We start from the raw sequence: 55454 nt of genomic DNA on the forward strand, positions 1-55454 counted from the left end.
ATGGCGCCGACGATCCGGTAGAACAGGCCAGCATGATCGGCTGCATAGACCGATATGAGCGTCGCCCCCCGCTCCGGATAGAAACAGGCGTCGATCGATAGCGGCGCATCGCCTGCGGCCAGCAGATCGCGCGCGTTGCGCAGGACGATGTCGTCCGGCTCGGCGATCCAATAGGCATCGGGAAACCGGTCGGCCAGTTCGTCGAACGCGGCGTCGGAGATATCCAGCGCGCCGCGCAGGGCAGCCTTGCTGTCCTCAATTCGCTCGGCACGCCCGTGCGCCTTGTGGCCCAGCCGCATCAATTCTTCGGCGGACGTATAAAGATCTCCCAAAAGCTGGCGTTTCCAGCTGTTCCAGACACCCGGACCGACAGCGCGAATATCGACAATGGTCAGCAGGATAAGCAGCTTCAGGCGCTCGACCGACTGCACCTGATCGGTAAAGTCCGCGATGGTCTTGTAATCCGCCAGATCGCGCTTGAACGCCGTCGCGCTCATCAAAAGATGATAGCGCACCAGCCAGCTGACCAGTTCTGTTTCGGATTCGCCGAGACCCAGACGCGGGCATAGTTTCAAGGCGATCTCCGCCCCCAGAACACTATGGTCCCCGCCGCGCCCTTTGGCGATATCATGCAGCAGGGTTGCCACATACAGCACGCGCCGGTGCTTGAGCTTCGGCAACATGTCCGTTGCCAGCGGGTGATCGTCCGCCAGTCTGCCGCTCTCGATGTCGGACAGCAGGCCAATGGCCCGAATCGTATGCTCATCCACGGTATAATGATGATACATGTCGAACTGCATCTGCGCCACGACCCTGCCGAATTCCGGCACGAACCGGCCGAACACCGTCGCTTCGTTCATCCACCGCAGCACCTTGGCGGGATCGCGCGGGGAACTCAGTACGCTGAGGAACAGGTCGTTGGCGCGCGGATCCTTGCGCACCTCATGATTGATGCTTTTGGCATCGCGCCGTGCCGCGCGCATTGCCAGAGGATGCACTTCGTAGCCGAACCGGTCCGCCAGCGAAAACATCTCGATCAGCCGCACCGGATCATCTTGGAAGAAAGCATCATCCGGAATAGCGATGCGGTCCTGATCCAGCTGAAAACCATTGAGTTTTTTCAGCAATTTCGGGCGACGCGTGAAGCGGTGATGCAAGCGCTTGGCCTGCGCTTCTTCCAGATGGCTGAGAAACAGGCCGGTAAGATCGCCCACCGTCTTGGCGTTGGTGAAATAGAATTTCATGAACCGCTCGACCGATGATGCGCCCGCCCGGTCGCCATAGCCCATGCGCTCGGCCACCTCCCGCTGCAGATCGAAGGTCAGCCGGTCTTCCGGACGATTGGTGATGGTGTGCAGATGACAGCGCACCGCCCAGAGGAAATTCTCGGCGCGGCGGAATTTGCGATATTCGCTGCGCGTGAATAGCCCCTTGGCCACCAGTTCGACACCGCGCTGGACGCGGTACATATATTTGCCGATCCAGTAGAGCGTCTGAAGATCCCGCAGGCCGCCCTTGCCTTCCTTTACATTGGGCTCGACCACGTAACGGCTGTCGCCCATGCGCCGATGGCGTTCGTCCCGCTCCTCGATCTTTTGCGCGATGAAATTCGGCACGGTGCCCGCCACCACATCATTCCAGAAACGCGACGCGGCTTCATCATAGAGCGCGCGGTCTCCCCAGATGAACCGCGCCTCCAGCAAGGACGTGCGGATCGTGATATCGTCACGCGCCAGCTTCACCATTTCATCGAGCGAGCGACTGGAATGCCCGACCTTCAGGCCGAGGTCCCAGAGCAGGTACAGCACCGCCTCCACCACCTGCTCGGTCCAGCCGGTCCGTTTGTACGGCGTGATAAAGGCAAGATCGACATCGCTGTGCGACGCCATTTCCCCGCGCCCATAGCCGCCGACGGCATGAAGCGAGAGCCGCTCGCTGCGCGAGGCATTGCCGATAGGATGGAGATGGCCGGTGACATAATCATAGATCAACCGGATCAGCTGATCGATCAGATGCGCCTGTTCCGCCGCGCGGCGGTGCCCCTCGGTCGGCTCGGCTTCCAGGCGACTGGCTATTTCCGCCCGGCCATCCGCCAACGCCTTCTGAAGAAGCGTGCGGATGGCCGGGCGTGCGTCCGAGCCATCATGCTCGGCAATGATCGTGTCGATCGTCTCCGCCAGCGCGCGGCGGTTGATGATGGCCCGTTGACCGTCGAATTTGTCGCGTAGAGGCTTCATAGGCCCGATATGGGTTGCATGCTGCGCAATCTCAAACGATCCGACCGTCCGTCTTAGCTCAAGCGGCCTTGGCGGCTACCTTGGCGTTATATTCGCTGCGCAGCGTCTTGCGATCGATCTTCTGCGTGCCGAGACGCGGCAGCGGCCCATCGGCCTGCCAGATAAAGGCGGGCACCTTGAACTTGGCCAAACGCTCGCCAAGAAACGCCTTCAGATTGTCGGGCGATAGATCGGCCTCTTCACGCGCCAGATAGATCATGCCGACGACTTCGCCATAATGATCGTCCTGAATTCCGAAGACCGACAGCTCGACCACGTCGTCATGTTCGTAGGCGGCCGCCTCCACCTCGGTGCAGGCAATATTTTCACCGCCCCGGATGATGATGTCCTTCTTGCGATCGACAATATAAAGGTAGCCGTCCGGATCGACATAACCGATGTCACCGGTGCGGAAGAAAAGATCATCGGTATACGCCTCCCGCGTCGCCTCTTCATTGTTCCAATAGCCTTCGAAATTGGCGACCGATCGAATGCAGATTTCGCCGCGGTCGCCCTGCGGAAGATGGTTGCCGTCATCGTCCAGAATGGCCAGCTCAACCACCGGCGGCGTCGGCGTGCCCGTGCTTTCGGGTTTTTCGATATAATTGTCGGAAAAGTTCGCGCAGCCCACGCCATTGGTTTCGGTCAGGCCATAACCCAGACCAGGCCCACCATCCTTCATCATCGCCTTGATCTTGCTGACATGCTCGGTCGGCCGCGGCGCACCACCGGCCGCCATCACCGTGCAGCTGGACAGATCATAATCATCGCGCTTGGGATGGGTCGCCAGCTCAATGCTCATGAGCGGCACGCCGGTGAAATAGGTTATCCGTTCGCGCTCTATAAGGCGCATTGCCTCCTCCGCATCCCATTTGCGCATCAGCACCAGCTTGCGGCCAAGGGCAAAGCCTTGCAGCAGCATCGGCACTTCCGCGGTGACGTGGAACAGCGGCACGTTCATCAAGGTGCTGGGCGGATATTTGGGCGCCTCACCACGCGCCGTGGCCAGTTGCAGCAGGACGAGCGTGGCGCCGACATAGTTCATGGTGGCCTGCACCACGGCCCGGTGGGTGGACCAGGCCCCCTTGGAACGACCGGTAGAGCCGGATGTGAAGAGGATCGTCGCCTTGTCATCGCCCGTCAGCACCGGCAGCGGCATTTCCGCAGCCGCGCCGCCGATAAGGTCCGCAAACGCCTCCAGTGGCGGCTTGGCATTGTCGTAAACGAACAGTTCGGTGCGGCCGATATCATGCCCTTCCAAACGGGCGGCGCGCTTGGGATCTGCCAGCACCAGCTTGCAGTCGACCAACGCAATCGCCTCGGCAAATTCGCTGCCCTGCCACCAGCCGTTGAGCAGGGTTGCCACGCCCCCGGCCATTAGAATGCCCATATAGGCCACCACCCAGTTGGCGGAATTGCGCGCGCCGATGCCGACGCGGTCGCCAACTTCGATGCCTTTGTTCGCGATCAGACCGCCTGCCAATGTCCGCGCCGCAGCATAGGCTTCGCCAAAGGTCATGCGTAGATCGCCATCGACCAGAAACTCGGCATCTTTATTCTGATTGCAGAAATGGCCGATATAGTCCGCCAGCGTTGCGGGCGCTCTCGCGATGGTTGGAAGCGCCACGCCGTTTTTCACGAAATCCTGCGTTTCGAGCATGCCCCCAGGTTGGGACATCCCCTCGAAAGCGGCTTCGATCTGGCGGTCCAGTTCACTGGGCATTGCAATTCTCTCCTATTGGCCTCTTGAGCTTTCCCTCTATATGAAGCCGAACCGCTCCGGGGGAAAGAGCCCATGCTATCGATGCTTGCCGAAGCTGGCAGCTATCTCAATTACAGCGAGCTTGGCCTCGATCCGGTTGCACTGGATCTGGGGTTTTTTCAGCTACGCTGGTATTCGCTTGCCTATCTGGCAGGCATCCTGATCGGCTATTGGTATCTCACCAAGCTGGTCGACGCCCCAGGCGCCCCGATGGCGCGCCGGCATGCCGACGATATGATCTTCTACGCTACCCTCGGTATCATTCTCGGCGGACGGATCGGATATATCCTGTTCTATCAGCCCAGCCTCATGAACAATCCGCTGGATATGTTCAAAGTGTGGGAGGGGGGCATGTCGCTGCATGGTGGCGCGCTCGGCACCATCGTGGCGATCTTCATCTTTTCACGCGTGCACAAGCTGCAATTCCTGCGCATCTGCGACTATATCGCCTGCTGCATTCCCTTCGGCCTGTTTTTCGGTCGGCTTGCCAATTTCGTGAATGGCGAGCTGTGGGGCCGGGCGACCGATGTGCCTTGGGCCATGATCTTTCCGACCGGGGACGGTGTGCCCCGCCATCCCAGCCAGTTATACGAGGCGGGGCTGGAAGGCCTGCTGCTGTTTGCGATTCTGTGGCTGCTCTTCTGGAAAAGCCAGGCGCGATACAAACCCGGTTTGCTGATGGGGACCACGGCCATCGTTTACGGTGCCTCGCGCTTTTTTGTCGAATTCTTCCGCCAGCCGGATGCGCAATTGCTGGACTTTGCGCAGCGAACCGGCCTCAGCATGGGCCAGTGGCTAACCATTCCGATGATCCTGATCGGTCTGTATCTGGTACTGACAGCCAAAGGCCGCCGCCAGCGGATCGAACCGATTGCGGGACAGGACAGCGTTGCCTGACGGCGTAACGCTATCCGATCAGCTACGGCGGCAGATCAAGGCTTCCGGCCCCATCGGCATGGCGGACTATATGCGGCGCGCAAACGCCGTCTATTATGCTGCGTCCGACCCCTTTGGAGCAGATGGCGACTTTGTCACAGCGCCGGAAATCAGCCAGATGTTCGGCGAACTCGTCGGCTTGTGGATTGCCGATCTCTGGATGCGTGCGCAAAAGCCGGCCGATAGCTGCTATGTCGAGCTTGGCCCAGGGCGTGGAACGCTGGCAGCCGATGCGCTGCGCTCTACGGCGGCGTTCGGATTTGCGCCTGAGGTAGCGTTTATCGAGACCAGCCCGGTGCTGCGCGCGCGGCAGACCGCGGCGGTGCCCAAGGCCCGCTTCTATGACGGCGTGGACGATCTGCCGCAGCATGGGCCACTCCTGGTGGTGGCCAATGAGTTCTTCGATGCGCTACCGATACGCCAGATGGTCAAGACGGCCGGCGGATGGCGCGAACGCATGGTGACACTCGATAGCGCCGGCAGCTTCTCGCTGATCGCTGGCGAACAGCCGGTCGATCCGCTGATCCCGGCAGACGTGCGCGCGGCACCGATCGGCACCGTCTTCGAACATGCGCCGGATGCCGCCGCCATCCTGTACGCACTGGCCCGGCGGATCGAGGCGCAGGGCGGCGCGCTGCTGATCATCGACTATGGCTATGACGCCCTGGGCGTTGGCGAGACGCTGCAGGCGGTCAAGAACCACCGACCAGCATCACTCTTCGAGGCGCCGGGAACGGCGGATCTGACGGCGCATGTCAGCTTCCACGAGCTCGCCCATATCGGCAGCGCGGCTGGGCTTCGGGTTTCGGGACCTGTGGGTCAGGGAGACTTTTTGCGCGCGATGGGCATTGAAGCCAGAGCGCAAGCCTTGGTGAGGAACGCTCCCGACAAGGCCGCCGATGTCGAGGCCGCGCTGCGACGGCTGACGGACCCGCAGGAGATGGGAGAGCTTTTCCGGGTGCTCGCCATCAGCGCGGCGGACTGGACCCGGCCTGAAGGGTTCGGGCCGGAAGATCCTGGGGCCGCCTAGCCGGCGATCCAGCTGGCGACGGCCTGGGCCACCTCGTTGGCGGCACCGTTCAACGCTTCGCCGGCTGGCCCCGGCTTGATCTCATAGACCGGCCGCGTGGCGCTGAACCGTTGCGTCTCGACCCGGTCGCCCGGCAGCTGCCGGACCGCATCGAAGGTGACGATGGCCTGACGGCTCGGCTCGTCGATGCCGAAACGGACGAGCTCGCCTGCCAGAATGTCCTGCGATTTGCCGCTGGCGGCCTCTTCGTTCAGCACCAGTCTGCCGCGCGCCGAGATGGTTTCGACGAGCAGGTTCTTGAACAGCCGCGCCGGTTTGTCGGTCCAGTTGGCGTCGGTCAGATAGGTAACGGTGCCGCTGCCGCTGGTGACCGGAATCCGCGTGACATTCAGCGTCTGCGGCGTGCTCGGCACATTGACGATCAGTGCGTTGACGGGGTTGCCCGTCCGCACCGTGCCGGCCTGCACCGCCTGGTCCGGTGTCAACGTGAGCAGGAACGGCGGTGCATCCGGGCCAAAGCTGATGCAACCCGAGAGGAGAACGGCCGGCGCGAGGACGGCGGCTAGGCGTAAAGCTTTCATGGGCATCCTCATTTGGGTTCATAGTCCGGCAATGGCTGCGAGGAGATGAGCGATCCCGCACCGCCCTGCTCGACCTGCTCGGTCAGATTCTTGAGCGACTTGGTGGTGGCCCGCAAATCGCGCACCAGCGTGTTCACTTCCGGCAATGTCTGCTCGGAGAAGGTGGTCACACCGGGCTTGGCTGCCGTCACAGTGTCTTCCAGGGCCTCCATGCTGCGCTGGGCAGACGCCATCGTCTTGCGCAGCTCGGCGGCGATCTGTTGCCCGTCGCTGTTCACCAGCTTGTCCGTGCTGTTGGCCAGATTGCCCAGCTGCTCTGCAGCGTCGCCTGCCTGCGCAATGGCCACACGGGCATCCTTGAGCGCCGCGTTCAACTCCGGTGCCTGCTGGGCGAAACTGGCCGAAATGGATTCCACATTGTTCAGCAACTGCGAGAAGCTTTCCTGATTGTCTTCAGACAATAGCTGGCTGAGCCGCTCGGTCAGGGTCGACAGTCGCTCGACCAGCAGCGGCGCATTGTTCAACAATTCGCCCAGCGCACCGGGCTTGGTGGGAATGACGGGAACACCCTCCGGCCCTTCCTCGACGATCGGCGGGGCGCCCTTGGCCGCGCCGCTCAACTGAATCTCCGAGACGCCGGTAAAGCCGATGCTGCTGATCGTGGCCATCGTGCCCTGCAGGATCGGCACGGCGTCATCGACCGAGATGCGCACGCGCACGAACTCGGGATCGTTTTCCCACAGCCTGATCGCCTTCACCTGGCCCACGGGCACGCCGGAATAGGCCACGCCCGATCCGGTCGCCAGACCGCTCACCGAGCTTTTGAAGAAGATGTCATACTCCTTGCGGTCACCTTCGCCGAAACGGGCCAGCCAGATGATCAGGATCACCGCAGCAGTCACCAGCAGCAGCGTGACCGCGCCAACCAGTACATTATTGGATTTGGTTTCCATCGCCTGTGCCTTATGCCTTGCCGTCCAAGGCGCTGTCTATCGCCTTCTGTTCATTCCGCTTCATGCGCGCATTCTGCTCACTGGCACCGGTTGCGGCGCGCCCGCGCGGTCCGGTGAAATATTCGGTGATCCATTCATGATCCAGCTGGATCAGTTCATCGATCGTGCCCTTGGCGATAACCTTCCGGTCAGCCAGCACCGCCACCCGATCGCAGATCGCATGGAGCGTATCCAGATCATGGGTGATCAGGAAAACGGTAAAGCCCAAGGTGTCCTGCAGGCTCTTGGTCAGCTCATCGAACTTCGCCGCGCCGATCGGGTCCAGCCCGGCCGTGGGTTCATCCAGAAACAATAGATCGGGGTCCATCGCCAGCGCCCGCGCAAGACCGGCGCGCTTCTTCATGCCGCCCGACAGTTCGGACGGATATTTATTGGCCGATTCAGCAGGAAGCCCGACCAGATTGATCTTGTAGCGCGCCAGTTCGTCCAGCAGGCGCGGCGTGAAGTCCGGGTAGAATTCGCGCAGGGGCACTTGCACATTTTCCGCCACCGTCAGCGTGGAGAACAGCGCGCCGCCCTGGAACAGAACGCCCCAGCGCTTGCGCACGTCCTGCGCCTCGGTGCCTTCTTCCTGCACATCGCCTTCGTCTTCGCCCAGCATATTGTGGCCGAACACCTGGATCGACCCGGCATCGGGGTTCTGCAGGCCGATGATAGAGCGCATCAACACCGACTTGCCGGTGCCCGATCCACCGACCACGCCGAGGATCTCGCCGCGGCACACGTCCAGATCCAGCCCCTCGTGGATCACCTGGTTGCCGAAGCTGTTCCTCAGCCCGCGCACCTTGATTACGGTTTCCGGAATGCGAGAGGTGGCGCGTGTCATACCCAGCCCAATGCGCTGAAGAAGACCGCGAAAAAGGCGTCGAGCACGATCACCATGAAGATGGCCTGCACCACGGCTGCCGTGGTCTTTAGCCCCACCTGCTCGGCATCATTTTCCACCTGCAGCCCCTGATAGCAGCCCGATATCGCCACGATCGCGCCGAACACCGGCGCCTTGATCAGCGCGATCCACAGATCGGTAATCGGCGTCACTTCACGCAGGCGCGAAACGAAAGTGGAGGGCGGAATGTCGAGGCCGATCCAGCACAGCAGACCACCGCCCACGATCGCGATGATCGAGGCATAGATCGTCAGCAGCGGCATCATGAGAATGGTGGCGATCACACGGGGCAATACGAGCGCTTCGGTTGGAGAGACGCCGATGGTGCGCATCGCGTCCACTTCCTCGGTCAGCTTCATCGTGCCGATCTGCGCGGCAAAGGCACTGCCCGATCGGCCCGCGACCATGATGGCCGTCATCAGCACTCCCAGCTCACGCAGGGTGAGGCGGCCGACCAGATTGATGGTGAAGATCTCCGCGCCGAACGCGCGCAGTTGCACCGCGCCCTGCTGCGCGATGACCACCCCGATCAGGAAGCTCATCAGCCCGACAATGCCCAGGGCGCGCACGCCCACGACATCGAACCGCTGGATCAAGGCGTGCCAGCGGATGCGGCTGGGATGCATCAGCAGCCGCCCCATGGAGACCACCGTCTGCCCGAAGAAGCCGATCAACCCGATGAAGCTGGTGATGCCGACGATGGTCGCCTCACCCACTTCGGCCAGCATGGCCTGGAAGGGCGGTCCATGCTCACGCTTCAGTTCGACCGGCTCATCAGCCCGTCGCACTTCCTCGATCAGTTGCTGCGCGTCGGCGTCGCCGCCTGTAATCTCGGCATCATTGTCGCGCGCCGTGCGCACGAGCAGCCATGCCCCCACGGTGTCCAGATGCTCGATAGCGGAGATATCCAGCACCGAAACGTCCGGAACATCACGCAGGCGGCGGGAGAGATCGCCTATCTGCGAGATCGACAGACTGCCGGTGAAGACGAGCTGGCGCCCGCCCTCACCATTCTGTTCCTCAAAATCTGCGCGCGCACTCATCACCCGCGCAAATGGACGATTAAAGCCTTGGGCACAAGCGCCAAACCGTTGTTATACCGCGTCCAGCGCCTGGGCAAAATCGGCAATCAGATCATCCGCATCTTCCACGCCGATCGAGATGCGCACCAGATTGTCGGTGATCCCCAGCGCCGCCTTGCGATCGTCCGAGACGGAAATATGCGTCATCGCCGCGGGATGGCTGGCCAGCGTTTCGGTGCCGCCCAGGCTGACCGCCAGCTTGGCGATCTTCAGATTGTCGAGGAAGCGGAAGCTCTCTTCCTCGCCGCCCTTGATGAACACCGAGAAGGTGGACCCGGCGCCCAGGCAGTGGCGTTCGTAAATGTCCTGCTGGCGCGCATCCTCGATCATGCCGAGATAGCCGAGCCCTTCCACCTTGGGATGGGTCTTCAGGAAGGCGCAGACCTTGGCGGCATTCTCGCCGGCGCGGCTCATGCGCAGCTCCACCGTCTCCAAGCTGCGCAGCAGCATCCAGGCGGTGTTGGGATCGGTGATCGTGCCGATGGTGTTGCGCATGGCGCGAATCGGGTCGAGCCAGCGCTTTTCGCCGAGCGCCGCACCGGCCACCAGATCGCTATGCCCACCGACATATTTGGTCAGCGAGTAGAGCACGATGTCCGCACCATGATCGAGCGGGCGCTGCCACAGCGGGCCGAGGAAGGTGTTGTCGATGGCCACCGGCGGCATGTCGTCGCCCGTCCCGAACACGGCGTCGCGCGCGGCGGAGACGCCCTCGATATCGACCAGCGCGTTGGTCGGGTTGGCCGGGCTTTCCAGATAGACCAGCGCCACCTTGGAACCGCGATCGTCCGCGATGTCCTTGGCCTTTTGCAGCATCTCCTGAATGTCCTCCGGCTTCGCACCGGCGGGGAAATCGAGGAAGGTGATGCCGAATTTGGACATGATCTTGGCGATCATCGTCTCGGTCGCCGCATAAAGCGGGCCGCTGTGGACGATCACGTCGTTCTGGCTGACCAGCGCCATCATGGTGGTGGCGATGGCCGACATGCCGCTGGAGAAGACCAGTGCATCCTCGGCCTCTTCCCACACGCTCAGGCGGTCCTCGACGATTTCCTGATTGGGGTTGTTGAAGCGCGAATAGACCAGGCCTTCCGCCCCGCCGGGGCGCTTGCCGGTGATCCCTTCGAAATGGCGCTTGCCCGCCGCCGCGCTTTCGAAAGCGAAGGTGGAGGTCAGGAAGATCGGCGCCTTCAGCGATCCTTCGGACAGCTTGGGATCGAAGCCATGGCCCATCATCAGCGTGGAGGGTTTCAGACGGCGGCCGTCGATCTCCTTCACATCGGGTTTGGGGCGGCGGCGCGGGGTCATGGTGCCAAGCGGCGGGTTCTCGTTATGGTCGCTCATGGAATGGGTCGTCCTGCAATGGTGGGTGCCGCTCGGCTGGGAAGCCGCGGCCTATGTCCACCGATGTAGAGCGCGCGGGCGGCAAGGACAACGCCAGCCGGTTCACACGGGGTCACACTGTCCAGAGACGCAAATGCGGCGGGCCGCGCGGGCATGGCTTTCGGCCCGGCAAAATGCGGAGGTCTTGAGAGGGCGGCGGGAAACGACCATGCCGCCATCCAAGCAGGCGAACCCCTACATTTCCAGCGGCTTGTAGCGCTCAGCGCGCGGGCAAGCCGATCAGCGATAGCTGCCGCCCATAATCGGCCTCGCCGCGATGCGTGGCGCGGCGATAGCTGAAATAGCGGTCCTCCAGCCTGTAGGTATCGCGGCCCACACAGGCGACGCGCGGCACGCCCGCCCGCCCCAGCCGCGCGGCGACATAGCCTTCCAGATCGAACTGGTGATGGTCCGGCTGGCCCGGCGCGAAAAAGGCGTCATTTTGCCCGTCGGCCTCGATGAAGCGCTCGTAAAAGCCCTCGTCCACCTCATAACTGGCCTGCGCGATGCATGGGCCGACAGCGGCGGCGATGCGCGCCCGGTCCGCGCCGAGCGCTTCCATCGCGGCAATGGTGGCATCGGTCACGCCGCCCAGCGCGCCCTTCCATCCAGCATGCGCCGCGCCGATCACGCCCGCTTGTTCGTCCGCCAGCAGCACCGGCGCGCAATCGGCGGTGAGGATGCCGAGCAGCAGCCCCGGTGTGGCCGTGACCATCGCATCGGCCCGGGGCCTCGCATCGGCGGGCAGCGGACCGGTGAGCGTCACCACATCGGCGCCATGCACCTGATACACCGTCTGCAGCGGGGCATCGGGCATGATCGCATCGGCCGCCAGACGGCGGTTTTCGGCCACCGCCAGCGGATCGTCGTCGGAACCGACGCCCACGTTCAGATCGCGGTAGAGCCCGTTGGAGACACCGCCGGTGCGGCCGAGAAAGCCGTGCGGGGTGGAAGCGAGCGTATCGGCGGCCGCGATGTCGATCATGGGTTTGTGCTAGCGCCCCAGACTTTTCAGCACCTGCTCGCTGGTGTCCTTGGACAGGTCCGGCTTGTCGGCAATCCGTTCCAGCTCCGCACGCATCATGGCGGAGCGCTGTTCCTCGAACCGGCGCCAGCGGCCCAGCGTGGGCACGAAGCGGGCGGCAAGCTGGGCGTTCTGGCCGTCCAGCGTCAGGATCAGATCGGCCAGCATGCGATAGCCCTCGCCCGACAGATCGTGGAAGCGCGCCTGATTGGCGGTGAAGCTGCCATAGAGCGAGCGGACGCGATTGGGGTTTTTCAGCGTGAAATCGGGATGCTGGCTGAGCGCCCTGACCGCTTCCATGGTGTCGCCGCGCAGGGACAGCGCCTGCAGGCCGAACCATTTGTCGAGCACCAGCGCATCCTCACGGTAGCGCTGATAGAAGATATCGAGCGCAGCCTCCCGCTTGGGCGATTGCGTGTGCGACAGCGTGGCGAGCGCGGACAGGCGCTGCGTCATATTGTTGGCCTGCTCGAACTGCCCAAAGGCCAGATCCGCGCCGGCGTCCTCATCGGCGGCGGCAATGTAGGACAGGGCCACGGTTTGCAGCCGCCGGGCGGCGCGCGCCTCGGGCTCCAGCGAGAAGGGGATGGCCGCGCAGGCATCATAATGCGCCTGCCAGCGGTCCTGCAAACTGGTCGCCAGCGTCGTGCGCAGCCTGGCGCGCTCGGCATGGATCGCGGCAGGATCGATCAGCAGCATCTGCTCGCCCAGAAAGCTCTCGGCGGGCGGCTGCACCATCTCGGCCAGGAAGGCGCGGCCGATGCCCTCCTCGTCCAGCGCGGCGGCGATAGAATCGACGATCAGCGGCGCATGGCCGCTATCGCCTGCGCCGTCCTGCGACACCGCGCCGACCAGATGGTCGATCATCAGCTGCTGCATCGCCTCGAAGCGGGAGAAGGGATCGTCGTCATGGGCCGAAAGGAACGCCAGATCGGCGGGGTCGCGGCGGCTGTCGAGGATGATCGGCGCGGAGAAACCGCGATTGATCGACAGGACGGGCGCCTCGGCAAAGCCGTCGAAACTCACGGTCTTTTCGGGCGCATCGAGCACCACCAGTTCCTCGCGCAGATTGCGGCCCGTCGCCCGGTCGAACAACGCGATGCGCAGCGGGATCACCATCTCGCTCGGCGCTGGCTCCTCGGTCCCGGCGCCCTTGGTCTGGGAGAGTTTCAGCACCGCCGAATCCCCCTGATGCGACAAGGTGGCCGCGACATGCGGCGTGCCCGCCTCGCTATACCAGCGGCGGAACTGGGTCAGATCGGTCTTGCCACCATCCTCGATCGCGCGGACGAAATCCTCGCAGGTCGCCGCTTCGCCGTCATGCCGGTCGAAATACAGATCGGTGCCCTGCCGGAACCGCTCGGCCCCGATCATGGTCAGCATCATGCGGATGACCTCGGCGCCCTTGTTGTAGATGGTCGCGGTGTAGAAATTCGAGATTTCCATATAGCTGTCGGGCCGGATGGGGTGCGCCAGCGGGCCGCCATCCTCGGGGAACTGCGCGGCGCGCAGGATGCGCACATCCTCGATCCGCTTGACCGGCTCCGATCCCATATGCGCGCTGAACTGCTGATCGCGCAGCACGGTGAAGCCTTCTTTCAGGCTGAGCTGGAACCAGTCCCGGCAGGTGACGCGATTGCCCGACCAGTTGTGGAAATATTCATGGGCGACGACGCCTTCGATACCGTCATAATCATTGTCGGTCGCGGTGTCGGGATCGGCCAGGATATAGCGCGTGTTGAAGATGTTGAGGCCCTTGTTCTCCATCGCGCCCATGTTGAAATCGCTGACGGCGACGATGTTGAAGATGTCCAGGTCATATTCCCGGCCATAGGTCTCCTCGTCCCATTTCATCGAATTTTTCAGCGCGGTCATGGCATGGCCGGTGCGCTCCAGATCGCCCTCGCGCACGAAAATGCCCAGATCGACCTTGCGCCCGCTCATGGTGGTGAAGTGATCGCGATTGACGACGAGATCGCCCGCGACGAGCGCGAACAGATAGCTGGGTTTCAGATGCGGATCGTTCCACACGGCATAATGGCGGCCATTCTCGGTCTCGCCTTCCTCCACCAGATCGCCATTGGACAGCAGCACGGGGAAGGTCCTGGCATCGCCCTCCATCCGCACGGTGTAGCGCGACAGCACGTCGGGCCGGTCGGGATGGAAGGTGATGCGGCGGAAACCCTCCGCCTCGCACTGGGTGCACAGCATGCCATTGGTGGCAAACAGGCCCATCAGCTGCGTGTTGTCCGACGGATTGATGTCCGTGGTAATCGAGACATGATGCGCGTCGGCGGGCAGCGGCAGGATCAGATCGCCATCCTCCATCTGCCAGTCGTTCACCTTTTCACCGTCCACCAGCACGTCCAGCGGCGTGATCCCGTCGCCCTTCAGGCGCAGCGGCTCGCGGTCCGCGCGGTCCGGATTGCGGCGCACGTCCAGCCGCGCATGCACCTTGGTGGATGCCAGCCCGAGATCGAAATCCAGCGCGACATCGGGCACCAGCCATGCGGGCGGGCTGTAATCCTCCCGCCGGATGATGGTGGGCGCTTGGGCGAAGGTTTTCTGTACGTCAGCCATAGTGGAGAGATGTAGGAGCGAAGCAGTTGGTTCCCAAGCGCAAAACTTCACGATAGGTCCACGGCCCATGTCCCGGCACAAACATATGCTCATCTTCGGCCTCGGTTACACCGCATCGCGTCTGGCCGATGCGCTGCGACAGGAAGGCTGGCGGATCGATGCCACCGGCAGCGACGGCAATCTGGATTTCAACGACGCGGCGGCGGTGGGCGCGGCGATGGCGCAGGCCAGCCATATCCTGTCCTCGGTGCCGCCCGATCGCAAGAGCAAGAGCGACGATGTGCTGCTGCGCTATGGCGCGGCGCTGGCGCAGGCGCCCGCGCGCTGGATCGGCTATCTCAGCTCCACCGGCGTCTATGGCGATGCGGCCGGGGCGTGGGTGGACGAAAGCGCCCCCATCGGCGGCGGGCGGCGCAGCGCGCGGGCGGCGGCGGATGCGGACTGGCAGGCTTTGCGGACTGACGTGTCCATCTTTCGCCTGCCGGGCATTTACGGGCCGGGCCGCTCGGCGCTCGACAAGGTGCGCGGGGGCAGCGCGCATCGCATCGATCTGCCGGGGCAGGTGTTCAGCCGCATCCATGTCGACGATATCGTGAGCGCCGTCATCGCCAGCTTCGATGCGCCGCCGGGCCTTTACAATATCGGGGACGACCGCCCGGCCAGCCATAATGCGGTGACCGAGCAGGCCTGCGCGCTGCTGGGCCTGGATCCGCCCCCTTTGCAGACGATGGACGAGGCTGGATTGTCCCAGATGGCGCGCGGTTTCTATGCCGAGAACCGGCGGGTGGCGAACGGCAAGGCCAAGCGCGTGCTGCGCTGGTCCCCGCGCTTTCCGGATTACAAGGCGGGGCTGCGCAGTCTGCTTTAGCCTGCGCTGACACGCGGCGTCCGGGGCGGCCGGGCGCGCATGGCAACCAGCAGGCCGATCAGCGCGATCACGCCGCCCGCCCCTGCCAGCAGCGACCAGCGATAGCCCTCGAACAGGGTGGACAGCGCCATCGCCACCACCGGCACCAGCGTGCTGTTATACGCCGCTTTGCCCGGCCCGATGGCGCGCACGATGCCGAAATAGAGCGGAAAGGTGACCACCGATCCCAGCAGGCCCAGATACAGAATGCCGAGCCAATAGCCGGTGCGCGGATCGATGCTCGGTGGGCCGGCGGTCGCCAGCGCCACGGCGGCGTTGAACAGCACGCCATAGAACATCGCCCAGGCCAGCAGGGTCAGCAAGGGCAGCGCCTGCACCCGCTTGGCGGCCTGCAGCACATTGGCGCAGGAGGCCGACAGGATGCCGCCCACGGTCAGCAAAACGCCATACAGCACGTCCAGCCCGCTGGCCGGCATCGCGCGATATTCCTGCACGAACAGCAGCGATATGCCGCCAATGGCGATGGCGGTGCCGATGAAGAAGCTCGGCTCTAGCTTGCGGCCCAGAAAGACGCGGCCCAGCAGCGCATTGGGCAGCATCAGCAGCGCAAACAGCGTGGCGACCAGGCCCGAGGTCACGAACCGTTCGGCATGATAGACGAAATTGAAGTTCAGCATGAACTGGCTCGCGCCGATCAACAGCGCAAAGACATGGCCCGAACGCGGCAGCAAAAAGGGCTGCCCGCGCACGCGCGCCAGCACGGCCATGCCGATGACCGCCACCGTGAAACGGTAGCAGACCGACCAGGTGGGCGGCACGCTGCTGATCTGATCGCGGATCACGATCCACGTCCCGCCCCATATCAGCGCGACCAGCAGAAAGGGCAGCAGGATGCGCGGGCTGAACAAGGTCAGCTCCGGCCCCTCGTCCGCCGGCGCATCGGCCTTGTCGTTCACAGCGCCGCGATCGCATCGGCGAGCGGCTGCACGTCGCTTGCCTCATGCTGCCAGCTGGTCACCAGCCGGGCCGCGCCCCCCTGCTCGGACATGGCGCCCCAATCGTAGAAATCGAAGCCGCGCGCGCGCAGCCCCGCGGCCTCGCCCGCGCTCAGCGTCAGGAAAATCTCGTTCGCTTCCACCGGATAGAGCAGCCGGTCGCCCGCCGCCTGCGCGATCATGGCCGCGGCGGCATTGGCGGTGCGGGCATTGTCCAGCCACAGATCGTCTTCCAGCATCGCCAGAATCTGCGCGGCCAGATAGCGCCCCTTGCTGAGCAGATGGCCGGCGCGTTTGCGGCGATAATCGGTGGCGGCGTACAGATCGGTATCGAAAAAGACCAAGGCCTCCGCGCTCATCCCGCCATTTTTGACGCAGCCGAAGCTCAGCAGATCGACGCCCTCGGTGATCGCCCGCGCATCGCCGGTCCGCGCCACGGCATTGGCGAAGCGCGCACCGTCCATGTGCAGGGCAAGTCCGCGCTGCTGCGCCAGCCCGGCGATGTCCGCTACCTCCTGCGGCGTATAGACCAGCCCATATTCGGTGGCGTTGGTGATCGAGATGCCGGCCGCCTGCACCTGATGCACATCGGGGCGAATCGCATCGAGCCGCGCGGACAGCGATTCGGCCGTGATCTTGGCCCCGTCTCCGGGCAGCAGCATCAGCTTGGCCCCCGCCGCGAAAAAGCCCGGCGCGCCGGCCTCGTCCATCTCGATATGCGCTTCCTCATGGCACAATATGCCCTGATGCCCCTGGGCCATCGCCGCGCAGGCCAGCGCATTGGCCGCCGTGCCGGTGGTCACCGCCATCGCCCGGCATTCCCGCCCGAACAGCGTGGTGAAGGCTTCGTCCAGCCGGGCCGACCAGCGGTCCCCGTCATAGGCCGTATCGAGGCTGTCCGCATCGCGCATCGCCTCCCAGATCTTGGGGTGCACAGGGGCGGCATTGTCGGAAAAATAGCGCATGCGTGGCGCTTTAGGATTTATGAGCGCGGATCGCTAGGATGTCTTTATCGCAAATGCCGCCGCGCAAAGGCCCGTCCGGAACCACTTTTGAGATAGGTTTCAAAACGCGCCGCCGTGCTGCGGTCTGCGAAGGAATGGCAGGACAGCAGCTTCCACGGAGCGAACTTCGCGCTGTGCGGTGATGCGCCGCGATTATGCTCTTTGATACGCCGGTCCAGATCATCGGTCAGGCCAGTATAAAACTGGTCCGGCGCGGCGATGCTCTGCAGGATATAGACATGGTGCATGGACATGCCGTCGAAGCCCTCCGTCGCCAAGGCTATGGCGGGCAGCCTTCGCCGTGAAACCTCAGGCTGGCTCGCCAGCCATAGCCCGAAGGGCGAAGGCTGGTGCTGCTGGGGAGGATTGAACTCCCGGCCTCACCCTTACCAAGGGTGTGCTCTACCACTGAGCTACAGCAGCCGACCATCATCGCGGAGCCGCAACGGCGCCGGTTGAAGGCGGCCCTATGGGAGCGGGAGGGGCGCAAAGTCAAGGCCAAGCTTGGCGGCCATGCAGGAAATTGCTACGCGCGGCCCCATGGCAGACAAGGTTCAGCAGGAAGACAGGGCGCGGCGGCTGGCCGAACAGATGCGCGCCAATCTGCGGCGGCGCAAGGCGCAGGGCCGCGAAATGAAAACGTCGGACACGCCCAAGGACGACGCCCCGTCCTGAACGAAGCGTGTCAGCGTTGCGGCGACACCGCCTCGAACGCTTCCATTTGGGCAATCAGTTTGTCGGGCAAGGGCAATGGCTTGGGCGTTTGCCCGTCGAACCAGACATTGGTCAGCCGCACGTCCGCAAGATGCTCCGTCCCGCGCATGATGCGGATCAGCAGCGTGAAACTGGTGCGCCCGATGCGCAGGCAGCGCGCGGCAATGGTCAGAATGTCATCCGCTTTGGCCGACCGCAGGAACTCGACCTCGGCATGGCGCACCATCGTTTCGCCGCCATGGCTCTGCAGCCATTTGTCATGATCGCCCAGCCCCGCCGCCGCGCCCAGCGCGCGATAATATTCGGTCACGCCGATATCGGCATAGATCAGATAATTGGCGTTGAAGACGATGCCCTGCATATCCGCCTCATTATAGCGGACGCGGATATCGCTACAGGTGGCGGGCTGGAAATCGGTGAGCATGATCGGCCCCTGTAGAAAAGACAGCTGAAGAAAAGACATCATCCCGGAACACGGTCCGGGATGATGGGGATATCAAAGAGGTCGGTTTGTCCGCTCAGCCGAGCGGCGCGCAGCGGCCCTCGAGCCAGACGCGATCGGCATCGTCCAGCTGCGGGCCGACGATGCCGAGCACCTTGGCATGATAGCCATCGACCCAGGCCTGCTCATCGGCGGTCAGGAGCGCGGGATCGATCAATTCACGCTCCAGCGGCGCAAAGGTGAGCGTTTCGAAGCCCAGCATATCGCGCTCGGCGCCATCGATCTGGCGCTCCTCGACCAGCACCAAGTTCTCGATCCGGATGCCGAAATCGCCTTCCTTGTAATAGCCCGGCTCGTTGGAGCAGATCATGCCCGCCTTCAGCGGCTCGCCGAACCCGCCGAACGCGGCGATGCGCTGCGGCCCTTCATGCACCGCCAGATAGGCGCCCACGCCATGGCCGGTGCCGTGGCCATAATCCACGCCGTCAGCCCAGAGAAACTGCCGTGCCAGCGCATCGAGCGCGCCGCCGGTCGTGCCCTTGGGGAACACCGCAACGTCCAGCGCGATATGCCCCTTCAGCACCTGCGTATAGCGCTTCACCATCTCGTCCGTCGGGGTGCCGATGGCGGCCACGCGCGTCACATCGGTGGTGCCATCGCGATACTGGCCACCCGAATCGCACAGATACAGCTCGCCCAGCTCCAGGTTGCGGTTCGTCTCCTCGGTCACGCTGTAATGCGGCAGCGCGCCGTGCGGGCCGGAGGCGGAGATGGTGTTGAAGCTGATATCCATCAGTGCATCATTCTCGCCGCGCAGTTCGCGCAGCTTGGCCGCGGCGGTCAGCTCGTCCAGCCCGCCCTTGGGCGCGGTCTCGCCGATCCATTTGAGATAGCGCGTCAACGCCACCCCGTCACGGGCCTGCGCGGCGCGGTGCCCGTCGATCTCGGCCTGGTTCTTGATCGCCTTCATCAGCACCGAAGGATCGCGCTTTTCGGAGATATCGGCCCCGGCATTGTCGAGCGCCTCGAAAATCGCGGCGGGCGCGCGCTCCGGGTCGACGGCCACTGACTTGCCCGCCAGATTGGCAAGCGAGGCGGTATAATCGTCATACCCGCGCACCGACACTTCATTGCCCAGATGCGTGCGCACCGCGTCGGTCAGCTTGTCTTCCGCGACGAACAGCGTGGCGGTGCCGTCCGCCTGCACCAGCGCATGGGCGATGGCGACGGGCGTGTTGGCGATGTCTCCGCCGCGAATGTTAAACGTCCAGGCGATCGAATCCAGCGCGGTCAGCACGGTGGCGTCATAGCCTTCGTCCTTGAGCCACGCGGCGATCTCGGCGCGCTTGTCGGCATGCGATTTGCCGGCATATTCCAGCGGCTGCACGTCCAGCTTGGCATCCGGCTTTTCCGGCTGATCGGACCAGACGGCGTCGATGGCATTGCCGTCCACGGCCACCATCTCGGCCCCCTTGCGCGCCGCGGCGGCGATGGCTTCCTCGGCCCATGCGCGGGTGTGCAGCCAGGCATCATAGCCGATCCGGTCGCCTGCCTTGGCGTTGGCGCGGATCCACCCTGTCATGCTGGTGTCGGCCAGCGGCACATAGGCGAACAGCTTTTCATCCACCTGATCGCGCACCTGCACGGTATAGCGCCCGTCCACAAAGATCGCCGCCTGATCCTTCAGCACGATGGCGCTGCCCGCCGATCCGGCAAAGCCGGTCAGCCAGCGCAGACGCTGCGCATAATCGCCGACATATTCCGACAGATGCTCGTCGGCGATCGGCACGACGAAGCCGGTCAGCCCGCGGCGGCCAAGCTCCTCGCGCAAGGCGGCGAGGCGGTTTTCATGGGTCTGCATCAGCATGGCGGCGGCCTTTCGGTGGATTGAATTTGAGCGCAACATAGGGCCTGGCGGGGCATTTCGAAAGGGCAGTGCTTGGGCGACAAGCGCCCTCCGGCAGGCATGGGGTTATGGCTGTCTCGATGCCCTCCATTGGGCCGTCAGTCCTGAGCCTGTCGAAGGACGCCTATCCGGAACGAGCCGGCCGGGCCTTTGCCAAAAGGGATATCGCTTCCCAATCGCTCCGGATCAGGGCTTCCTCCTTGGGCCGCCCCCAACCCTTGATCTGCTTTTCCGCCGCCTGCGCTTCATGCCGCTGCGCAAAATCTTGCGACCAGACCAGCGTCACCGGACGCCGCTTGTAGGTGTAGCCTGTATAAAATCCAGAGCGATGCTCGGCTATACGGCGATCCAGATTATCGGTGTGACCGACATAATAGCTGCCATCATTGCAGCGCAGCATGTAGGTCCAGAAGGCCATTGCCGGAGCTTAGCCGAGAAACGTCCTTCGACAAGCTCAGGACTGACGGAATTTGCGTCGGGCCGATAATTCGCAGCCGGTCGGCAGGGCGCCCTTGCATCCCCCAGCTGCCCCGCGCACATCGCATCCCATGAAAACGCACCACATCCCGCCCCGCGCCGAGCCCCGCCCCGTCACCACCGAGCATCATGGCATTGCCGTCACCGACGATTATGCCTGGCTGCGCGATGCCGGCTACCCCAAGGTCGAGAACCCAGAGGTGCTGGATTATCTGAACCAGGAAAATGCCTGGTTCGAGGCGCATATGGCCCCGCAGCAACCGCTGACCGACACGCTGTTCCAGGAGATGCGCGCGCGCATCAAGGAAGCCGATGAGAGCGTACCGCAAAAGGATGGCGACTGGCTCTATTGGGTCAGCTTCGAGGAAGGCGCGGAATATCGCAAGCATTGGCGCAAGGCCGCCGATGGTTCGGGCGAAGCGCAGCTGATCATGGATGAGCCCGCCATGGCCGAGGGGCTGGACTATTTCAGCCTCGGCGCCGCCTCGATCAGCCCGGACGGCAGGCTGATGGCCTATGCGATCGACGATAACGGGTCCGAGCGCTACACCGCCCGCGTCCGCGATCTGGAGACCGGCCAGGATCTGCCGGACGAAATTCCCGGCACCCTGTCCGATCTTGTCTGGACCGCCGACGGCACGGGCTTTCTCTATTGCCTCGCCAATGATCAGTGGCGCACGGACAATGCAAAACTGCACCGGCTGGGCGACGATCCGGCGGACGATATAGAGCTTTTTCACGAGGAGGACGAAGGCTTCCGCGTCTCCGTTGGCGAAACCAGCTCACGGCGCTTCCTGATCATATCGGCGGGCGATCATGAAACCAGTGAGGTTCGCCTCATCGACGCTGCCGATCCAACGGGGCCGCACATCCTGGTCCGTCCGCGCCAGACCGGCGTGGAATATGATGTCGAGGAGCATGACGGGCTGCTCTATATCCTGACCAACGATGCGCATGTGAACTTCCGCCTCGTCACTGCGCCGCTGGACGATACGTCCCGCTGGACAGCGCTGATCGAAGGATCCGACGATTTCTACATCACCGGCATGGAAGCCTATCGCGATTTCTACGTGATCGAGGGCCGCCGCGCCGGGCTCGACCAGATCGAGATCCGCTATTATGACGATCCTGCCCGCATCGAGCCGGTGGACTTTCCAGAAGAGGCCTTTGTCGCCGGACTGGGCGACAATCCGGAATATGACCAGACGGTGCTGCGCATCGGCTACAACTCCATGGTCACGCCCGGCACGGTGTTCGATTATGATGTGGCCGCCCGCAGCCTGGAAACGCTGAAGGTGCAGGAAATCCCGAGCGGTTACGACGCTTCGCTCTACACCACCGAACGGCTGATGATCACCGCGCGGGACGGGGTGGAGGTGCCGGTATCGATCCTGTACCGCAAGGATCGTGCGAAGCCTGGCCCGCTACACCTATATGGTTATGGCGCATACGGCATGGCGATCCCGCCGGGTTTCTCCACCACCCGCCTCAGCCTGGTCGATCGCGGCTTCGCCTTTGCCATCGCGCATATTCGCGGCGGCGACGATCTGGGGCGCAACTGGTATCTCACCGGCAAGCGCGAGCACCGGATGAACGCGTTTCACGACTTTATCGACTGCGCCAAGGGGCTGATCGATCAGGGTTATACCGAACAGGGCCGCATCTCGATCAGCGGCGGATCGGCGGGCGGCAAGCTGATGGGCGCGGTTATCAATATGGAGCCGGACCTGTTCGGCGCGGTGGTGGCGCATGTGCCGTTCGTGGATGTGCTGGCGACCATGCTCGACAGTTCGCTGCCGCTCACGCCGGGCGAGTTTCCCGAATGGGGCAATCCGGGCACCGACAAGGCCGCGTTCGAGCTGATCCGCAGCTACAGCCCCTATGATAATGTGCGCGCGCAGGCCTATCCGCCGATGCTGGTGACGGCAGGCCTGAACGATCCGCGCGTGACCTATTGGGAGCCGGCCAAATGGGTCGCCCGCCTGCGCGCGACGCGGACGGACGACAATGTCCTGCTGCTCAAGACCAATATGGGCGCAGGCCATGGCGGCAAGTCCGGCCGGTGGGAGAGCCTGAAGGAGACGGCCGAAGAATATGCCTTCATCCTCTGGCAGATGGGCCATGCGGACGCCGCTGCATGAGCGCACCGTTCGAGAAACAGTGGACCGCCGCGCCGGAGGATATCGACGAGCTTGGCCATGTGAACAACGCGGTCTGGGTCACCTGGATTCAGGATATGGCGACATCACATTGGCAGGCGCTGGCCGCGCCGGAACATATCGCTGCCTATTTCTGGGTCGTGACCCGGCATGAGGTGGATTATCGCGGCAATGTGAAGGCGGGCGAGCCGGTGACGGGCCGCACCTGGGTCGACGGCGCGCCGCGCGGCGCGCGGTTCGACCGGCGCGTGGATTTTCTGAATGCCGATGGAAAGCTGATCGTGTCGGCCAAATCCACCTGGGCGATCATCGACCGGGCGACGGGCCGGATCTTGCGGGTGCCGCAAGACGTGGCCGCCAATTTCGTCTGATCGGCTTATTTTGAAAGAAAGCCGGGCCCGGCGTGAACCAGCCCGCGCCGAGCAACGACAGGTCTAGGCGTCTCCGCGCCCGTCCGCGATGGTATCGAGCCGTTCCATCAGCTCTTCGAACGGCTGGCTCTCGCCTTCCTTGGCATCGGGCAGGGGATCGTCGCCGGCCATGATCTCTTCCAGCGCAGTGCGCGCACGGGCCACGCGGCTTTTCACCGTGCCCACGGCCACGCCGGTAATCTCGGCGGCGTCCTTGTAGGAAAAGCCGCCCGCGCCAACCAGGATCAGCGATTCGCGCTGGCCCACGGGCAATTTAGACAGCGCCCGCTGCATGTCCGCCAGCTCGATATGCCGTTCCTGATGCACCGGGCTAACCAGCAGCTTTTCCGCCGCAATCTCGTTCCATTCGCCCTTGAACTTGGAACGGCGCATTTCGGACAGGAACAGGTTGCGCAGGATCACGAAGATCCAGGCGCGGAAATTGGTGCCGGCACGGAAACTGGCGCGTGCGGACCAGGCGCGCAGGAGCGCGTCCTGCACCAGATCGTCGGCAAATTCCGGCTGACTGCCGGTCAAGGACCGCGAAAACGCGCGCAGCTGCGGCAGCACCTCGGTAAGATGCTCGCGAAACTGGTCGTCCGTCAGGACTTCATGTGCCTCTTTGTCGGCCATCAATATGCTTTCACCAACCGCCTGCCCCATTCACCTGCCCCGATTATGGACAGCGACGGTCCTCAGTAAGAACCCGTCATCCAGACGATGCTCAGCGCCACGATGGCGATCACCGTCGAAATTACCAGAACATAGCGTGCAATGTGCGGCGTTGAGCCAGCACGCGCCCGGTCTTTTTCCAAATCGATATCTTCGTTGTTCTGATTATTGTCCATGACAATACCCCTCCTATCCGCTCCGCCTAGATAAGCGGAGCGGTTCTGTCCACAAGATGCAGATTGCCCCGATCAAACAGGAACGTTCATTCCGTCGAAAAACAGCGCCTGTGCAATGGCGGTCTTTACCGTATCGCGTTGGAAGGGCTTGGTGATCAGGAAGGCCGGCTCCGGCTTTTCGCCGGTCAGCAGGCGTTCCGGGAACGCCGTGATGAAGATCACCGGCACATGATGATCGGACAGAATGTCCTTCACCGCGTCGATGCCCGAGCTGTTGTCGGCAAGCTGAATGTCCGCCAGCACGAGCGTGGGATTATGCTCCTTGGCAGCGGCAACCGCTTCATCCCGGGTCACGGCAATCGCCGCGACTTCATGGCCGGATTCCGTGACGATGGTTTCGATGTCCATCGCGATGATCGGCTCATCCTCGATGATCAGCACGCGGGCATGGGTCTGACGGTCGATCTCATCGGTCGCCTCGGCCACCAGCGCGCGCACCCGATCCACATCCTCGTTCAGGAGGATCGCCGCTTCGCTTTCGGTGAACCCTTCCATGGTGGTGAGGAGCAACGCACGGCGGGATTTCGGCGTGAGATCGGCCAGCCGCTTCTGCACGATCATGTCATTGCCGACATCGGCATCGCTGCGCGGACCGGCCTCTTCGCTGATGCGCCAGAAAGCCTCGAAGGTCTTGTAGAGCGCAATCCGCGGCTCGAGATCGGACGGGAATTCCTCCGGCGCATCGACGATGGATTGCAGCGTGGCGCGTACGATTGTGTCGCCCGACTGCTGGCTGCCCGTGAGCGCACGCGCATAGCGGCGAACATATGGAAGATGCGGCGCAAGTTTTTCGCCTAAAGTTTTTTCGCTCATGATATCCCTGAAATCTGAGTTGTTCATCGCCAGCAACCACGCCAACGGCTGGGTTCGGTCCTGTTGTTCCGCCCGGCATGAAACCTTTTGGAGGCCGATTGGTTTCGCCTCCCACCAACAAACTAGCGGCGCGCCCATGGAATGGCAAATGCGCCGCCGCTCCCCGGAGAGAATAAATTGACTGGTCAACACGCCATGCTAGATGCACGTCCCTGAATGACGGACAACGCGAAACCCAAGATGAGCAAGGAACAGGCGATGCCCAGTGCGGAAAACCGGCCTGAAAAGGCTGGATCGGCAGCGGCAGATGGCGCCTCGGCCAATACGGATTCCGATCCGATTGCGCAGGCGTTGCGCAACGCCTATCAATCCACCATCGATGAGGGCGTGCCCGACGATTTCATGGATCTGATCAGAAAGCTCGACTGACCCGGCGCTTGATGCCGGCCGTGAATTCCTGTTCCGGCGGCGCAATGGAACTCAGCGGCAGCTTGATATGCACGGACAGGCCGTCCTCCAGCCATTCCTCGGTTAATTCACCGCGCAGTGCGTTGCGCACGCTCGTCGCGATCAGTCGCGTGCCGAAACCGGGTGTTCCCCGCTCCAGCGCGCCATTGCAGCCCGTTTCGCGCCAGCGCAGATACATCGCCTCGTCGCCCGGCACATTTTCTATCGTCCAGTGAATGGCAAGACGTCCGTCAGGGCAGGACAAGGCCCCGTGCCGCCGGGCATTGGCCGCCAGTTCATGAAGCACCATCGATAGCGCCAGCGAAGACTGCGCCCCCACGGCCACTTCCGGCCCATCGGCCTGGATACGGCCCTGCCGTGGTTCGCGCCCGATCTCCTGCTGCACGAGCAGGCTGAATTCCACCGATTCCCAATTGCGCTCCGTCAGCTTGCCATGGATCGCGGCGAGCGCGCTGATCCGCTCCTTCAGCACGCTGAGCACCTGTTCCTTCGGCCGGTCGGACCGGGCGGCCTGTTCGACAAGCGCCATGACATTGGCGAGCGAGTTTTTCACCCGGTGCTGCAATTCGCGCACCATATGCCGGGCAAACATGTCATGCTGTTCGGCCGACGTGGCATCGTGCACCAGCACGCTCACCCCCCGCACTTCACCATCGCGCAGCACCGGATACCAATCGACATCATAGACATGCGCGCTGGTGCTCTGCTCGTTGAGAAAGCCCGACACCCGGTCATGGCGAATGGCCTTGCCGGTCTTCAGCACCTGATCGATCGACGCGTCTGCCTGGCTGGCAAGGCCGGGCACGATGTCCGACGGCGTCTTGCCGATATGATCTTCCATGGGAATGCCGTTCAGCTCGGCCAGCGCGGCGTTGACCCTGACATGGCGGTGCTCGTCATCGAACTGCGCCAGCCCAATCGGGCTGAACTGATAGAAGGAATCGAATTCGGCGCGGGCTTGCGCCAGCTCGCGGCGCAGCGTGCGCAGCTCCTCATCGCGCTCGGCAAGCTGTTCGCGTAGCCGCGCGGCTTGATCGGCAAGATCGGCCGGACCGGTCTCTTGGCCTGTCTTGGATTGGTCGCGGCTCATATGCCTCGCTCGCTTCGTCTGTCGATCGAATTAATTGGCTTGTACATACAATACGCTCAGCCCCGCTTTAAGGGTCCGGGCGCCCCGGTGATTAATGGCGCTTCCCATAGATATGTGACCCGCCTTTTACTCGCGATGGCCCGATTCCGGAACAGCCCGACATTCGGGCGCACCATGCAGCGCATCAGGGCCAAGGAACGCATCATGTCGCTGCCAGTTTCGTCCAGATGTCGGGTAATTGATGTTTATCGCCTGTCGGTCCCGCGCCGGCACGCAGCGTTCTGGAGAGTTTTGTGGGGCAGGCACTGATATATGTGGATGACGATCTACCGGGGATCAGTCGCCAGAAAAAGGGCAAGGGCTGGTGCTATTTCGATGCTGACGGCAAGCCCATTGCCGACAAGGAAGAAATAGCGCGGCTGAACGCGATCGCCTTTCCGCCGGCTTACCGCGACACATGGTTTTCGCCGGCGCCGAACGGACACATCCTGGCCACAGGATATGACGAGAAGGGCCGCAAGCAATATCGCTACCATCCCGATTTTCGCGCGCAGCGAGAGGGCGAGAAGTTCGAGGCCTGCCGCGCCTTCGGGCACAAGCTTCCCCTGCTGCGGGCGCGGCTGGACGAGGATATGAGCGGCCGCAAGCTGGACCATGACCGTGTGGTGGCGGCCATGGTGCGCCTGCTGGACATCACCGCGATCCGCGTGGGCAATGAGCAATATGCCGAGCGCAATAAAAGCTACGGCGCGACCACGCTGCGCCGCCGCCATGCCAAGCGCACCGGCAGGTCCCTCAATCTGGCGTTCAAGGCCAAGTCCAACAAGCAGCGCGAGGTGGCGATCACCGACCGCACCCTGCTGTCGATCATCAAGAAGATGGACGATCTGCCGGGCCAGCATCTGTTCCAGTATCTCGACGAGGACGGCGATCCGCACCCGGTCTGCAGCAATGATGTGAACGACTATATTCACGACACCATGGGCGATGCGTTTTCCGCCAAGCATTTCCGCACCTGGTCCGCATCGGCCCATGCCTTCGAGCTGCTGGCCGATGGCTCGGGCGAGATGACGCTCAAGGCGGTGATGGAGGATGTGGCGGCGGATCTGGGCAACACGCCGACCATCGCGCGCAACAGCTATGTGCATCCCGCCGTGGTGGATTTGATCAAGGACGGGCAGGAGGCATGGCGCAAGGACCTGCAGCTGCCACGCAAGACCAAATATCTGACGCGCCACGAACGCGGGCTGATCGATTTTCTGGACGGCTGGACCGCCGCCGACATGGTGACGGACTAAGGCCAGGGATCGCGGTTCAGACCGCGATGGCGCTTCCCATGCGGATGAGCACTTTGATCACCATCTTGTCCGATCGGGCCGGACGCAGCGGATCAAAAATCCCAGCAGATGCCTTCATGCTCCCAGTCGCCATAGCGCACCGGGCTGTCGGCGAGCTGCTTCTTGCGCGCCTCGCTCATCGGTTCGGGCTCCGGCACGGGCGGGCTTTTGGGCAGATCCTCGGGCGGATCGAGATGGGCCGGACGTTTGCGGGCGGTGGGCCGAGCCATGAACATGCCTTTCGATGAAAGCGCAGGATTGCGCGGGTCGATGGAAGCGCAGGATTGCACGGGCCGATTGAACGGACCGGCATTTCACCCCATATCTGGGGAGTGGGGCGTTCCCGATCAAGCGGGGTGGCAAAGAGGAATGGCATGAATCAGTTCAAGACGATGATGCTGCTGGCAGCGCTGACCGCGTTGTTCATGGCGCTGGGGTTCGCCATCGGCGGGCCGAAGGGCGCGCTGTTCGCGCTGGTTCTGGCGGCGGGCATGAACCTGTTTACCTATTGGAATGCGGACAAGATGGTGCTGCGCATGCACAATGCGCGGGAAGTGGACCGGCAGAGCGCGCCCGAATTTTACGGGCTGGTTGCCAATCTGGCGCAGCGCGCCGGGATGCCGGTGCCCAAGGTCTATATCGTCGATGATCCGCACCCCAATGCCTTTGCCACCGGGCGCGACCCCGAACATGCCGCCGTCGCCGCCACCAGTGGGCTGCTGGCCATGCTGGATCGTGACGAGATTGCCGGTGTGATGGCGCATGAGCTGGGCCATGTGAAAAACCGCGACACGCTGATCATGACCATGGTCGCCACTATTGCCGGGGCCGTGGCGATGATCGCCAATTTCGGTTTGTTCTTTCGTGATCGCAGCGCCGGCATAGCGGGCCTGGCCGCTGTCATCATGGCGCCCTTCGCCGCCATGATCGTGCAGATGGCGATCAGCCGCACGCGCGAATATGGCGCGGACAAGGCCGGGGCGGAGATCAGCGGCAATCCGCATGCCCTTGCCAGCGCCCTGGAAAAAATCTCCCGCGGGGCGCAGACCATTCCCAATCGCGCGGCGCAGCGCAATCCCGCAGCGGCGCAGCTCTATATCGTACCGATCGGCCTGAAACAGATGTTCTCCACCCATCCTGCGACCGAACAGCGCATCGCCAAATTGCGCGCCATGGGCGGCGCACCGCATAGGCCCGATGTGCAGCGGCTGCGCGCGGACATGTATGGCAAACGCCTGCCCGATGCGGCGGCGATTCCGGTGACGCGCAAGACCGGCGGGGGCCGTAGTGCGCTCGATCCGCTCGGCCGCGGACGTTGACCATGCCAGCAGCCAAAGCGGCGCCCGTCGAAGGACTGGCGGCCCGCCGTGCCGCCCTGCGCCTGCTGGATGCCGTTCTGCGGCGCGGGGAATCGCTGGATCAGGCCATGAGCGGCGCCGTGAAAGGCATCGGGCGCGGCGATGACCGTGCCTTGGTGCTGGCCATCATTTCCGAAACGCTGCGCCGCCTGCCCGATCTCGATGCGCTGATCGACAGCGCCACGCAGCGCCCGCTGCCGGACGATGCCAAGGCGCGCAGCGTTTTGCGGATCGCTCTGGTGCAGGCGCTGGTGCTCGGCACACCGCAACATGCCGCGATCAGCACCGCGTTGCCGCTCGTGGTCGGCGGGCCGCGGCGGCTGGTGCACGGCGTGTTCGGCACGCTGATGCGCAAGCAGGCGAAGCTGCCCGACGTCCCCGCCTTGCCGCAGACGGTGGCCGATCGCTGGCAGGCCGCCTGGGGGCCGGAGATGGTGGAGGCCGCCGCGCGCGCCATTGCCGCCCCGCCCCCACTCGATCTGACGCTGAAACAGGGCGAGGATGCCGCCAGTTGGGCGGACAGGCTCGGCGGCCAGACCCTGGCCCCAAATCATGTCCGCCTGCCGCGCGGGAGCGAGCTGACCAGCCTGCCCGGCTTCGACGAGGGCCAGTGGTGGGTGCAGGACATTGCCGCCAGCCTGCCCGCCCGCCTGATGGGAGACGGCGCAGGCCGCCCTGTGCTGGACCTGTGCGCCGCGCCCGGTGGCAAGACCATGCAGCTGGCCGCTGCCGGCTGGGACGTCACGGCGCTGGACCAGTCCGCCAAACGGCTCGGCAGATTGTCGGAAAATCTTGCGCGCACCGGGCTGACCGCCACCATGGTGACTGCCGACGCGCTCGACTTTACGCCGGACCGGGCCTTCGATGCGGTGCTGCTCGACGCCCCATGCACGGCCACGGGCATTTTCCGCCGCCACCCCGATGTGCTCCACCGCATCGGCGCGCGCGATATTGCCGAGCGCGCCGAATTGCAGGCCGCGCTGCTCGACCGGGCGGCACAGGCGGTGAAGCCCGGCGGCGTGCTGGTCTATGCCGTCTGCTCGCTGGAACCGGAAGAAGGCGAGGAGCAGGCGCGCGCCTTCCTGTCGCGCCATGCGGGCTTCATCACCGATGCGATCGGCAGCGATGAACTGCCCGATGGCATCGCGGCGGGCGAGCATGGCTGGCTTCGCACCTTGCCGACCATGCTGGCGGACCAGGGGCGGATGGACGGATTTTTCGTCGCGCGGTTCCGGCGGACCGACTGATCGAAACTGGCTGACGCTGCCGCCAGGGCCAGCTATCCCCGATCTTTGCCCGCATTATCCACAGGGCTCTTTGGCGCAGGCGTTGCGATGTCTGTGCAGCATCGCTAGGGGAGCGCGATGGTGCATCCATCCGTCCGCATCGCCCCTTCCATCCTCTCTGCCGACTTCGCGAAGCTCGGCGAGGAAATCCGCGCCATCGACAAGGCTGGCGCCGACTGGATCCATGTCGACGTGATGGACGGGCATTTCGTGCCCAACATCACCATCGGCCCCGCCGTTGTGAAAGCGCTGCGCCCGCACACGGCCAAGCCGTTCGACGTGCATCTGATGATTTCCCCGGTAGACCAGTATCTGGAGGCCTTTGCCGAGGCTGGCGCGGACATCATCAGCTTCCACCCCGAAGCCGGCCCGCACCCGCATCGCACGGTGCAATCGATCAAGGCGCTCGGCAAACAGGCCGGGATCGTGCTCAATCCGGCCACGCCGCTCAGCGCGCTGGATTATCTGATGGGCGATATCGATCTGGTGCTGGTGATGAGCGTCAATCCCGGATTTGGCGGCCAGAGCTTCATCAAGAGCCAGCTCGACAAGATTGCCGATATCCGCCGCCGCATCGATGCCAGCGGCCGTGACATCCGGCTGGAAGTCGATGGCGGGGTGGATGCCAAAACCGCGCCGCAGGTCATCGCCGCCGGCGCCGATGTGCTGGTGGCCGGCACCGCCACCTTCAAAGGTGGCCCGGATCAATATGCCGCCAATATCGCTGGCCTGAAGGGCCAGTGAGCATGGCCGAGCGCGAGGCGCCTGCACAGGACGGCCGCGCGCTCATGGTGCGGGATGCCGGCCCGGCAGCGTCGCTTTCCGAACAGGTGGCCGAATTGTTCTACAAGCTGACCTGGCGCACACCGCTGCATAATATGCGCCTGACCGGCAAGCTGCCGCCGCGCCTGTTTGCCGTGCCGGACGATCCCTTGCCCGGCGATCCGGTGCGCGGCGAGGCGCTGCGCCATGGCCGCTTCCAGTTTCGCAGCTTGCAGGTGCCGTTCGGCAAGCTGGACGAAGAGCGCGAAAAGCTGCCGCCGGATTTCCAGAATTATATCCACCGCTTCGCCTGGCTGCGCGATCTGGCGGCGGTGGCCAACCGGGCGCAGGGCACCGAACTGGCCGAAAAGCTGATGGACCAGTGGCTGGACACGCATGGCATGAAAGTGACCGAGCCTGCCTGGCGCGCGGACAATTGCGCCTGGCGGTTTGTGAACTGGGCCGCCTACGCCCCCTATATCCTGTCGAGCGGCGATCTGATCTATCGCAGCCGCGTGCTCAATTCGGTCGCGCGCAATGCCCGCCATCTGGACAAGGCCGCCCAGCGTGCGCCCGAAGGCCGGCAACGGCTGGTGGCCTGGGCCGGGCTGGTGGCCGCCGCGCTGCTGATCCCCGACGGCAAGGCGCGCAAGGTGGTGGGCGAAGCCGGGCTGGAAAAAGCCATTGCCAGCGCCATCTTCCCCGACGGCGGCATCGTCTCGCGATCGCCGCTGGCTCTTGCCGAAGCGGTGCACATGCTGGGCCTGCTGCGGGACGCCTATGCCAAGCGCAAGGAGATGGTGCCCGCCTTCATCGATGCCGCATTGGAACGCGCGGTGCCGGCGCTGACCGGCCTGGCGCATGGCGATGGCGGCCTGGGCGCATGGCAGGGCGCAGGCGTGTTTCCGCCGGACGAATTGCAGGCACTGGTGGCCGGCAGCGGCGTGCGGGCACGCCCCGCCCGTCAGGCACGCGACTGGGGCTATCAGCGCGTATCGGCCAACAAATCCGTGCTGCTGCTGGATGCCGCGCCGCCGCCGCTGGCGCGGGAAAGCGCGGTGGGCTGCGCCTCCACGCTGGCGATGGAATTCAGCCATGGCGCGGATCGCATCATCATCAATTGCGGCGGCGCGGCGCTGGTCGGCAAGCATGTCCCGCAATCGCTGGCAACGGGCCTGCGCTCCACCGCCGCGCACAGCACGCTGTGCCTTGCGGACAGCAACAGCACCTCGATCCTGCCCGGCGGCAAGCTGGGCCGCGGCGTGGAGGAAGTGGAGCTGGACCGGCGCGAGGTGGAAAGAGCCACGCGTATCGAGGCCAGCCATGACGGCTATCAACGCGCCTTCGGCTTCGTCCACCGCCGCCTGCTCATGCTGCGCGACGATGGCATGGAGCTGCGCGGCGAGGATATGCTGCTGCCGGAAGGGCCACGCCGGAAGCGCGATGGTGCCACCCCGTTCGTCCTGCGCTTCCATCTGGGCGACGGCGTCGAGGCGCAGGCGACCGAGAATGGCGCGGTGCTGCGTCTGCCCAGCGGCGGCATGTGGCAATTCCGCCTGACCGGCGGCGGACTTACGATCGAAGACAGTTTGTGGGTCGATGCCGATGGCCGGCCCCATCCGACAACGCAATTGGTGGTGGCCGGAGAGGCCGAAGCCGGGGGCAGCTCGACCGGCTGGCTCCTGAAACATATGGGATGATGCAATGAAGCCGATTCAGATCAAGCGCGCACTGCTCAGCGTGTCCGACAAGGACGGGCTGGCCGAGTTGGGCCAGGCACTGGCCGCACGCGGTGTGGAACTGGTGTCCACCGGCGGCACCGCCAAGGCGCTGCGCGCGCAGGGGCTGACCGTGCGCGATATCTCCGAACTGACCGATTTTCCCGAGATGATGGACGGCCGGGTCAAGACGCTGCACCCCAAGGTGCATGGCGCGCTGCTGGCCGTGCGCGACAATCCCGAGCATCAGACCGCGCTGAAGACGCATGATATCGGGCCGATCGATCTCGTAGTCGTCAATCTCTATCCCTTCGCCGAAACGCTGGCCAAGGGCGCGGACCGGGACGAGATTATCGAGAATATCGATATCGGCGGGCCCAGCATGCTGCGCAGTTCCGCCAAGAACCATGCCTATGTCACCGTGGTGACGGATCCCGCCGATTATGACGCGCTGCTGGCCGAGCTGGAGCAGCATGACGGTGCGGTGAGCCCGGACTTCCGCCGCGCCCAGGCGGCCAAGACCTTTGCCGCCACCGCCGCCTATGATGCGACCATCGCCAGCTGGTTCGCCTTTTCGGATCAGGGCGAACAGCTTCCATCCAGCCTTCTGTCGGGCGGGCGCAAGGCGGACGAACTGCGCTACGGAGAAAATCCGCATCAGCAGGCCGCGCTTTATATCCCGACCCAAATTGCGGCACGCGGCGTGGCGCAGGCCCGGCAGGTGCAGGGCAAGGCGCTGAGCTACAACAATCTCAACGACGCCGATGCCGCGCTGGAGCTGGTCAGCGAATTTCGCGATGGCCCGCCCACCGTGGTGATCGTGAAGCATGCCAATCCCTGCGGCGTGGCCAGCGCGGACAGCGTGATCGACGCCTATCGCGCCGCGCTGGAATGCGACAGCGTATCGGCCTTCGGCGGCATCGTGGCGGTCAACCGCCCGCTCGACGGCCCCACGGCCGAGGCGATCACCGAGATTTTCACCGAAGTCGTCGCCGCGCCCGATGCGGATGATGCCGCCAAGGCCGTGTTCGCCAAAAAGAAGAACCTGCGCCTGCTGCTGACCGGCGATCTGGCCGATCCCACCCGCCACGGCCTGATGATGAAGAGCATCACCGGCGGCATGCTCGTGCAATCGCGCGACAATGGCCGGGTGACGCAAAGCGATCTGAAGACGGTGACCAAGCGCGCGCCGACCGATCAGGAGTTGCAGGACTGCCTGTTCGCCTGGACGGTGGCCAAGCACACCAAGTCCAACGCCATCGTCTATGCCAAAGACGGCGCGACCGCCGGTATCGGCGCAGGCCAGATGAACCGCCGCGACAGCGCCCGCATTGCCGCCGTGAAGGCGCGCGAAGCGGCAGAAACCTATGGCTGGGCAGAGGCGCGGACCCATGGTTCCGCCGTGGCATCGGACGCGTTCTTCCCCTTTGCCGACGGCCTGATGGCCGCCGTGGAAGCGGGCGCGACGGCGGTGATTCAGCCGGGCGGATCGATCCGCGACGACGAGGTGATCGCCGCAGCGGACGAAGCGGGCCTGGCGATGGTCTTCACCGGCATGCGCCACTTCCGCCATTAAGGGCGCGCCGGACGGCATTTGCGGTCTGGATCGAGCGCCCCTGCCCGATAACCGGCTGTTAACCATCCGTTAGAAGATTTCCTTCATTGCCTTGCCCGGAACCACAAGTGGCAGGGGAAGCGCCGATATGGCTATGCAGGACGAGCATGCGGGGGACGGCCCGGTCGATGTCGCCATCATCGGGGCGGGGCCGGCCGGGCTGACCGCGGCCTATCTGTTGTCCAAAAAGGGCTATAGCGTCACCGTTATCGAAAAGGACGAGACCTATGTCGGCGGCATCAGCCGCACGGTGGAGGTCGGCGGCTATCGCTTCGACATTGGCGGCCACCGCTTCTTTTCCAAATCGCAGGAAGTGGTCGATCTGTGGAACGAGATTCTGCCGGACGATTTCATCCAGCGCCCGCGCATGAGCCGCATCTATTATGAGGGCAAATTCTACAGCTATCCGCTGCGCGCGTTCGAGGCGCTGTGGAACCTGGGCATCTGGCGCTCCACCCTTTGCATGGCCAGCTATTTGCGCTGGAAGCTCCTGCCCAAAAAACAGGTCCGCAGCTTCGAGGATTGGGTGATCAACCAGTTCGGCCAGAAGCTGTATTCCATCTTCTTCAAGACCTATACCGAGAAAGTATGGGGCATGCCGTGCGATGAGATGTCGGCGGACTGGGCGGCCCAGCGCATCAAGGGGCTAAGCCTTGGCGCGGCCGTCATCGACGGGCTGAAGCGGTCGCTCGGCCTCAACAAACTGAACGACGGCAGCGCAGGCCAGGCCAAGACGCTGCTGGAAACCTTCCGCTATCCCCGCCTCGGCCCCGGCATGATGTGGGACGCGGCGCGCGATTTCGTGCTGTCCAAAGGCAATGCGGTGCGCATGGGCCACAAGCTCAAGCAGCTGGCGCAGGACAGCGACGGACAATGGCGCGTCACCGCCAGCACGTCCGATGGCGGCGAAGCGGTGATCCGCGCGCGCCATGTCATCAGCTCCGCGCCGATGCGCGAGCTGGCCGCCCGCATCCATCCACTGCCCGCCAGCAGCCTGAACGCCGCCGACCTGAAATATCGCGATTTCCTGACCGTGGCGCTGATGATCAAGTCCGACGATCTGTTCCCGGACAACTGGATCTATATCCACGACAGCAAGGTACAGGTCGGCCGCGTGCAGAATTTCCGCAGCTGGTCGCCCGAAATGGTGCCGGACGAAAACATCGCCTGTGTCGGCCTGGAATATTTCTGTTTCGAAGGCGACGGGCTATGGGCTTCGTCCGACGCGGATTTGATCGATCTGGCCAAGAAGGAGATGGCGATCCTCGGCCTGTGCCAGCCCGAAGACGTGGTTGGCGGCGCGGTGGTGCGGCAGGAAAAGGCCTATCCCGTCTATGATGACAGCTATGCTGACAATGTCGCCGCGATGCGCGCCGATCTGGAAGACCGCTTCCTGACGCTCCACATGGTGGGCCGCAACGGCATGCACCGCTACAATAACCAGGACCACGCCATGATGACGGCGATGCTGACGGTGGAGAATATCGAGGCCGGCGCACGCATCTACGACATCTGGCAGGTCAATGAAGACGCCGAATATCATGAGGCGGGCAATGAGGGCGATCAGGCGCGCATCGCCGCCGATCGGCAGGCCGCCCTGGCCTCCGAACGCGATGTGCCCCGGCGGATCGCCAGCGAGAGCGAGGCCGCAGCCGACGCGGTCGACCGCGCCGCCTGACCAGGCAAGGTCGGACCGTGACGATGATCCTGCGTCTGGCCCAGGGCGGCCTCCGTCTGGGGCTGCGGCTGGTCTATCTGCGCTATATTCTGGCGAGTGTCGGCGCGCTGGCGATCGACATGGGCATGTTCCTGCTGTTTATGCGCGGCGGCATGGCGCCCATGCCGGCCTCGCTGATCGGCTATAGCGCCGGCATTGCCGTCCACTGGCTGCTGTCCAGCCGGGCGGTCTTCACCGATGCCAAAGGCCGCGATGACGGCCATCGCCGCAAGATCCTGTTCCTGCTGTCCGCTTTGCTGGGCCTGGGGCTGACCGCGCTCATCGTGGGCGGGTTCGAACAGGCCGGGATCGATCCGCGCATCGGCAAGATCGTGGCCGTGGCGGTGAGTTTTCAGGCCGTCTGGCTGCTGCGGCGGCACATCGTCTTTACGCCATGACGCTGGCGATCGGGGGCAAAGCCCGGCACGCGGGCGATTATGCCATCATCCTGCTGTCGATGCTGGCGGTCAGCCTGTTCTATCTCTTCTATCAGCCCGACAGTTTCCGGGCGCTGGACTTCATCGACCCGGACGATGCGCTGCGCCTGGTCGAGGTGCGGGACTGGATGGGCGGGCAGAGCTGGTTCGACGTCAGCCAGCACCGCATCAACCCGCCAGCCGGTGGGCAGATGCACTGGTGGCGGCTGCTCGACGTGCCGATCGCCGCCTGCATCTGGTTGTTTGGCCTCTTCATCGCTCCGGCGCAGGCAGAGCATATCGCGCTGATCGTCTGGCCGCTGCTGCTTTATGGCCTGTTCCTGCTGATGCTGCGCGCTGTGCTGCAGCAGCTTGGTGGCCGGGCGCTGTGCTGGACGGGGTTGCTCATCCCGGTCACCATGATTTTCGTGACGCGGCAGTTCGCGCCGCTGCGGATCGACCATCATGGCTGGCAGATCGTCGCCGCGACCGCTTTGCTGGCGCTCGCTCTGGGCGCGCGCAGCGGCCCGAAAGGCGCGCTGGCCGGGCTGGTTATGGCCTTTTATCTGTCGATATCGCTGGAAGCGCTGCCCTATTTCCTGCTGTTCGGCGGGCTGTTCGCCTTCAGCTACTGGCGCGGCGCAGACGGCTGGCCCATGCTGCGCGGATTCCTTCTCGCCTGCACCTTTGCCACCGTGCTGTCCGTGCCCGCCTCGCGCGGATGGCAGGCCTTGACGGTGAGCTATTGCGACGGTCTGTCGGCACCCTATCTGGGCGCGCTGGTGGCCGGGTCCAGCGCCATGCTGCTCGCCGGGCGCATCATGGGTCATGCCAGCGCGGCACGGCGGCTGATCCTGCTGTCTGTCACGGGACTGGCGGCGCTGGCGGCGTTCCTGCTGGTGGCCCCGCAGTGCAGCCGCGGCCCCTTCGGCCAGCTCGATCCGCTGGTGCATGACTATTGGTATCTGAACGTGAAGGAGGGCCTGCCGCTGACGGCGCAGACCCTGGACATGGCGCTGTACAGCCTAATCCCGACCATTATCGGGCTGATCGGCAGCGCCCTTGCCTGGCGGTCCAGCCGCGGTGCCGCACGGGTTAACTGGTCGCGCCTGCTGACGCTCCAAATCGGGGCCGGGATCATATCCTGCCTGGTGATGCGCGCCATGTACGTGTCGCACGCCTTTGCCGTACCTGGCGTTGCCGTCACGCTGCTCATGATCTGGCATTGGGCCCGGCGGCTGGAACCCGCACCGTTGCGCATCCTTGCGTCGACCGCCGTCGTTCTGGCCCTGCCGCCAGTTCCCATGGCCGCGGTCGCCAAAATGCAGAGCGCACTGGCAGATGAGCCGACCGAGAAGACCGAAATGCGGGTGAGCGCCTGCTTCCGCAGCGCCAATATCGATCGGCTCAATGCCTTGCCCAAGGCCGTGCTGTTCGCACCGATCGACATCGGCCCATCGATTCTGACCGATACCGGACACAGCGTCATCGCCACCGGCCATCATCGCAATCAGGCCGAAATAAAGGCCGTCATGCAGGCCTTTATGGGAGACCCGGCGCTGGCGCGATCGGTCGTGACGCAGAGCCGGGCCGATCTGCTGCTCTTCTGCCCCGATACGGCGGAGATGGATGTTTATATCAAGGTGGCCCCGAACGGGCTGGCCGCACGGCTGACCAAGGGCGACATACCGGCGTGGCTACGCCCGCTCCCCCACCACGGCGCAAGCCCGATCAGGCTGTACCGGATCGATCGCACCGCCCCGTCATTGCCGGGATCGGGCCGCTAACCCAGGGGTCAGGCGGGGACGAAGTCCATGGCCGCCCCGTTCATGCAATAGCGCTTGCCGGTCGGCTTGGGGCCGTCGTCAAAGACATGGCCCAGATGCCCGCCGCAGCGCGCGCAGCTGACTTCGGTACGGGTGAACCCCAGCTTGTTGTCCCGCGACGTCACCACGGCGCTTTTCAGCGGGGCATAGAAGCTGGGCCAGCCGGTGCCGCTTTCGAACTTGGTCTTGCTGCTGAACAGGCGATGGTCGCAACCTGCGCAGATGAAGGTGCCGGCGCGCTTTTCCTTGTTCAGCGGGCTGGAATAGGGCCGTTCGGTCCCGTCCTGCCGCAGGATATAATATTCCGGGGCGCTCAGCTGTTTCTTCCACTGCGCATCCGTCTTGGAGACCGGAAAGCTGCGCGCTTCGGCGGGCGCGGTGCCGCATCCGGCCATTACGATCATGGCGGTTCCGGCAAAGGCCAGGCCGCCCTTGGTCAGCAGGTCCCTGCGGCTGCTGTCGAAATGGGTGAATTTGGGATCATGGGTCATGGAAGGATTACGTCCGAAAAGGAGGGAAAGCTGCACCGCCGCCCGGTGAGGCGCGCGCGGCGCTGTGCGTAATTCCCGATATTTCAGGCTCTATAACCCAGGCGGTTGAAGCTGCGCTGAACCAGCAAAGCTGCTCAATAATGGCTGAGTTCGACCTGCAGCGATCGATACCCATGGACGAAGCAGGCCGCCACCCGTTCGGGCTCGCTCTGCACATTCACGCGCAGCCGCCGCGCGGCCATTTCTTCCAGCAGGATACGGATCTGCAGCTCGGCCAGCCGCGCACCGACGCAGCGGTGGATGCCATAGCCGAAAGCCAGATGCCGCCGCGCATTTTCCCGGTCGACCATCAGCCGGTCGGGGTCCTCGAAGATGCTCTCGTCGCGATTGGCGGAAAGATACCATAGCGCCATCCGGTCCCCCTTTTCGATGGTGTGGCCGAACAGTTCGGTCGTCTCCATCGCGGTGCGCTGCATATGCGCCAGCGGTGTCTGCCAGCGCAGGATTTCCTGCACCGTATTGGGGATCAGATCGGGATTACCCTCCAGCTTGGCCCGCTCATCCGGGAACTGGCTGAGCCCATAAGCATAGGCGGACATGGAATTGCGGGTGGTGTCGTTCCCGCCCACGATCAGCAGGATGAGATTGCCCATGAAGGTCATCTGATCCATGTCGCGCATGTCCGAATGGATCATGCGGCTGAGCAGATCGGGCGCTTCGGGCGCTTCCAGCCGCTCGTTCCAGAGCTTCTGGAAATAGGTGCCCATTTCATACATGTGCATCAACCGCTCGTCGCGGCCTTCCTTGGTGCGGAACTTCTCCACATCGCCCGCCCAGTCGGACCAGAAGGTCAGCTTGCGGCGGTCTTCCCATGGAAAATCGAACAGGATGGCAAGCATCTGCGTGGTCAGCTCGATCGAGACTTCATCGACCCAGTCAAACGTCTTGCCAACCGGCAGATTGTCGAGGATTTCCGACGTGCGGCTGCGGATATTCTCCGTCATCCGCACCATTTCGGAAGGGGTGAAGGCTGGCGCGACCACGCGGCGCTGTTCGGTATGTTTGGGCCGGTCCATGGCGATGAACATCGGCATCCGGACCTGTTCTTCTTCCGGGATCGCCTGCGCTTCCTTGCCGACCAGCGTGATGCCGCCTTCCTCGGATGAAAACAGATCGGGCAGCGCCTCGATATGCTGGATCGGCTTGGCGGTGGTGATGTTCCAGTAATCGCCAAAGTCCGAATCCACGATCTTGTTGATCGGTGCCTGCGCGCGCATCTCCTTGAAGATGGGCTGCCAGCGGTCTTCGGCATAAATCTCCGCGCGGCTCACATCCCAGTCATGCGGGGCTCTGTGCACCTGCGTTTCCTTGGGCGCATTTTCGGCATCGGTGGTTTTGAAAGCGGTGGCCATGGCTCTTCTCCTATCCGGCGACCGGATCGTGCCTGGCCGCTCTGATTAGCGCGGGCAGCTTCGCATTACTGACCTGAATGTCAATAGCGTTGCGATCAGCTACCTATTCCCGCGCGCCCACACGGTCTGACGGCCTGCGCCCTTGCAACCAGGCGATCAGGCAGGCGATCAGGCCGTTTTTCTGCGCCCGAACAGCGCCTTCAGGCCACCGCCGCTGCCACCTGATTTCATGACATTGCGGCGGAACATCATCGCGCTGATCCGCACGACCAGAAGCGCGAACAGGCCCTGCCCGAGCAACGCCACGAAATGCGGCCAGATTTCGGGCACCTGCGCCGCCCGCGCCAGCATGGCGAATGGGGAGGTGAAGGGCACGATGCAGGCCACGATCTCGATCGGCTGACCGATCTTGCTGACGGTGTAAAAGGCAAAACCGAAGACGAACATCTGCAGCATGGTCACCGGCATGGAGAGCGTCTGCACTTCGCGCACGGTGGAGGCCATGGCGCCGATGCCCAGAAACAGCGAGCCGAGGATGAGATAGGCCATCGCGAAATACAAGACGCCGAGCAGCATGAACAGCGGCCAGCCGACCGCCGGCACGGGCAGGTTCGGCAGGCCCGGCCCCCATATCTGCAGCGCCGCCATGCCCGCCGCGCCCCACACCATGATACCGACGATCGCCATCGCCAGCATGGCCAGCAGCTTGCCGATAAACACCGAATCGATCGGCACCGCCGCAGCCAGGATTTCGATGATCTTGTTGGATTTCTCCTCGACCAGATTGGACAGCACCATGCCGGCCAGCAGCATGACGAGCAAGAACAGCAGCGCCTGCCCCGCCTGCCCCGTCAGCAATTGCGCGCGCTGCTCTCCGCCCGCGCTGGAATCGACCGGATCGAGCCGGATGGGCTGCAACCGATCGGTGCCGCTGCGCGCCTGGCTGATCAGCAGCGCCAGTTCCGGCCCGATATCCTCGGCCTCTGCGCTGGTGGCGGTCAGCACCGGCTGATCGAAACTGCCGCTGAGCACCGCGGCCAGCTTGCCCTTGCTGCCATCGTCCAGCGCCTTGGCCGCTTCGAGCACCTGTTTGGGCGTGCCTTCGTCCGGCTGCAGCTGACGCAATTCAGGATAGCGGCGGTCGCCGAGCACGGTTGCCAGGCGCGTGCGCGTCTGGATCAACGCCTGCGCCTCCTCTGCCGGAATGGAGATGCCGACCACGTCCCCGCCTATGTCATCGGCAATGGATTCGCCCAATGATCCGAACAGGATGCCGGCGCCCAGCGGGAACAGGGGGCCCAGCAAGAACATCAGAAAGGCCTTGGACAGCACCACGGCGGTAAAATCACGGCGTCCGATGACCCAGGCCGCGCGGATCGTCTCGTTCATGGCTTGGCTCCTTCGGCCTGCGCGCGTTCCATTTCGGCCGCGGCCGCTTCCCCGGCAATCGACACAAATGCATCATGCAGGCCCGGTCGTTCGATCGACAGCGAGCGGATGCCCGCCTTGCCCTCGATCAGCGCATTGAGCAGCGGCTCCGGCCCCCCGTCCGGCAAGGTGAAATGCCACCAATGGCCTTCCCGCTGCGTGCCGGGCGGCAAGGCCGCGCACCAGGGGCCGTCCAGCGCGCTCGTTTCCAGATGCACCTGCGGACGCAGCCGGTCGCGCGCCGCCTCCACGCTGCCGTCGAAGCGCACCTTGCCGCCCGCCACAATCGCCACATTTTCACACAAACGCTCGGCATGGGCGATGACATGGGTGGAAAAAATCACCGTAGCGCCGGCCTCTGCCTGATCGCGGATCAGCCGCTCCAGCTTGCCCTGGTTGATGGCGTCCAGGCCGGAAAAAGGCTCGTCCAGCACGATCAGCCGCGGGCGATGCACGATGGTGCCGAGCAGCTGCACCGTCTGCGCCATGCCCTTGCTGAGTTCGCGGATTTTCTTGTCGATGGCATGGCCCAGCCCGGCCTCCTCCATCAGCACCCGGCCACGCTTGCGGCCTTCTTCCAGCGGCAAATGGCGCAGGGCCCCCATGAAGGCGATGGTCTCGACCGCCTTCATCGATTGATACAGCCCGCGCTCTTCGGGCAGATAGCCGACCTCATGCGCGCGTTTGAGCGGCTTTTCGCTGCCCAGCAGCGTGCGGCTGCCTTCATCGGGATCGATAATGCCGAGCAGCATGCGCAAAAGCGTGGTCTTGCCCGCGCCATTGGGGCCGAGCATGCCGGTGATGCTGCCCTCCGGCACGCGCAGATCGACCCCGTCGACCGCCGTCGTCCCGCCGAACCGTTTGATCAGTCCGCGCGCCTCGATGGCATATGGCCCCATGCTCTCACTCCCCACGCAGCAACTCCTGCCATACGGCCTTAGCCTTTATCCTGCGCTGTGCTAGCGGGGTGTGATGAACGCGCGCAAGCTTTCGATGGAGGATGAGATCAAGGCCCGCGCCGCTGCGGAAGGCTTTGCCGCTTGCGGCATGGCCCCGGCCACGCTGGCGCCGGAAACCGGCAAGAGGCTGCAACGCTGGCTGGCCGATGGGCGGCATGGCGACATGATCTGGATGGAGGGCCGCGCCGACCAGCGTGCGCAGCCGACCACGCTCTGGCCCGAGGTGCAATCGGTCATCATGCTGGCGATGAGCTATGCGCCGGGCGACGATCTGTCCGCCTATGACCCCGCCGCCAACCCCGATGCGGCGGCCCATGGCCGCATTTCGGTCTATGCGCGCGGCAGGGATTATCACGATGTCGTGAAATCGGCGCTCAAGCGCCTGGCACGCTGGCTGGTCGAAGAGAGCGGAGACGCGGTGAAGGTGTTCGTCGATACCGCGCCGGTGATGGAAAAACCGCTGGCCGAAGCGGCGGGGATCGGCTGGCAGGGCAAGCATACGAACCTGCTCAGCCGGGATCTGGGCAACTGGTTCTTTCTGGGCGCGATCTACACCACCGCCGCGCTGGCACCCGATGCGCCGGGCACCGGGCGGTGCGGCAGTTGCGATGCCTGCCAGCGCGCCTGCCCCACCGATGCCTTCCCCGCGCCCTATCAGCTGGACGCGCGGCGCTGCATCAGCTTCCTGACGATCGAGAACAAGGGGCCGATCCCGCGCGCGCTGCGGCCCGGCATTGGCAATCATATCTATGGCTGCGACGATTGCCTGGCCGCCTGCCCCTGGAACAAATTTGCGCTGGCCGGGGCAGCGAACAAGGCGTTTCTGCCGCGCGCCGAGCTGGTCGCTCCGCCGCTGGCGGACCTTCTGGCGCTGTCCGATGCCGATTTCCGCACCGTCTTCGCCGGATCGCCGATCAAACGATCAGGCCGCATCCGCATGGTGCGCAACGCCGCCGTGGCGGCGGGCAATAGCGCAGACCGGACGCTCATCGCATCGCTGCTGCCGCTGCTGGACGATGGGGCCCCGGTGGTGCGCGGCGCCGCGATCTGGGCTCTGGAACAGCTCGATCCGGGCCTATTTGCCGAAGAACGGGCACGGCGTATCGCCACCGAGCCCGACGCGGGCGTGCGCTGCGAATGGGACGGTCAGTGCCCAAGCGACCATCGCCCGGTGCCCGAACAGGCCATGTGAGCGGCTGTGCGGATGCACGGGCCCGCCCGTCAGCGCCCTATTTCTTCTGCAGCGCGGCCACGCAGGCGGCGCGGTCCACCGCCGCCCCGTCACGCCGCCGCGCATCGACATGGGCCACCAGTTCGCGGCCGGACCGGTCCGGATAGAGATAGGCGTCCAGAATGCAGGGCGCGCCGGTAAACTGCAATTTGCGCCCCACCGGTTCGATCACATTGAGCCGGGGCTCGCCGAACATCTGCCGCAGCCGGGCCTCATCCTTGCCGAGCACCGCTTCCAACCCGCGCCTGTCGCCAATGGCGTTGGCCGATCCGGTGCCCGGCACCGCCACCGGGCTGCCGCCGGTGGCTGGCGGCACAGTGGCGCAGCTCGCCATGGCCAGAAGGCCCGCTGCTGCCAATGCCGATCTTGCTGCCCACATCATGCCGTCACCATCCTGCCAGAACGCGGCCCGTGGATCATGTGCGTGGCCGCCGCCGCCGCGATAACCGGGGCGATCAGATTGAGAAAGGGAATGCCGAGCGCCACCGTTGCGCCAAGGCCCAGCACGAAGCGCGGCACCGGCGCAATCCGTTCGGGCAGATGGTCCGGATCGGCATCGTGGCGCACCAACACCATCTGCTGCAGATCCTTGCCCACCAGCAGACCGTTGACGATCAGGAACACCATCGGCGCGCCGACCGCGGTAAACAGCAGCACGAAGTAGAGCGGCAGCGCGAGCAGATTGTAGAGCAAGGCCCGCCGTGCCGACCGCAGACCGATGCCGAGCCCGCGCATCGTGGACGGCGGCACCGCGTTGGCGGCCCTTGCCGGATAATGACGCCGTTCCACCGCCGCCACGACATCTTCCGCAAACAGCCCGATCACCGCCAGCGCCACCATGCGGAACAGCACCAGCCCGGCAAACACCGCCAGCAGCAGCGCGCCGATGGCAGCGACGACCCCGGTCGATGCGTTCGTCCAGCCGATCCGGTCCAGCAGCCAGCCGAAGCCGTAATAGGCCCCGGCACCGAGGATGCCGAAGATCAGCAGCGTGAGTGCCACGCTTTTGGCGAGCACCGCCAAGATGGCACGGTCGCCAAGCTGGCGGATGGACAGGGCAAGGGCGCGCAGCATGATGTGCCTTCATGCGGCAGGGCGGCCCATATGGTCAATCGCCCTTGATGCGCAGGCCCAGCCGCCCTAGGCCGCGCGGCAAGCTTTTGCGCCCCGGAGATTTTCATGACCCAGACCCGTTACGATGTCCTAGCCATCGGCAATGCCATCGTCGACGTGCTCGCCAGCACGACCGACGATTTCATCACCGAAGAGAACCTGACCAAGGGCGGCATGGCCCTGATCGATGCCGATCGTGCCGTCTCGCTCTACGACAAGATGGGATCGGGACAGGAAATCAGCGGCGGCGCGGCGGCCAATACCCTGGCCGGTCTCGCGATGCTCGGCGCGAAATGCCAGTTCATCGGGCAGGTCGCCAAGGATCAGCTGGGCGAGGTCTATGCCCATGATCTGCGCGCGGTGGGCGTCGATTTCACGCAGGCCCCGCGCGATGCCGAACCGCCCACGGGCCGCTGCCTCATCCTGGTCAGCCCGGACGGCGAGCGCACGATGAACACCTTTCTCGGCGCATCGCATTTCCTGCCGGCCGAGGCGATCGATCAGGACGCCATCGCCAATGCAAGGCTGGTGTTTCTGGAAGGCTATATGTGGGATCCGCCAGAGCCGCGCGCCGCGATGCGCCGGGCGCTGGAAATCGCCCGTCAGTCGGACACGCAGGTCGCCTTCAGCACCTGCGCCGATTTCTGTGTGCACACGCACCGCAAGGATTTCCGCAAGCTGATCGACGACGGGCTGATCGACATTCTCTTCGCCAATGAGGAAGAGGCCGGGATTCTGGAAGACAGCGATCCGGCCAGCGCCATCGAGACGCTGGGCAAGGACGTGCCGCTGCTGGTCGTCACCCGCGGTCCCCAGGGCGCCATCGCCATCAAGGACGGCGAGCGGTTCGAAACCACGGCATTGCCGACCACGGTGGTCGATACGACCGGGGCGGGCGATCTGTTCGCGGCCGGCTTCCTGTCCGGGCATCTGCAGGGCGAAAGCGTGACCCGTTGCCTGGAAATGGGCGCGGTCGCCGCGGCAGAGGTCGTCTCGCATTTCGGTGCGCGGCCGGAGCAGGATCTGAAAAAGCTGATGGCCGAAAAGCTGGGCTGACGGGCCCGGCCGTCCTGTCGAAACGATAGGCCCGCCCCGGCATAGCGCTCGGGGCGGGCCTAGTTCTGGCTTTTGCGCAGGGCTTTTTCCTGCGCGCTTTCCTTGGCGTCCTTCTCGCCCGCCTTGCGAAACAGCGCGCGGTCATCATCGCCAAAGCCGCGCTTCCAGATCACCACGCCATAGGCCAGCATGATCGCGGGAATGCCGAAGGCCAGCTCGGCCCATTCCGGCAATTGAGAGAAAATGTAGAAGGTCGGCACGGCAGCCGCCGCCGCCCAGACCAGCGTCCAGCGCCACACGCCCACCGGCGCCGCCAGCAGCCGGGTCAGCATGCGCGCCTTGATGGCCGACATCAGCCCCAGAGACAGCGCCAGTGCCAGCGCCGGCATCGCGCCCAGATAGAGCGGGGGGAAGTCCAGATGACGGGCCAGCAGCAGCAGCCCGACCGTCAGCATCGCCTGGAACGCCAGCACGCTGAGCGACACCATGAGATTGCGATGCCGGGCGATGTAGACCAGCGTCGCCTCGCTCACCACCGCCGGGGCGGCCGCCACTTCGGCCATCAGGAGGAACGCCAGCGCGCCCGTGCCGCCGACGAATTCCGGCCCGATCAGACCCATCACCGCCTCACCCGGCAGACCGAGCGCGAGGCTGACCCCCAGCTGCGCCGCGATGATCCAAAAACCCACCTGGCTCACCTGCGCGGCGATGGCGGGCAGCCGGTTTTCCTTCAGATTGCGCGTGATGACCGGGCCGAGAATAGGATCGAAACTGGTCTTCAGCTTCTGCGGAAGGCTGGCGACCTGCTGCGCGACATAATAAATGCCGACCACCGCCGGCGAGGCGAACAGCCCCAGAATGGCCAGATCCAGCCGGCGGCTGCCCCATTCCACCCCATCCGCCGCAGCCAGCGGAAAATTGCGCCGGCTCATGGCGATCAGGCCGGACAGTTCGGGCCGCCAGTTCTTGGGCAGGCCATAGCTTTTGAAAAACGGCCACAAGGCCGTCACCAGCGCGGCCACCATCGACAGGACATAGGAGATGACCAGCCCGTCGCGTGGGAATACGAAAAACAGTGGGAAGGCGGCGATCGACACCACCCACGGCTCCACAATGGCGCGGGCGCGCACGGTGGACTTGATGTCATAGCGATAGGCCAGCGCCGCGAGCGAGATTTCGGTAATCGCCAGCACCGGGATCACCAGCGGCAGCATCCTGTCGAGCCCGCGAATCTCCGTGCTGGGATACATGATCTGCGGCAGCAGGATGAGAAAACTGGCGGCCACCGTCGACACGATGAACGACAGCAGCATACCGTCATAGACGATGGCGCTATGGCCATCCTCCGCCTCGGACAGTTGCTCGGCCAACCCCCGGCGCAGACCCATGGTGGCCAGCTGCGCGGCGAATTCGACGATCAGAATGGCATAGGCGAACCGGCCCAGCAGCTCCGGCCCGTACATGCGCCCGGCAATGAACAGGAACGGCAGGCGTGCGGCCAGACGCAGCAGAAAGCCGAAGATATTGGTGCGCCCGCCCTTGGCAAGCGCCGCGATATCGCGCTCATCGCGCGCGCTGCTGCCGTCCACCATGTCCCTCCTGGCCTGACCGTCTAGCCGTCCGATCGCGGACGCGCTAGCCTTGGCCCCGATTGACGGTTGGGGACTGCTCGGACCGCAGCGGACGGGCCAGCAGATCGGCCACCACCTCGTCCACGCCCGCGCCGCCGTCCAGAAGCTGGCACACCGCTGCGACGATGGGCATGTCGACATGCATGCGCGCCGCCTCGCGCGCCAGCACCGGCGCGGTGGCCGCGCCTTCGGCCACCGTGCGCCGGTTGCCCAGCAGATCGGCGGCGGCCATGCCCTCGCCCAGCCCCTTGCCGAGCGAGAAATTGCGGGAATTCTCCGAGCTGCAGGTCAGGACGAGGTCCCCCAGACCGGACAGACCGGCCAGCGTTTCGGCGCGCGCGCCCTTGGCCAGGCCGAAGCGCGTCATCTCCGCAAACCCCCGGCTGATGAGCGCGGCGCGGGCGTTCAGGCCGAGACCGGCGCCCGCCACCACGCCGCACCCGATGGCGAGCACATTTTTCACCGCACCGCCGATTTCCGCGCCGATCACATCGTCCGAATAATAGGGCCGGAAAGCGGGCCGGGCGATGCGCGGCGAAAGCTCTTCCCACAGCGCCTCGTCTTCGCAGGCCAGGGTGACGGCGGCGGGCAGCCCGCGCGCCACTTCATGCGCAAAGGTGGGGCCGGAGAGGATCGCGATCTTGCGGCCCGGCGCGGCATGGCGGGCGACATCGCACATCAGCTTGCCGCTATCCGCCTCGATACCCTTGGCGCACAGCACCAGCGGTGCATCGCCTTCGGGCAGACTGGCCAGAACGGCCCGTAGATGCTGGGCCGGGGCAACGATGAGCAACACCGGACAGTCGGCCATGTCCGCCATGTTCCCGGTGACCGCAATGTCCGCAGACAAGGCGATATCGGGCAAAAACAGGCTGTTGACCCGCTGATCGGAAATGGCGGTCACCACCTCGGGCTCGCGCGCCCAGAGGCGCACCGCCTGTCCGTCGCTCGCGAGGACCTGGGCCAGCGCCGTACCCCACGCCCCGGCACCGATCACGCCGGCAACCGGCGCGGTCATCCCTTCACCCCTGCGCCGCGCACGGGGGGGGCCTGATCGTCCAGCGGCCAGCGCGGTCGTGCCGGAATGTCGAGCGGATCGGTAAGCCCCGCCGCGAAACGCTCCGCCCCGGCCCAGCCGATCATCGCGGCATTGTCGGTGCACAGCCAGAGCGGCGGCGCGACGAAGCGCATGTCGCGCTGCGCGGCCACATCCTGCAGCATGGCGCGCACCGCGCCGTTGGCCGCCACACCGCCAGCCACAACAAGCGCGGGCAGCCGATCGGTCCGGTCCAGCGCATGGTTCAGCCGATCGCGCAGGCAGTCGACCACCGCCTGCTGGAAGGAGGCAGCGATATCCTGCGGCGCATATTGACCGCTGTCACTGGCCCGCAGCACCGCGCTCTTGAGGCCGGCAAAGCTGAAATGCGGCTCCTTCGATCCGGCCAGCGGACGGGGCAGCGGCACCGCCGCGCTGTCGCCCTGCCGGGCCGCCGCTTCCACCGCCGGGCCGCCGGGAAAACCGAGTCCGAGCAGCTTGGCGGTTTTGTCGAACGCCTCGCCCGCCGCATCGTCTATGGTCGTGGCCAACCGCGCATAGCGGCCCACACCGTCGACCCGCAGAATCTGGCAATGTCCGCCGGACACCAGCAGCAGCAGATAGGGAAAGCCAAGATCCGCATCGACGAGACGCGGTGACAGCGCATGGCCTTCCAGATGATTGACGGCGATCAGCGGCTTGCCCGTTGCCAGTGCCAGCGCCTTGCCCGTCACCAGACCCACCATCACGCCGCCGATCAGGCCCGGCCCCGCCGTCGCGGCAATGGCATCCACATCGGCCAGCGTCATGCCGGCATCTGCAAACACCGATTCGACCAGCGGCGTCATCTTCTCGGCATGGGCGCGCGCTGCAATTTCCGGCACCACGCCGCCATAGGGCCGGTGATGCTCTTCCTGGCCCGCCAGTTTATGCGCAATGATCGTCCGGTCGCTGTCCACCAGCGCTGCTGCCGTTTCGTCGCAGCTCGATTCCAGACCCAATATGACTGCCATGACCCTTTTCCTTAGCGGGCGGCATCGCTAGCACAAGGCGCATATGACCAGCGTCTTCACTCCGGATCGCCCTTTCCGCCTCGGCACCCGCCGCTCTCCACTGGCGCTGGCGCAGGCCAATATGGCCGCCGCCGCGCTGATGGCGGCGCATGGCTGGGGCGAAGGATCGGTCGAACTGGTGCCGCTGGTGGCCAGTGGTGACAAGGTGCAGGACCGCGCGCTGGCGGAGATTGGCGGCAAGGCGTTGTGGACGCGCGAGCTCGATGCCGCGCTGAAAGGAGGACGGATCGATGCGGCGGTCCATTCGATGAAGGATGTCGAAACCATTCGCCCGGCCGATCTGCTGATTGCGGCCATCCTGCCGCGCGCCGATGCCCGCGACCGGTTGATCGGCGCGTCGTCGATCGATGCGCTGCCCCGGGGCGCACGCGTCGGCACCGCCAGCCCCAGGCGCGCCGCGCAGCTCTTGAGCCTGCGGCCCGATCTGAACATCCAGCTCATTCGCGGCAATGTCGGCACGAGGCTGGCCAAGATCGACCGGGGGGAGGCGGACGCCACCATGCTGGCCGCTGCCGGGCTGGACCGGCTCGATATGGGCGGCATAGGCGTGGCGGTGCCCGAAAGCGTTATGCTGCCGGCCCCGGCGCAGGGGGCGATCGGCATCGAGACGCTGGAATCGCACAGGGACGCAAGAGCCGCGCTGGCGGCCATCGATGACGCCGCCTGCCACGCCTGCGTGACCGCCGAACGCGCGTTCCTCTATGCACTGGGTGCTGACTGCCACTCCCCCGTTGCAGCGCATGCCGTGATGAAGGATGGCCGGATCCACATGACCGCGCAGATCCTGACCGTGGACGGGAGCGACCAGCAGCGCGCCGATGCCCTGTTTGCCGAGGCGACCGGGCCGGCACCGGCCAGTCTGGCCGCAGAGCTGTTGCAAGGCGCCAGTCCGCCCCTCGCCGCGCTGTTTGCCGGGGCATCGCCATCATGAACACCGATCTTGTCATCATCCGTCCCGCCCCCGGCGCCGGCCAGTCCGCCCGGGCGGCCCGCACCTTGGGGCTGACCCCGATCGTGCATTCCCTGTTCGAGGCAAAACCGCTGCGCTGGGAACCGCCAAACCCCGATCTTTACGACGGCCTCATCATATCCAGCGCCAATGCGCTGCGGCTCGGCGGGCCGGCGCTGACCGCGCTGCAGGATCTGCCGGTCCACGCCGTCGGTCAGGCCACGGCGGCCGCGGCGCATGCGCTGGGCTTTACGGTCGCCAGCACTGGCGAGCGCGGCGTGGAGGCGCTGGTCCAGTCGCTGTCCAAAGGCACGCCGCAGCGATTCCTCCGTCTGGCCGGCCGCCAGCATGTCGATGTTCTTCTGGCGGGCATGCTGATCGACACCGTGATCGTCTATGCCGTCGATCCTGTGCCGATGCCCGCGCCGCTCGCCAAGCGCCTGCGCGACGGTGATGTGGTCGCCGCGCTGCATTCCGCCCGCGCCGCCCGGCATTTCGCGGTGGAGTGCGACCGGATGGGGTGCGATCGCGCTGGCATTTCGCTGGCCGTGTTGTCGCCCAATGTGGCCGAAGCCGCCGGTGACGGATGGCGCGACATCGCCATTGCCGAGGCCCCGGACGATGCGCATCTGTTGTCGCACGCAGCGAAGCGTACTAGGCTTTAGCAACAATTGGCACGCCTCCGTCCACCAATTGCATCAGACCAGGAAATGACATGACCGACTACGAGCCGATTCGGGACAAGAACGGCGGAAGCTCCAATCTGCGCGGTATCCTGATTGCCGTACTGATCGCCTTTGTCGGCGGTGTCATTGCCACCGGCTGGCTGCTGACTAGGTCCGACTTCTCCTTTGCCAGCAATGAGCCGGAGCAGGAGGAAACCGCCCCCGGCAACAGCGCCGGTGTGAATCAGCTGGCGCAACGGATCGATTCGCAAGGCCGGGTGCAGGCGGCCTCCACGCCCGAAGCCGGGCCTGCGCAGCCCTATCAGGGCGTCGCCGGGTCCAGCCTGGACGCCGCCCTCTCCCGGCGGGTGGGCGATCTGGAGGACCGTCTGTCCCGCATCAATGTGCAGGCGCAGGCCGCGTCCGGCAATGCGACCCGGGCCGAGGGTCTGCTGATCGCCTTTGCCGCCCGCCGCGCGCTCGATACCGGCTCCTCGCTCGGCTATATCCGGGAACAATTGCGCATGCGCTTTGGCGACGCGTTGCCCAACGCGGTCAATATCGTGATCAAGGCCGCGGAAAATCCGGTGACGCTGGAAGAGCTGCAGAGCCAGCTCGATGAAGTGGGAGAGCGCCTGACGGTCGGCGGTGGCCAGCAGGACTTCTGGCCCGCCTTGCAGCGCGAAGTGAGCGAGCTGTTCGTCCTGCGCCGCGAAGGGACGCCCTCGCCCGCGCCATCCCAACGCCTGCTGCGTGCACGCCGCTTTACCGAAGCGGGCAATATTGCCGCCGCCATTGCCGAGATTGAAAAACTGCCGAATCAGGAAGAAGCGTCCGACTGGCTGGCCCAGGCGCGGCGTTATGCGCGCGCACGAGATGCGCTCGACCGGATTGAGAATGCAGCGATCCTGCAGCCCAGGCAAAGCAATGCGGTGATCGGAGACAATCCAATCATGACCGGTCGTCAGGACGGCATACAAACGCCACAGACCACAGGGCAGACCGGCGGACAGGGCGTCAGCGAGCAGCGATCGGTCGCGCTGCCGGCGGCTGAACCGCAATATTGAGAGAAAAACTGGAGCGGGCGAAGGGATTCGAACCCTCGACCCCAACCTTGGCAAGGTTGTGCTCTACCCCTGAGCTACGCCCGCTCTGGCGGCCGGAAGCTGTACTTTCCGGCGGGTGGAGGCGGGCTGTTAACAGCGACCCGGCAAGCCTGCAAGCACTTTAGCGACGCTTTTCGTAAATAGAGGGGCCATATGCGCGCAGGGCTTGGCAATTGCTGCGCCCATACCACATGGGTTGCAGGACAGGCGTGCGCCACAAGACAAGCGAACGCCGCAGAAGCTGAACGGAGATTAAAACCCATGGCGACCACAGCGCTGACCACCGAAGAGCAAAAAGCGGTCGATCAATTCCGTGCCGACGTGGTCGATCCGTCGATGACCGGCCTCGTCATTCTGGATTTCTGGGCCGAATGGTGCGGCCCCTGCAAACAGCTTGGCCCGGTGCTGGAGAAAGTGGCGGCGGATTATGCCGATCGCGGCGTAAAGCTGGTCAAGGTGGATGTGGACGCCAACAACTTCATCGCGTCGCAATTCCAGGTCCGCTCGATCCCCACCGTCTATGCTATTTTCCAGGGCCAGCCGGTCGCCAATCTGACGAATGCGCGCACCGAAGCGCAGCTGGCGCAGACGCTGGACCAGCTTCTGGAGCAACTGCCGATCAGTGCCGAAGCGCCGGCAGCCGAGGATCAGACCCCGGACGCGGCCCCCATGCTGGAAGAAGGCGAGCGCCTGCTGACGGCGGGCGAAGCCGAGCAGGCCTATGGCGCCTTTGCCGGCGTTCTGCAGCATGATCCGCAGAATGCCGAAGCGATTGGCGGCATGATTCGCGCGCTGGTCGCTGCAGATCGCACCGAGGAAGCTGGCGGCCTCCTGGCGCAGCTGCCCGATGAGATTCAGGCCGATCCGGCCATCGAACGCGCCCGCGCGTCGCTGTCCATCGCCGCCGAAAAACGCGACCCTTCAGAGATGCAGGCCATGCGCGCGGCAGTGGACGCATCGCCCGATGACCATGAAGCGCGGCTGGAGCTGGCCAATGCCGAGATGGCGGACGGCAACCGCGATGCGGCGGCGGACCATCTGCTGCATATCGTCAAGACCGACCGCGCCTGGAACGACGGCGCGGCGCGCACGCAATTGCTGGCGCTGTTCGAGACCATCGGTCTGGAAGATCCCTGGGTGTCGCAGCAGCGCCGCCGCCTGTCCGAAATATTGTTCGGCTGATGCCGCTGCGCAGCCCCCTGTCTGGCGAGACTCTGCGTTTCGCCATCTTTCCGCTACCGGGCGCCTTGTTGTTCCCGGGGATGCATCTGCCGCTGCACATCTTCGAGGACCGCTATCGCGCCATGATCAGCGATGCGATGGCGCGGGACCGCAAGATCGGCATGATCCAGCCGCGCGGCCCCGGCGATCCCGCACCGCTCTACGAAGTGGGGTGTCTTGGACATATCGAGCAGATCGAGGCGCATGACGATGGCCGCTACGACATTCTGCTGAGCGGCCTGAAGCGATTTACGCTGATCGGGGAAGTGGACAGCCCCACGCCGTTCCGCCGCATCGAAGCCCAGATATGGGACGAGCGCGAAGATGACGAGGTTCTGAGCTCCATCGAGCGCGCGTCGCTGGAACAGGAAGCCAAGGCATTTGCCGAATCGATGGATTATCAGGTCGACTGGGAATCGGTCAGCCGGCTGGACGATTATTCGATGGTCAATGGCACCGCGCAGGTCGTGCCGTTCGATTCGGCGGCCAAGCAGGCCCTGCTGGAAGCGCGCGGGCTGTCCGAACGGGCGGCGCTGATCGTCCAGCTGTTGCAGTTCTTCGGGGCACGGAGCGGGCCGACCGATCCAGCCACCCTGCAATAGCTAACTGAAGCTGGCCTTGAGGCCATCGACGACGAACTGGGTGGCCAGCGCCGCGAGCAGCACGCCGAGCAGGCGCGTGATCACGGCTTCGATTTTGGCCCCCAGCACCCGCATGAGCGGCCCTGCCGCCAGAAGCGAAAGCAGGGTGAGGAGCAGCACCGCGGCCATCGCACCCAGAACGATCGCCGTTTCCTCGATCCCGTTGGAACGGGCCATCAGCAGCATGACCGTGGCGATGGAGCCCGGCCCGGCGATCATCGGCAGCGCCATCGGGAAGACCGAAACGTCCTCCACCTCCGGCGTTTCCATGATCTTTTCGGCCCGGTCCTCCCGCCGCGTCTGGCGTTTCTCGAACACCATTTCCAGCGCGATGAGGAACAGCATGATGCCGCCCGCCACGCGGAAGGCGTCCAGGCTGATGCCGAGCGCAGCCAACAGCTTTTCGCCGAACAAGGCGAACACCAGCAGGATGAAGAGCGATATGACGATGGCCCGGATAGCCATCGACCGTCGCTGCGCGGGCACCGCGCCGCTGGTCAGGCTGGCATAAATCGGCGCGCAGCCGGGCGGATCGATCACCACGAAGAAGGTGATGAACGCGGATATGAACATTTCCAGCATGTCAGAAGGGTGCTTTGG

General features: G+C 64.6%; 54 protein-coding genes and 2 tRNA genes (2 of these 56 cut by a window edge). 23 read left to right on the forward strand and 33 right to left on the reverse strand.

Annotation, left to right across the window (positions count from 1 at the left end; all coding sequences use genetic code 11):
• Window positions 1-2237, reverse strand: the 5' portion of a protein-coding gene (locus tag G410_RS0108545) for a [protein-PII] uridylyltransferase (protein ID WP_022673238.1). Its footprint begins 520 nt before the window's first position; 2237 of the gene's 2757 nt are visible here — the first part of the coding sequence; its start codon is at window positions 2235-2237; the stop codon falls past the left edge of the window.
• A gap of 58 nt (window positions 2238-2295) precedes the next feature.
• Window positions 2296-3999, reverse strand: a complete 1704-nt coding sequence (locus G410_RS0108550) for a class I adenylate-forming enzyme family protein (protein ID WP_022673239.1) — start codon at window positions 3997-3999, stop codon at window positions 2296-2298.
• A gap of 72 nt (window positions 4000-4071) precedes the next feature.
• On the opposite strand from G410_RS0108550, the gene lgt reads away from it, so the two are divergent.
• Together lgt and G410_RS0108560 are read left to right on the forward strand one after the other, a co-directional pair.
• Window positions 4072-4935: a prolipoprotein diacylglyceryl transferase gene (lgt, locus tag G410_RS0108555; RefSeq protein WP_022673240.1), complete on the forward strand. Its 864-nt coding sequence runs from the start codon at window positions 4072-4074 to the stop codon at window positions 4933-4935.
• Window positions 4928-6004 carry a class I SAM-dependent methyltransferase gene (locus G410_RS0108560; RefSeq protein WP_022673241.1) on the forward strand — a complete coding sequence of 359 codons (1077 nt, stop codon included), beginning with the start codon at window positions 4928-4930 and terminating at the stop codon, window positions 6002-6004. Before lgt ends, G410_RS0108560 begins: the two co-directional genes overlap by 8 nt.
• Here the strand turns inward: G410_RS0108560 and G410_RS0108565 are convergent.
• The 7 genes from G410_RS0108565 to pepN all read right to left on the reverse strand — a co-directional run bounded on the left by G410_RS0108565 (window position 6001) and on the right by pepN (window position 14553).
• Window positions 6001-6585 (reverse strand): ABC-type transport auxiliary lipoprotein family protein, encoded by a 585-nt coding sequence (locus tag G410_RS0108565; RefSeq protein WP_022673242.1) that lies wholly within the window; start codon window positions 6583-6585, stop codon window positions 6001-6003. The genes G410_RS0108560 and G410_RS0108565 overlap by 4 nt on opposite strands.
• Window positions 6586-6593: 8 nt before the next feature.
• Window positions 6594-7538, reverse strand: a complete 945-nt coding sequence (locus G410_RS0108570) for an MlaD family protein (protein ID WP_022673243.1) — start codon at window positions 7536-7538, stop codon at window positions 6594-6596.
• A 10-nt stretch (window positions 7539-7548) separates the two neighbouring features.
• Window positions 7549-8424, reverse strand: a complete 876-nt coding sequence (locus G410_RS0108575) for an ABC transporter ATP-binding protein (RefSeq protein ID WP_022673244.1) — start codon at window positions 8422-8424, stop codon at window positions 7549-7551.
• Window positions 8421-9527, reverse strand: coding sequence for an MlaE family ABC transporter permease (locus G410_RS0108580; RefSeq protein WP_022673245.1), 1107 nt, complete (start codon window positions 9525-9527; stop codon window positions 8421-8423). Before G410_RS0108580 ends, G410_RS0108575 begins: the two co-directional genes overlap by 4 nt.
• Before the next feature lie 51 nt (window positions 9528-9578).
• The gene (locus tag G410_RS0108585) at window positions 9579-10910 is read right to left on the reverse strand and encodes a cystathionine gamma-synthase family protein (protein WP_022673246.1); all 1332 of its coding nucleotides are present in this window, start codon (window positions 10908-10910) and stop codon (window positions 9579-9581) included.
• Between the two features lie 259 nt (window positions 10911-11169).
• Window positions 11170-11934, reverse strand: coding sequence for a peptidoglycan editing factor PgeF (pgeF, locus tag G410_RS0108590; protein WP_022673247.1), 765 nt, complete (start codon window positions 11932-11934; stop codon window positions 11170-11172).
• 9 nt (window positions 11935-11943) lie between these two features.
• Window positions 11944-14553 carry an aminopeptidase N gene (pepN, locus tag G410_RS0108595; protein ID WP_022673248.1) on the reverse strand — a complete coding sequence of 870 codons (2610 nt, stop codon included), beginning with the start codon at window positions 14551-14553 and terminating at the stop codon, window positions 11944-11946.
• Window positions 14554-14620: 67 nt separating this feature from the next.
• Here pepN and G410_RS0108600 point away from each other — a divergent pair, with 67 nt between their 5' ends.
• Window positions 14621-15421: a Rossmann-fold NAD(P)-binding domain-containing protein gene (locus tag G410_RS0108600; RefSeq protein WP_211215005.1), complete on the forward strand. Its 801-nt coding sequence runs from the start codon at window positions 14621-14623 to the stop codon at window positions 15419-15421.
• Here the strand turns inward: G410_RS0108600 and G410_RS0108605 are convergent.
• From G410_RS0108605 to G410_RS0108620, 4 genes are all read right to left on the reverse strand, one after another.
• Window positions 15418-16377 (reverse strand): DMT family transporter, encoded by a 960-nt coding sequence (locus G410_RS0108605; RefSeq protein ID WP_022673250.1) that lies wholly within the window; start codon window positions 16375-16377, stop codon window positions 15418-15420. The two genes, G410_RS0108600 and G410_RS0108605, sit on opposite strands and share 4 nt — an antisense overlap.
• The gene (locus G410_RS0108610) at window positions 16374-17381 is read right to left on the reverse strand and encodes a threonine aldolase family protein (RefSeq protein WP_022673251.1); all 1008 of its coding nucleotides are present in this window, start codon (window positions 17379-17381) and stop codon (window positions 16374-16376) included. The genes G410_RS0108605 and G410_RS0108610 overlap by 4 nt, the downstream gene beginning before the upstream one ends.
• A 44-nt stretch (window positions 17382-17425) precedes the next feature.
• On the reverse strand, window positions 17426-17674 hold the full coding sequence (locus G410_RS0108615) for a GIY-YIG nuclease family protein (RefSeq protein WP_211215006.1): 249 nt from the start codon (window positions 17672-17674) through the stop codon (window positions 17426-17428).
• Between the two features lie 94 nt (window positions 17675-17768).
• Window positions 17769-17843: transfer RNA gene (locus G410_RS0108620), tRNA-Thr, on the reverse strand.
• A 117-nt stretch (window positions 17844-17960) separates the two neighbouring features.
• Here G410_RS0108620 and G410_RS18390 point away from each other — a divergent pair.
• On the forward strand, window positions 17961-18095 hold the full coding sequence (locus tag G410_RS18390) for a hypothetical protein (protein ID WP_281163336.1): 135 nt from the start codon (window positions 17961-17963) through the stop codon (window positions 18093-18095).
• A gap of 10 nt (window positions 18096-18105) precedes the next feature.
• On the opposite strand, the gene G410_RS0108630 is transcribed toward G410_RS18390, so the two are convergent.
• From G410_RS0108630 to G410_RS0108640, 3 genes are all read right to left on the reverse strand, one after another.
• The gene (locus tag G410_RS0108630; protein WP_033317526.1) at window positions 18106-18558 is read right to left on the reverse strand and encodes an acyl-CoA thioesterase; all 453 of its coding nucleotides are present in this window, start codon (window positions 18556-18558) and stop codon (window positions 18106-18108) included.
• Window positions 18559-18652: 94 nt separating this feature from the next.
• Window positions 18653-20437 carry an aminopeptidase P family protein gene (locus G410_RS0108635; protein ID WP_028971254.1) on the reverse strand — a complete coding sequence of 595 codons (1785 nt, stop codon included), beginning with the start codon at window positions 20435-20437 and terminating at the stop codon, window positions 18653-18655.
• Window positions 20438-20606: 169 nt separating this feature from the next.
• Window positions 20607-20900, reverse strand: a complete 294-nt coding sequence (locus tag G410_RS0108640; RefSeq protein WP_022673256.1) for a GIY-YIG nuclease family protein — start codon at window positions 20898-20900, stop codon at window positions 20607-20609.
• A 130-nt stretch (window positions 20901-21030) separates the two neighbouring features.
• Here G410_RS0108640 and G410_RS0108645 point away from each other — a divergent pair, with 130 nt between their 5' ends.
• Complete coding sequence (locus G410_RS0108645; protein ID WP_022673257.1) at window positions 21031-23100, forward strand: S9 family peptidase; 2070 nt, start codon at window positions 21031-21033, stop codon at window positions 23098-23100.
• On the forward strand, window positions 23097-23489 hold the full coding sequence (locus G410_RS0108650) for an acyl-CoA thioesterase (RefSeq protein WP_022673258.1): 393 nt from the start codon (window positions 23097-23099) through the stop codon (window positions 23487-23489). Before G410_RS0108645 ends, G410_RS0108650 begins: the two co-directional genes overlap by 4 nt.
• A gap of 63 nt (window positions 23490-23552) precedes the next feature.
• On the opposite strand, the gene G410_RS0108655 is transcribed toward G410_RS0108650, so the two are convergent.
• The 3 genes from G410_RS0108655 to G410_RS0108665 all read right to left on the reverse strand — a co-directional run bounded on the left by G410_RS0108655 (window position 23553) and on the right by G410_RS0108665 (window position 25249).
• Window positions 23553-24161 (reverse strand): sigma-70 family RNA polymerase sigma factor, encoded by a 609-nt coding sequence (locus G410_RS0108655; protein WP_051137246.1) that lies wholly within the window; start codon window positions 24159-24161, stop codon window positions 23553-23555.
• 62 nt (window positions 24162-24223) lie between these two features.
• The gene (locus G410_RS18175) at window positions 24224-24376 is read right to left on the reverse strand and encodes a hypothetical protein (RefSeq protein WP_022673260.1); all 153 of its coding nucleotides are present in this window, start codon (window positions 24374-24376) and stop codon (window positions 24224-24226) included.
• 72 nt (window positions 24377-24448) lie between these two features.
• Window positions 24449-25249, reverse strand: coding sequence for a response regulator (locus G410_RS0108665; RefSeq protein WP_033317527.1), 801 nt, complete (start codon window positions 25247-25249; stop codon window positions 24449-24451).
• 216 nt (window positions 25250-25465) lie between these two features.
• Between G410_RS0108665 and G410_RS0108670 the strand changes: the two genes are divergently transcribed.
• A complete protein-coding gene (locus G410_RS0108670) occupies window positions 25466-25678 on the forward strand; it encodes a NepR family anti-sigma factor (RefSeq protein ID WP_022673262.1) in 213 nt (70 codons plus the stop codon).
• Here the strand turns inward: G410_RS0108670 and G410_RS0108675 are convergent.
• Window positions 25662-26807, reverse strand: a complete 1146-nt coding sequence (locus G410_RS0108675) for a PAS domain-containing sensor histidine kinase (RefSeq protein WP_022673263.1) — start codon at window positions 26805-26807, stop codon at window positions 25662-25664. The genes G410_RS0108670 and G410_RS0108675 overlap by 17 nt on opposite strands.
• A 314-nt stretch (window positions 26808-27121) precedes the next feature.
• On the opposite strand from G410_RS0108675, the gene G410_RS0108680 reads away from it, so the two are divergent.
• The gene (locus G410_RS0108680) at window positions 27122-28105 is read left to right on the forward strand and encodes a DNA topoisomerase IB (RefSeq protein ID WP_245559320.1); all 984 of its coding nucleotides are present in this window, start codon (window positions 27122-27124) and stop codon (window positions 28103-28105) included.
• A 92-nt stretch (window positions 28106-28197) separates the two neighbouring features.
• Here the strand turns inward: G410_RS0108680 and G410_RS16160 are convergent, their stop codons facing one another.
• Window positions 28198-28374, reverse strand: coding sequence for a hypothetical protein (locus tag G410_RS16160; protein ID WP_022673265.1), 177 nt, complete (start codon window positions 28372-28374; stop codon window positions 28198-28200).
• A 144-nt stretch (window positions 28375-28518) separates the two neighbouring features.
• On the opposite strand from G410_RS16160, the gene G410_RS0108690 reads away from it, so the two are divergent.
• The 8 genes from G410_RS0108690 to G410_RS0108725 all read left to right on the forward strand — a co-directional run bounded on the left by G410_RS0108690 (window position 28519) and on the right by G410_RS0108725 (window position 38803).
• Window positions 28519-29463 (forward strand): M48 family metalloprotease, encoded by a 945-nt coding sequence (locus tag G410_RS0108690; RefSeq protein WP_022673266.1) that lies wholly within the window; start codon window positions 28519-28521, stop codon window positions 29461-29463.
• A 2-nt stretch (window positions 29464-29465) separates the two neighbouring features.
• Window positions 29466-30749 (forward strand): RsmB/NOP family class I SAM-dependent RNA methyltransferase, encoded by a 1284-nt coding sequence (locus tag G410_RS0108695; RefSeq protein WP_028971260.1) that lies wholly within the window; start codon window positions 29466-29468, stop codon window positions 30747-30749.
• Window positions 30750-30866: 117 nt separating this feature from the next.
• Window positions 30867-31532 (forward strand): ribulose-phosphate 3-epimerase, encoded by a 666-nt coding sequence (gene rpe / locus G410_RS0108700; protein WP_022673268.1) that lies wholly within the window; start codon window positions 30867-30869, stop codon window positions 31530-31532.
• Window positions 31533-31534: 2 nt separating this feature from the next.
• Window positions 31535-33250 carry a heparinase II/III family protein gene (locus tag G410_RS16165; protein WP_022673269.1) on the forward strand — a complete coding sequence of 572 codons (1716 nt, stop codon included), beginning with the start codon at window positions 31535-31537 and terminating at the stop codon, window positions 33248-33250.
• 4 nt (window positions 33251-33254) lie between these two features.
• On the forward strand, window positions 33255-34844 hold the full coding sequence (gene purH / locus G410_RS0108710; protein WP_022673270.1) for a bifunctional phosphoribosylaminoimidazolecarboxamide formyltransferase/IMP cyclohydrolase: 1590 nt from the start codon (window positions 33255-33257) through the stop codon (window positions 34842-34844).
• A 127-nt stretch (window positions 34845-34971) separates the two neighbouring features.
• Window positions 34972-36561: an NAD(P)/FAD-dependent oxidoreductase gene (locus tag G410_RS0108715; RefSeq protein ID WP_245559321.1), complete on the forward strand. Its 1590-nt coding sequence runs from the start codon at window positions 34972-34974 to the stop codon at window positions 36559-36561.
• A gap of 23 nt (window positions 36562-36584) precedes the next feature.
• Entirely contained in the window at window positions 36585-36998 is a 414-nt protein-coding gene (locus G410_RS0108720; RefSeq protein WP_022673272.1) for a GtrA family protein, read from the forward strand.
• Window positions 36995-38803, forward strand: coding sequence for a hypothetical protein (locus G410_RS0108725; protein WP_022673273.1), 1809 nt, complete (start codon window positions 36995-36997; stop codon window positions 38801-38803). Before G410_RS0108720 ends, G410_RS0108725 begins: the two co-directional genes overlap by 4 nt.
• A gap of 8 nt (window positions 38804-38811) precedes the next feature.
• Here G410_RS0108725 and msrB read toward each other — a convergent pair whose 3' ends face one another.
• From msrB to G410_RS0108745, 4 genes are all read right to left on the reverse strand, one after another.
• Window positions 38812-39333 (reverse strand): peptide-methionine (R)-S-oxide reductase MsrB, encoded by a 522-nt coding sequence (gene msrB, locus G410_RS0108730; RefSeq protein WP_022673274.1) that lies wholly within the window; start codon window positions 39331-39333, stop codon window positions 38812-38814.
• A 134-nt stretch (window positions 39334-39467) separates the two neighbouring features.
• Window positions 39468-40745 carry a cytochrome P450 gene (locus G410_RS0108735; protein ID WP_022673275.1) on the reverse strand — a complete coding sequence of 426 codons (1278 nt, stop codon included), beginning with the start codon at window positions 40743-40745 and terminating at the stop codon, window positions 39468-39470.
• Between the two features lie 168 nt (window positions 40746-40913).
• Window positions 40914-42134, reverse strand: a complete 1221-nt coding sequence (locus G410_RS0108740; RefSeq protein WP_022673276.1) for an ABC transporter permease — start codon at window positions 42132-42134, stop codon at window positions 40914-40916.
• Entirely contained in the window at window positions 42131-43072 is a 942-nt protein-coding gene (locus G410_RS0108745; protein ID WP_022673277.1) for an ABC transporter ATP-binding protein, read from the reverse strand. The genes G410_RS0108740 and G410_RS0108745 overlap by 4 nt, the downstream gene beginning before the upstream one ends.
• A 73-nt stretch (window positions 43073-43145) precedes the next feature.
• Here G410_RS0108745 and queG point away from each other — a divergent pair, with 73 nt between their 5' ends.
• Window positions 43146-44324 (forward strand): tRNA epoxyqueuosine(34) reductase QueG, encoded by a 1179-nt coding sequence (queG, locus tag G410_RS0108750; RefSeq protein ID WP_022673278.1) that lies wholly within the window; start codon window positions 43146-43148, stop codon window positions 44322-44324.
• Between the two features lie 37 nt (window positions 44325-44361).
• On the opposite strand, the gene G410_RS0108755 is transcribed toward queG, so the two are convergent.
• Together G410_RS0108755 and G410_RS0108760 are read right to left on the reverse strand one after the other, a co-directional pair.
• Window positions 44362-44745 carry a hypothetical protein gene (locus tag G410_RS0108755; protein WP_033317476.1) on the reverse strand — a complete coding sequence of 128 codons (384 nt, stop codon included), beginning with the start codon at window positions 44743-44745 and terminating at the stop codon, window positions 44362-44364.
• Window positions 44742-45437 carry an EI24 domain-containing protein gene (locus G410_RS0108760; RefSeq protein ID WP_022673280.1) on the reverse strand — a complete coding sequence of 232 codons (696 nt, stop codon included), beginning with the start codon at window positions 45435-45437 and terminating at the stop codon, window positions 44742-44744. The genes G410_RS0108755 and G410_RS0108760 overlap by 4 nt, the downstream gene beginning before the upstream one ends.
• A gap of 105 nt (window positions 45438-45542) precedes the next feature.
• On the opposite strand from G410_RS0108760, the gene G410_RS0108765 reads away from it, so the two are divergent.
• The gene (locus G410_RS0108765) at window positions 45543-46532 is read left to right on the forward strand and encodes an adenosine kinase (protein ID WP_022673281.1); all 990 of its coding nucleotides are present in this window, start codon (window positions 45543-45545) and stop codon (window positions 46530-46532) included.
• A gap of 59 nt (window positions 46533-46591) precedes the next feature.
• On the opposite strand, the gene G410_RS0108770 is transcribed toward G410_RS0108765, so the two are convergent.
• The 3 genes from G410_RS0108770 to tsaD are packed head-to-tail and all read right to left on the reverse strand — an operon-like array spanning window position 46592 to window position 50212.
• Complete coding sequence (locus G410_RS0108770; protein ID WP_022673282.1) at window positions 46592-48124, reverse strand: oligosaccharide flippase family protein; 1533 nt, start codon at window positions 48122-48124, stop codon at window positions 46592-46594.
• Between the two features lie 43 nt (window positions 48125-48167).
• The gene (locus G410_RS0108775) at window positions 48168-49181 is read right to left on the reverse strand and encodes an NAD(P)H-dependent glycerol-3-phosphate dehydrogenase (RefSeq protein WP_022673283.1); all 1014 of its coding nucleotides are present in this window, start codon (window positions 49179-49181) and stop codon (window positions 48168-48170) included.
• Entirely contained in the window at window positions 49178-50212 is a 1035-nt protein-coding gene (gene tsaD / locus G410_RS0108780) for a tRNA (adenosine(37)-N6)-threonylcarbamoyltransferase complex transferase subunit TsaD (protein WP_022673284.1), read from the reverse strand. Before tsaD ends, G410_RS0108775 begins: the two co-directional genes overlap by 4 nt.
• A 43-nt stretch (window positions 50213-50255) precedes the next feature.
• Here tsaD and hemC point away from each other — a divergent pair, with 43 nt between their 5' ends.
• From hemC to G410_RS17400, 3 genes are read left to right on the forward strand one after another with little or no spacing between them, the layout of a single operon-like run.
• Window positions 50256-51203: a hydroxymethylbilane synthase gene (gene hemC, locus G410_RS0108785; protein WP_022673285.1), complete on the forward strand. Its 948-nt coding sequence runs from the start codon at window positions 50256-50258 to the stop codon at window positions 51201-51203.
• Window positions 51200-51886, forward strand: coding sequence for a uroporphyrinogen-III synthase (locus tag G410_RS0108790; protein ID WP_022673286.1), 687 nt, complete (start codon window positions 51200-51202; stop codon window positions 51884-51886). Before hemC ends, G410_RS0108790 begins: the two co-directional genes overlap by 4 nt.
• A gap of 50 nt (window positions 51887-51936) precedes the next feature.
• Window positions 51937-52953: a hypothetical protein gene (locus tag G410_RS17400; protein ID WP_022673287.1), complete on the forward strand. Its 1017-nt coding sequence runs from the start codon at window positions 51937-51939 to the stop codon at window positions 52951-52953.
• 9 nt (window positions 52954-52962) lie between these two features.
• On the opposite strand, the gene G410_RS0108800 is transcribed toward G410_RS17400, so the two are convergent.
• Window positions 52963-53037, reverse strand: a tRNA-Gly gene (locus tag G410_RS0108800).
• 216 nt (window positions 53038-53253) lie between these two features.
• On the opposite strand from G410_RS0108800, the gene G410_RS0108805 reads away from it, so the two are divergent.
• On the forward strand, window positions 53254-54174 hold the full coding sequence (locus tag G410_RS0108805; protein ID WP_022673288.1) for a tetratricopeptide repeat protein: 921 nt from the start codon (window positions 53254-53256) through the stop codon (window positions 54172-54174).
• Window positions 54174-54815 carry an LON peptidase substrate-binding domain-containing protein gene (locus G410_RS0108810; RefSeq protein ID WP_022673289.1) on the forward strand — a complete coding sequence of 214 codons (642 nt, stop codon included), beginning with the start codon at window positions 54174-54176 and terminating at the stop codon, window positions 54813-54815. Before G410_RS0108805 ends, G410_RS0108810 begins: the two co-directional genes overlap by 1 nt.
• Here the strand turns inward: G410_RS0108810 and G410_RS0108815 are convergent, their stop codons facing one another.
• Together G410_RS0108815 and G410_RS16175 are read right to left on the reverse strand one after the other, a co-directional pair.
• Window positions 54816-55436 (reverse strand): MarC family protein, encoded by a 621-nt coding sequence (locus tag G410_RS0108815; protein ID WP_022673290.1) that lies wholly within the window; start codon window positions 55434-55436, stop codon window positions 54816-54818.
• Between the two features lies 1 nt (window position 55437).
• Window positions 55438-55454, reverse strand: the final stretch of a protein-coding gene (locus tag G410_RS16175; RefSeq protein WP_022673291.1) for a hypothetical protein. 721 nt of this gene lie beyond the right edge of the window; 17 of the gene's 738 nt are visible here — the last part of the coding sequence; its start codon lies off the right edge, out of view — the gene reads right to left on this strand; it ends in the stop codon at window positions 55438-55440.

The sequence above is a fragment of the Novosphingopyxis baekryungensis DSM 16222 genome, assembly GCF_000420305.1.
GTDB classification, from domain to species: Bacteria; Pseudomonadota; Alphaproteobacteria; order Sphingomonadales; family Sphingomonadaceae; genus Novosphingopyxis; species Novosphingopyxis baekryungensis.

Coding starts and splice junctions, on each gene's coding strand:
- G410_RS0108550 (WP_022673239.1), bottom strand. CDS start 3,999: ATGCCCAGTGAACTGGACCGCCAGATCGAAGCCGCTTTCGAGGGGATG.
- lgt (WP_022673240.1), top strand. CDS start 4,072: ATGCTATCGATGCTTGCCGAAGCTGGCAGCTATCTCAATTACAGCGAG.
- G410_RS0108565 (WP_022673242.1), bottom strand. CDS start 6,585: ATGAAAGCTTTACGCCTAGCCGCCGTCCTCGCGCCGGCCGTTCTCCTC.
- G410_RS0108570 (WP_022673243.1), bottom strand. CDS start 7,538: ATGGAAACCAAATCCAATAATGTACTGGTTGGCGCGGTCACGCTGCTG.
- G410_RS0108575 (WP_022673244.1), bottom strand. CDS start 8,424: ATGACACGCGCCACCTCTCGCATTCCGGAAACCGTAATCAAGGTGCGC.
- G410_RS0108580 (WP_022673245.1), bottom strand. CDS start 9,527: ATGAGTGCGCGCGCAGATTTTGAGGAACAGAATGGTGAGGGCGGGCGC.
- G410_RS0108585 (WP_022673246.1), bottom strand. CDS start 10,910: ATGAGCGACCATAACGAGAACCCGCCGCTTGGCACCATGACCCCGCGC.
- pgeF (WP_022673247.1), bottom strand. CDS start 11,934: ATGATCGACATCGCGGCCGCCGATACGCTCGCTTCCACCCCGCACGGC.
- pepN (WP_022673248.1), bottom strand. CDS start 14,553: ATGGCTGACGTACAGAAAACCTTCGCCCAAGCGCCCACCATCATCCGG.
- G410_RS0108600 (WP_211215005.1), top strand. CDS start 14,621: ATGTCCCGGCACAAACATATGCTCATCTTCGGCCTCGGTTACACCGCA.
- G410_RS0108610 (WP_022673251.1), bottom strand. CDS start 17,381: ATGCGCTATTTTTCCGACAATGCCGCCCCTGTGCACCCCAAGATCTGG.
- G410_RS0108615 (WP_211215006.1), bottom strand. CDS start 17,674: ATGTCCATGCACCATGTCTATATCCTGCAGAGCATCGCCGCGCCGGAC.
- G410_RS18390 (WP_281163336.1), top strand. CDS start 17,961: ATGGCAGACAAGGTTCAGCAGGAAGACAGGGCGCGGCGGCTGGCCGAA.
- G410_RS0108630 (WP_033317526.1), bottom strand. CDS start 18,558: ATGCTCACCGATTTCCAGCCCGCCACCTGTAGCGATATCCGCGTCCGC.
- G410_RS0108635 (WP_028971254.1), bottom strand. CDS start 20,437: ATGCAGACCCATGAAAACCGCCTCGCCGCCTTGCGCGAGGAGCTTGGC.
- G410_RS0108640 (WP_022673256.1), bottom strand. CDS start 20,900: ATGGCCTTCTGGACCTACATGCTGCGCTGCAATGATGGCAGCTATTAT.
- G410_RS0108645 (WP_022673257.1), top strand. CDS start 21,031: ATGAAAACGCACCACATCCCGCCCCGCGCCGAGCCCCGCCCCGTCACC.
- G410_RS0108650 (WP_022673258.1), top strand. CDS start 23,097: ATGAGCGCACCGTTCGAGAAACAGTGGACCGCCGCGCCGGAGGATATC.
- G410_RS0108655 (WP_051137246.1), bottom strand. CDS start 24,161: ATGGCCGACAAAGAGGCACATGAAGTCCTGACGGACGACCAGTTTCGC.
- G410_RS18175 (WP_022673260.1), bottom strand. CDS start 24,376: ATGGACAATAATCAGAACAACGAAGATATCGATTTGGAAAAAGACCGG.
- G410_RS0108665 (WP_033317527.1), bottom strand. CDS start 25,249: ATGAGCGAAAAAACTTTAGGCGAAAAACTTGCGCCGCATCTTCCATAT.
- G410_RS0108670 (WP_022673262.1), top strand. CDS start 25,466: ATGACGGACAACGCGAAACCCAAGATGAGCAAGGAACAGGCGATGCCC.
- G410_RS0108675 (WP_022673263.1), bottom strand. CDS start 26,807: ATGAGCCGCGACCAATCCAAGACAGGCCAAGAGACCGGTCCGGCCGAT.
- G410_RS16160 (WP_022673265.1), bottom strand. CDS start 28,374: ATGGCTCGGCCCACCGCCCGCAAACGTCCGGCCCATCTCGATCCGCCC.
- G410_RS0108690 (WP_022673266.1), top strand. CDS start 28,519: ATGAATCAGTTCAAGACGATGATGCTGCTGGCAGCGCTGACCGCGTTG.
- G410_RS0108695 (WP_028971260.1), top strand. CDS start 29,466: ATGCCAGCAGCCAAAGCGGCGCCCGTCGAAGGACTGGCGGCCCGCCGT.
- rpe (WP_022673268.1), top strand. CDS start 30,867: ATGGTGCATCCATCCGTCCGCATCGCCCCTTCCATCCTCTCTGCCGAC.
- G410_RS16165 (WP_022673269.1), top strand. CDS start 31,535: ATGGCCGAGCGCGAGGCGCCTGCACAGGACGGCCGCGCGCTCATGGTG.
- purH (WP_022673270.1), top strand. CDS start 33,255: ATGAAGCCGATTCAGATCAAGCGCGCACTGCTCAGCGTGTCCGACAAG.
- G410_RS0108715 (WP_245559321.1), top strand. CDS start 34,972: ATGGCTATGCAGGACGAGCATGCGGGGGACGGCCCGGTCGATGTCGCC.
- G410_RS0108720 (WP_022673272.1), top strand. CDS start 36,585: ATGATCCTGCGTCTGGCCCAGGGCGGCCTCCGTCTGGGGCTGCGGCTG.
- G410_RS0108725 (WP_022673273.1), top strand. CDS start 36,995: ATGACGCTGGCGATCGGGGGCAAAGCCCGGCACGCGGGCGATTATGCC.
- msrB (WP_022673274.1), bottom strand. CDS start 39,333: ATGACCCATGATCCCAAATTCACCCATTTCGACAGCAGCCGCAGGGAC.
- G410_RS0108735 (WP_022673275.1), bottom strand. CDS start 40,745: ATGGCCACCGCTTTCAAAACCACCGATGCCGAAAATGCGCCCAAGGAA.
- G410_RS0108740 (WP_022673276.1), bottom strand. CDS start 42,134: ATGAACGAGACGATCCGCGCGGCCTGGGTCATCGGACGCCGTGATTTT.
- G410_RS0108745 (WP_022673277.1), bottom strand. CDS start 43,072: ATGGGGCCATATGCCATCGAGGCGCGCGGACTGATCAAACGGTTCGGC.
- queG (WP_022673278.1), top strand. CDS start 43,146: ATGAACGCGCGCAAGCTTTCGATGGAGGATGAGATCAAGGCCCGCGCC.
- G410_RS0108755 (WP_033317476.1), bottom strand. CDS start 44,745: ATGATGTGGGCAGCAAGATCGGCATTGGCAGCAGCGGGCCTTCTGGCC.
- G410_RS0108760 (WP_022673280.1), bottom strand. CDS start 45,437: ATGCTGCGCGCCCTTGCCCTGTCCATCCGCCAGCTTGGCGACCGTGCC.
- G410_RS0108765 (WP_022673281.1), top strand. CDS start 45,543: ATGACCCAGACCCGTTACGATGTCCTAGCCATCGGCAATGCCATCGTC.
- G410_RS0108770 (WP_022673282.1), bottom strand. CDS start 48,124: ATGGTGGACGGCAGCAGCGCGCGCGATGAGCGCGATATCGCGGCGCTT.
- G410_RS0108775 (WP_022673283.1), bottom strand. CDS start 49,181: ATGACCGCGCCGGTTGCCGGCGTGATCGGTGCCGGGGCGTGGGGTACG.
- tsaD (WP_022673284.1), bottom strand. CDS start 50,212: ATGGCAGTCATATTGGGTCTGGAATCGAGCTGCGACGAAACGGCAGCA.
- hemC (WP_022673285.1), top strand. CDS start 50,256: ATGACCAGCGTCTTCACTCCGGATCGCCCTTTCCGCCTCGGCACCCGC.
- G410_RS0108790 (WP_022673286.1), top strand. CDS start 51,200: ATGAACACCGATCTTGTCATCATCCGTCCCGCCCCCGGCGCCGGCCAG.
- G410_RS17400 (WP_022673287.1), top strand. CDS start 51,937: ATGACCGACTACGAGCCGATTCGGGACAAGAACGGCGGAAGCTCCAAT.
- G410_RS0108805 (WP_022673288.1), top strand. CDS start 53,254: ATGGCGACCACAGCGCTGACCACCGAAGAGCAAAAAGCGGTCGATCAA.
- G410_RS0108810 (WP_022673289.1), top strand. CDS start 54,174: ATGCCGCTGCGCAGCCCCCTGTCTGGCGAGACTCTGCGTTTCGCCATC.
- G410_RS0108815 (WP_022673290.1), bottom strand. CDS start 55,436: ATGCTGGAAATGTTCATATCCGCGTTCATCACCTTCTTCGTGGTGATC.